Raw genomic sequence first — 56790 nt, 5'->3', positions numbered from 1 at the left:
GGAGACGACGGCGGGATCGACGGGATCTTTGTGCCGCGCCGCAATGGTTTGACACTGAAGCACCATCGAACACGCGAGCGGTATCGGATCGAGGCCAAGATGCGGTTGCGCCGCATGCGCGCCCTTGCCTGTGACCGTGATTCTGAATCGGGAGCCCGCGGCCATGATGGGGCCGGTGCGCAAACCGAAATGCCCGGCAGGCAAACCGGGCCAGTTGTGCATGCCGAATACCGCTTCCGTCGGATATTGCTCGAACAACCCGTCATCGATCATCTTGCGCGCGCCCGCGCCCCCCTCCTCGCCGGGCTGAAACACGAAATGCACCGTGCCGGGCAGCTGCGGCAATGCCTTTAGCACGCGCGCGGCGCCCAGCAACATCACCGTATGACCGTCGTGCCCGCACGCATGCATGATCCCGTCGGTGCATGATGCGTGCGCGAAGTCGTTGGCCTCGTGAATCGGCAATGCATCCAAATCCGCGCGCAGCACGATGCCACGGTCCGGGTTCGCGCCCGGCAGGCTAGCGACGACGCCCGTTCCGCCCAGGCCACGCGAAACCTCGTAGCCAAGCGTCTCGAGCTCGTGTGCGACGACGTCCGCCGTCCTATGTTCTTCAAACCGTAATTCCGGATGCGCGTGCAGGTCACATCGCAACTTCGCCCAGTGCGCATGATGCGTTCTCAACAACGTTTCGGCGATTCCGGCGGTATCCAATCTGATTCCCTTTACCAAATACAAATAAAATAGCATCGAATTTTGAGCGTTATCACGTCAGGCGTGGCGACCGCTTCAATCGTAGAACCCGAGGATCGATTTGACCTCCATGTACTCTTCCATGCCTTCGATCCCGTACTCGCGGCCGTTGCCCGACTGCTTGTATCCGCCGAACGGAGCCTGCGGATCCCATGCCGGGTAGTTCAGATGCACCTGGCCGGACTGAATTTGCGCGGCGACCGCGCGCACGAGCGCCTTATCCGTGCCTTGAACATGCGCACCCAGCCCGTACACCGTGTCGTTCGCGATAGCGATCGCTTCTTCGACCGACTCGTAGGGCAGGATGGCGAGAACCGGCCCAAAGATCTCTTCCTGGGCGATCGCCATTTCGGTGCGAACGTCGGAAAAGATGGTGGGACGCGCATAGAAACCCCTGCTGAGTCCCTCGGGCCGTCCGGGCCCACCCACGATCAATTTGGCCCGCTCGTCGATGCCGGCCTCGATCATCGTCTGCACTCTGCCGAACTGCGCGCGATTGGCCAGGGGGCCATGCGTCGTGGCATCGGCAAACGGATCGCCGACGATCATCTGCTCCGTCGCCGAGACGGCCAACGCTTCCACCTGCCCCAGCGCGGCGCGCGGCACGATCAATCGCGTCGGCGCGCTGCACGACTGGCCCATATTTCGGAATGCGGCAGCCACGCCTAGCGAGATGGCGCGCGGCAGATCGGCGTCGGGCAATACGACGTTCGGCGATTTGCCGCCAAGCTCCTGCGCGACCCGCTTGACCGTCGGCGCGGCCGCTTGTGCAACCAGCACGCCGGCCCGCGTCGACCCGGTGATCGACACCATATCGACCTGCGGGTGTGACGCCAGCAAGGTTCCGACTTGCGCGCCGGTGCCCATCACCAAGTTGAATACGCCCGGCGGGACGCCGGCGTCCTCGATGACTTCGGCAAACAGCAATGCGCTGAGCGGCGACAGTTCACTGGGTTTGAGGACGACCGTGCAGCCTGCCGCAAGCGCGGGGCCGACCTTCGCGGTGATCTGATAGATGGGCCAATTCCACGGCGTGATCAGCGCGCACACGCCGATCGGCTCGCGAACGACCGCAGTCGTACCGCGCTGAACGCGGAACGGGTAGCTGGCAAGATTGTCGCGCGCAACGCGGATATGTTCGGCCGCGAGCGGCACGTGCGCAGCGCGCGCATAGCTGATCGGCGCGCCCATTTCCGTCGTCAACGCCATGGCGAACAACTCGGCGCGCTCGAGCATCAAGGCATGCACGCGGTCGAGCAGCGCGGCCCGCTCTTGCGGCGGAGTCGCCGACCACCCTGCAAACGCTTTGCGCGCCGCGCGCACCGCCTGGTCGGCATCGTGCTCGTTTCCCAGCACAATGTCACAAACCGCGTCTTCCGTGGACGGAGAGACGACGGCGATTCGATCAGTGCCTTCGGGGGCCACCCATTGACCGCCGATAAAAAACCGATGCAGCCGTCCAGCTTGCATTAGATGACGAACAGGTGAACTCATTGCAGTATGTCCTTAAGTCGGTACCATGCGCCGACGAACGGCAAAAACCACGGCTTGCCGAAATGCCCCGGAATAGCGGGCCAATTGAAGTCCTTCCATGGATTGAGATCGGCGCGTCCGTCCATGATCTCCGCCATTAGCGTGCCCATCAGTGTGGCCATGTGCGTGCCGTGCCCGCTATAGCCCATCGAGTAGTACACACCGTCTCGCTCGCCCGCGCGCGGCAGGCGATTGGCGGTCATGTCGACCATGCCGCCCCAGCAATAGTCGATGCGCACGTCGGCCAATTCGGGAAACACGGAGATCATCTGCTGCCGCAAGATCATCCCGCTTTTTTCGTCCGAGCGGGGGTTCGACGTCGCGAAACGCGCGCGACCACCGAACAGTATCCGGTTATCGGGCGTGACACGGAAGAAGTTGACAAAGTTTTTCGTATCGGTGGCGTTCCGGCGCGTGGGCAGCAGCCTATCGAGCCGTTCCGTCGGCAACGGTTCGGTGACGATGATGAAAGCGCCCACCGGCACGATTCTGCGCCGAATCCAGCCGAACGGTCCCACCTGCGAGATGCCGCTGGCCAACAGCACTTGCGAAGCGCGGATCTCTCCACGCGGAGTTCGGGCCACATAGGCGCCGCCGGATTCTCGCTGCAAACCCACAACCGGCGCATGCTCAAAAATGTGCGCGCCGCGCGCCTGCGCGGCCGTCGCGAGTCCTCGGACATAGCGACCGACATGCAGCGCGGCGCTCTTCTCGTAGATCAACCCGCCGTGATAACGGTCCGAGCCGATCTCGTCGCGAAGCTCGGCCTTCGTCACGAGACGCGTATCGGGATCCACGCTTTTTGCAAGCAACGCCTGACTTCGCGCGAGCTTGTCGAAATGCTCTGGCTTCGCCGCGAGCTTGAGCTTGCCTCTGCGGGCGAAATCGCAATCGATCGACTCTTCCTTGACCAGCCGCTCGACCGTGTCGACCCCCGCGTCGAACGCGAGATACAACCGGTTGGCCAATTCCACGCCGATCCGCTGGGAGAGCGACGCATAATCCTGAGCGAAGCCGTTATTGCAGTGGCCCCCATTGCGGCCCGACGCCGCCTGGCCCACGGCGCCCGCTTCGCAGAGCACGACGCGAGCGCCTTTCTTGGCGAGCGCCAATGCCGCCGCCGAGCCGGTGATCCCGCCGCCCACCACGAGCACATCGCAGCGTGCGCCATCGAGATCGGGCGCGTTGCCGACAAATGGCTCGGACGTATCGAGCCAGTAAGAACTGAAACGCATGACACACTCCAAAGCGGGCACACCGGTCGCAACAATCGCCACAGTTGCTCCGCATCGATTCGATCGGCCCGACTACACCAATGCCACCGCTTCGACTTCAATCTTCAGACCAAAATGCAGCGCCGGCACCGGGACTATGGCGCGAGCGGGTCTCGCCTCGCCCGCCCACCGCGCGTAAATCTCGTTGAACGCTGCCCAATACCCGATATCGACGATATAGACACGAACCTGCGCCAGTTTCGCGATGTGGGTGCCCGCACCGGCCAGCGCCGAAGCGAGATTGGCCAACACCTGCTCGGCCTGGGCTTCGAACGGTTTGTCCGTGAGTTTGCGTCCCGTCGAGTCGATCGGCAGTTGCCCCGACACGAAAACCATCCCGTTCGCAATCGAGACGTGACTGTAGTGGCCGCCAGGCGTTGCGAGCCCCGCTGGATTGATCGTCCGCGGGCACGGCTCGCTATGTTCAGTTTTATCCATGTGGACCACTCATAGGGTAAGGAATTTGCCGATCGCTGCCTGGGCAAAGTCGGCAAGCTGCCGCCTTTGCGGCCAACGTACGGCGTCAAGCGCGTGAGCCACTATAGGAAAAAATATTTTTCCCGTGTTTAATATTCGATGAATTCATCGTTAACGGGTGCTTAATGCTTCAACTGGAAGACATGCAACTGCTCCGCGCGCTCGGTGCATCGCAATCGCTTGCCGCGGCCGCGAGGCTGCTGGATCTAACGCCGCCCGCGGTCACGGTGCGGCTTCAGCGCATCGAGGAGCGCATGGGGGTGCGCCTTGCCACGCGTGCGGCGCGGGGGATTTCCCTCACGGACGAGGGCCAGCGCCTCGTTCAGGAAGCCATCGACATTCTAGAGCGGATCGAGTCGATTCCTTCCCGTATTTCCGGAGAGGCGAGCGGCGTGAGCGGGCATCTGCGCGTCGTGGCGCCGTTCGGGTTCGGTCGCGAATATATCGCGCCGCTGGTTCGCGACCTATATCGCTCGCACCCGAACCTCGCGATTTCGCTCATCTTGGTCGAAAGCCCGCTCGCTGCCGCGGCAGGTGCGGACGTCGTCATTTCCATCGGCCACATCAAAGGGTCGTCGTGGGTCGGGCATTATTTGGCCCCGAACGACCGCTTCTTGTGTGCGAGCCCCGCCTTCGCGCGCACCCTGTCGAAGCTCAAGCATCCTTCCGAACTCAGCCTGCACGCCTACCTGACCTTGCGGGAGAACGATGAAGACGTGACCCGTCTGCGTTTCACTCAACACGATGCCGCGGGCAAACGGATCAGCAAAGCCGTCACGGTTCGGTTGAACAGCGCGTTGTCTTCGAACGATGGCACCGTTGTGAGGGACTGGGCGATGGACGGCCTGGGCGTCGTCGCGCGCTCGGAATGGGATTGCGCGCGGCTGATCGCGGAGGGAAAGCTCAAGCGCGTGTTGCAGGCATGGCGGCTCGAACCCGCGCCGGTCATCGCCCTCACGCCCACGCGTCAGGGCCTGACGATTCGTCAGCGCGTATTTTTGGAAGCCGCGAAACAAGCCTTGGACCCCGCGCCCTGGCGAAAATGATTTTTTGATTGATAACTAAAAAACATCAATCGTTCGAAACATTGCACTTATCGTTTTACCGGCTGCGGGCGAACATTCCTGAAACGACGAAGAGCGGCTCCCCGCATTTTCTCGGGATTTCAGGAGACACATCGATGCACCCCGCCCCCTCTACCGCTTCGTCCGCGCGCTCGAAGGCCGCAACGGTCTTTCGCGTCACAGCCGGGAATTTCCTGGAGCAGTTCGATTTCTTTCTGTTCGGATTCTATGCGACCCAAATCGCCCACGTCTTTTTCCCGGCGGGAAGCGATTTCGCGGCGTTGATGATGACGTTCGCCGTCTTTGGCGCCGGTTTCCTGATGCGCCCGCTCGGCGCGATCGTGCTCGGCGCGTACATCGACGACGTCGGCCGCCGCAAAGGTCTCATCGTCACGCTCTCCATCATGGCGAGCGGCACCGTCCTGATCGCGTTCGTGCCGGGTTACGCCACGATCGGCCTTCTGGCGCCCGCGCTCGTGCTGATCGGCCGGCTTCTGCAGGGCTTCTCAGCGGGAGCGGAGCTCGGCGGCGTGTCGGTGTATCTTGCCGAAATGGCCACGCCCGGCCGCAAAGGTTTCTTCACGAGCTGGCAATCGGCAAGCCAGCAGATTTCGATCGTCGTGGCCGCAGCCCTCGGCTTTGCGCTGAATCGATCGCTGGACGCAGCGGCCATCGCGGCGTGGGGATGGCGGGTGCCCTTCTTCGTCGGCTGCATGATCGTGCCGATCATCTTCGTGCTGCGACGCAATCTGCAGGAAACGCAGGAGTTCAACGCGCGCACGCACCGGCCGAGCATGAATGAAGTGTTCCGGACGCTGGTGGAGAACTGGGCAGTCGTGATCGCCGGAATGATGCTAGTGGCGATGACCACCGCGAGCTTCTATCTCATCACGGTCTATGCGCCGACGTTCGGCAAGACGGTTCTGCACTTGAGCACCGCCGATAGCTTGCTCGTCACGCTCTGTGTCGCGGTGTCGAACTTCGTATGGCTCCCGATCGGCGGCGCCCTCTCCGACAAGATCGGCCGCCGGCCGCTGCTCGTCGCCATGACGCTGCTCAACATTGCCACGGCATACCCGGCGCTGTCGCTGCTCGCTCATGCGCCGAGCTTCGTCAACATGCTGCTGGTCCTGCTTTGGCTATCGTTCATGTACGGCGTCTATAACGGCGCGATGATCGTTGCGCTGGCGGAAGTGATGCCGGCACAGGTGCGCGTGGCGGGCTTCTCGCTCGCCTACAGCCTCGCGACGGCCGTATTCGGCGGCTTCACGCCGGCGATCTCGACGGCGCTCATTCACATGACGGGCGACAAAGCCGCACCCGGCTACTGGATGAGCTTCGCCGCGGCTTGCGCGCTTGCCTCCACGTTCGCACTCTATCGCCGCCGCGCGGCAACGCTGACACCGGCGCATTGAGCGGCATCTTGTTCGGCCTAAATCCGAACGCCCCAAATTCCACACGACCTCGATCATGAGAAACCTGCTGCTCAAACTCTGCGCGGCGGCGCTTGTCGCCGGCTCGGCCGCTGCGACGAACGTGCATGCCGCCGACCTCCATGTCATCACCTCCGGTGGCTTCACGGCCGCGTATAAGGTGCTCGGCCCAAAGTTCGCATCGGCGACAGGTGACACGCTCGAAACTGCGCTCGGCCCGTCGATGGGGAAATCGCCCGAAGCCATCCCCAACCGGCTCGAACGCGGTGAGCCTGCGGACGCCGTCATCATGGTTGGGTACGCGCTGGACGCGTTGATCCGCAAGGGCGAGGTGATCCCCTCATCGCGCGTGGAGCTGGCCGATTCGCGTATCGGCATGGTCGTGCGCGAAGGCGCCGCGAAGCCCGACATCAGCACGGTGGAAGGCCTGCGGCAGACGCTGCTGCATGCCAAGTCGATCGCCTACTCGGATAGTGCGAGCGGCGTCTATATCGAGCGGGAGTTGTTCAAGAAACTCGGCATCGAAGATCAAGTCAAGTCGAAGGCGAAGATGATTCCGCGAATACCCGTGGCATCGGTGGTGGCCAACGGCGACTACGAAATCGGCTTCCAGCAGGTGAGTGAGTTGTTGCCCGTCAAGGGAGCGGCCTTCGTCGGCAAGATTCCGGAGTCGCTGCAATCGGTCACGCGGTTCGCCGCCGGCATTCCGGTCCACGCGCAGCATCCGAAGGAAGCGAAAGCGTTGCTCGACTACCTCGCTTCACCCGGCGTGCAAAGCGAAGTGAAGTCGACCGGACTCGATTCGGTTTCGACTCGATGATGCAAACTGGAACGGCGGCTTGCCGCGCTACTCCGGCGCATCGCCGCTCGTCATGCCGCCGCGCTTGGCGCCCACCATCATTCGATGAAACTCCTGAGCGGCCGGCGTGAGCTGGCGGCCACGGCGTCTGACGATTCCGACGCGCCGCTTCACCACCGGTTCGACGAGCGGCACGCTCGTCAGAATGGGATGGTTCGCACCGGGCATGGCCATCGACGGCACGGCGGCCACGCCGAGCCCCGCTTCGACCAAGCCGAGCATGGTCGTGACGTGCCGCGTCTCGCAGACGCTCGGCGCACTGGGCGCCACGGCCGACAGCGCTTGGTCGAGCAACAGGCGGTTGCCGGAAGTTTTACCCACCGATACGTACTCGTGCTCGTATAGCTCGCTCCAAGTCACGCGCTTCTTGCGGGCCAGAGGATGGTCGCGGCGGCAAGCGGCAACGAACCGGTCCTGCAGCAGCAGCTTGAACTCGATCTCCGGCTCCTGGCTACCTATGAAGCTCACACCGAAATCGGCCTCGCCGCTGATCACCGCGCCAAGCACCTCGTTCGCGCTCGCATCGAGCAGCCTGACCCTGATGCGCGGAAAACGCCGCCGATAATTCGCAATGACGTTCGGCAAAAAGTAATAGGCCACCGACGGCACGCAAGAAATCGTCACATGCCCAAGACGGCTCGATGAAACGTCGCGGATGCCGAGCAGCGCGACATCGAGATCGTCGAGCAACTGCTCGGCACTCGGCGCAAACACGCGGCCGATCGTGGTGAGCGTGACGCTACGCGTGGTCCGCTCGAACAGACGCACGCCGAGCGCCTCCTCGAGCTTGTCGATGCGGCGGCTCAGCGCCGGCTGGGAAATGTTGACCGCCTCGGCCGCCTTGCGGAAGCTGCCCAACTCCGCCACCGCGCGAAACGCCTGCAAGTCGTTCAAATCGAAGTTAATCGCCATGTGTCTCCCCCCGCGCCTTGAGGGCAGCGCCATCGATGGCGGGCGCGCGCAACATCGCGCGGATACGCTCCGCGGTGTGCGGCTGCAACGGCGTGTACACGAGCATGCTCAGGTCGGGCCGGCCATCGACGGCGAACAGCGAATACTCCATCTCGACGGTGCCCAACTCCGGATGCAGCAAACGCTTCACGTTCTCTCCTTCACCGTGGCTCAGCACATGATTCTCGCGCCACATGCGCTCGAAATCCGCGCTGGTGCGGCACAGATCTTCGACGAGATCACCCACCTCGGTGGCGAGCCCCGCGCGCGCCACGTCGGCGCGAAACGTCCCGACGACGAAGCGCGCGACGCTCTCCCAATCGTGCTGTCTCGCGCGCACGGCCGGGTTGCCGAACAGGAACCGCAGGATGTTGCGTTCACCGGGCGGCAAAGCGGCGTAGTCCGTGAGCACGAGCGCCGCGGCGCGATTCCACGCCACGACGTTCCAGGTCGCGGTCTTGATGATCGCTGGGCTCGCGTCAAGCGAATCCAACACCCGTTGCAACCGCGGGTTCACACCCGCTACCGCGCGATAGCGAACTTCAGGGGGCCTGCCGAGGCCCAGCATGAAGAGGTGCTCACGCTCCGTATCCGTCAACATCAGCGCCGCGCCGATGCGCTCCAACACCTCCGCGGAAGGCGCGCCGCCCCGGCCTTGTTCGAGCCACGTGTACCAGGCGGCGCTGATGTTCGCACGTTGGGCCACTTCTTCTCTGCGCAATCCGGGCGTGCGCCTGCGGCCGGAAAAACCGAAGCTGGCCGGATCGAGCCGCGTGCGGCGGCTGCGCAAAAATTCTCCAAGGGTGGGGGCGACGTTCGCTGACATGACAAGCCTGTTAGCCGGTTTACCAGGATAAGGTCACTACTTCAACAGGATATCGAATGATCGCATAGTGGCCGGGTGATTACCCAGGAGACTTTACGATGCGAATCTTTCTGACAGGCGCAACCGGCTTCATCGGCTCGGCTCTCGTTCCCGAATTGATCGGGGCGGGTCACGAGGTCATCGGCATGACGCGCTCCGATTCAGGCGCGCAGGCGTTGGCCGCGGCGGGCGCCGAGATTCATCGCGGCACGCTCGAAGACCCCGACAGCTTGCGTCGCGGCGCGGAAAAGGCGGACGCCGTCATTCATCTCGCGTTCGACCACGATTTCTCGCGCTTCGTCGACAACTGCGAAAAAGACAGGCGCGCGATTGCAGCCTTGGGCTCGGCGTTGGTTGGATCCGATCGCCCTCTTCTTTTGACGTCCGGCACGGGCGCCGGCAGCCGCGACGATGGGCAACCGGCCAGCGAGGACGTGTTCAACACCGCGCACCGGAATCCGCGCATCGTATCGGAGCTGGCCGGCAATGCGCTGCTCGAGGCGGGCGTCAATGTATCCGTGATGCGCCTGCCGCAAGTGCATAACCCCTTCAGGCAGGGCCTCATTACGCCGCTCATCGAGATCGTGCGCGAGAAAGGCGTGTCCGCCTATGTGGAAGACGGCCTCAATCGCTGGCCCGCCGGGCATTTGTCCGATGTCGTTCGGCTGTACCGGCTCGCCATCGAGAAAGCCGAGCGCGGCGTGCGCTATCACGCCGTTGGTGAAGAAGGCATCAGCGCGCGAGAAATCGCCGAGGCATTGGGGCGCGGATTGAACGTGCCGGTCGTCTCGATTGCGCGAGAGGAGGCGCAAGCGTATTTCGGATGGATGGCGATGTTCGCCGCACTCGACATGCCTGCATCGAGTGCGCTGACGCAGGCGCGTTTGGGTTGGAAGCCGACGGGCCCAACGCTCATCTCCGATTTGAACGAAGCGCGTTATGCGAGGGAGGCGGCGTAAGCGTCGGGGGTGGGTTACGCCTGCCCCAGGTCTTGGGGCTTCAACAAATCCCCCCTCGCGACGGCACAGAAAGTCAGCAAGACGGGCATCGAGTGATGATATCGATCGGCATACCGCGGTCGATCTGATTACGCCACGCGAGAATGGTGTTCGGCACCTTCTTGTTCCAAGCGGCCACGTTCGTGTAGTACCGCATCCGCACCTTGTCGTTGCCGTCGAAGACCAGCAGACCGATCCAAAACTCGCCGTCGCGACTCATCACGATCGATGCATTGGTGTTTGCAAGACCGCGCACGAAGAACTGCTGCACCTTCGTGCCCAGATGATCCAAGTCGGCTGCATCGCTGCGAAGATTGATCGTCGATACCAATGCATCGTAGTCGCCGCCGAGCAGCGCATGCGCCGCGTCATCCGCCTTACGATCGCCAAGTACATGAAGGCTGACGAGATCTGCCGACGGCTTCGCGTTCATCGCGGCAAAGGTGACGTATCTGCCGCCAAAGGACACGCCCATCCCCTCACCGCAGGTTTCTGGACCGCTCGCCTCCTTCACGTCGATGCTTTCGTTGCGGCGAGCGAAGGTCAGCTTGCATCCCTGGGCGTCGCGATAGTCCGCCGTTTCACCATGCACGGTGATGTCACCTTCGTTCTCGCCGGTATGCGCCCCATCGTATGCGGAGATCGAAAAATGCAAATGGGGCGCCGCGCCGGAGAAAGTCAGCGTGCCGCCTTGCGTCGGGTTGCCGCTGTTTAACGTCCACGTCTGCTCCCACCTGTCCTGGGCAAGCGGGGTCCCCGCCAGCGCCGCCAACCTTTCCTTATATCGGTCGGCGATGCATGACTTGTCGTCGCCGCAGGCGTTGCGCAAACGTAGCCATTGCTGCTGCGCGCGTTTGAGCCCAGAGCCATTCTGGCTCTGCACCAACGAGGCCTTCCAAGCACTCGCGAGTTCACTATCGAACTGCGAAAGCACAGGGGTGGCGCAGATCGCTTTCTCCGTCGGCGAAGCGGCCTTCGCGCAATCAAACCCAGCCGCACGGCATACCAGCGGCAGCGCCGTTAGCACCGTCAAACCGATTACATGCAGGAACGGTGGGGCTCGGCGCAATAGAGCGAGTCGGGGCATTGTCGAATCCTCGTAGGTTCGTCGTATGGGGAAGCAATTCGATCGCGCCGTTGAGCGGCACGTGCTCGGGCGATCAGGTACGACGCATGGTAAGGCATGACGCAGAGTCTACCGACTGGCACACGCGGCTGCAGCGCCGTGCTCGGGATTTGGCCACGACACGCGATCCCCTCGCCCGTTTCGATGACGGACGATTACGATGCTGCTGGCTTCAGGACAGTTTGCCCAACAGCTTGATGAAATTTCGCTTCGCGCGATACGCCGCCCGAATCTCCTCGAGCTCGCGGGAGAACTCGGCATGTTCGGTCAGCCTCGCCCTCAGCGTGCCGATGGCCCGCACGATTTCAAACGCCTCGTCATATCGCGCGTTGCGCGTACCGTTCTCGGCGGCGAGCGGCAGCAGCCGATGATAGAGGGCAATAGCGTCGCGAGGATGGGTCTTGCCACGGGCAGCCGCCATTTCCGGCCATAGCTGTGTTGCGACAGAGCCGCCGGTAAACGTTTCCCATGCGCTGTCGTTCTCTTTTCCAGCAAGAAAGATTCTGACCAGTTCGGTCCGTGTCGATCGCTGCCAGGCATCGCGCTTCGATTTTGCGACTGCCTCCTCTTCCGTGACGAGGGCCCAGAGGTGCGTGAGAGCGCGCTCCCGTGTCTGGTCATACCTGCCAGTGGCCGCAGCAACCTTCATCAAGGCGGGAAACGCCTCGGCTGTGGGACGGATTTCGAAGCGGTGCCACGCGAACGCATCGGCCTTGTCGAACTCACCGCGACGCAGATACGCGTCGATGCAGAAATCGAGCAGGCGCTGGTCAAAGCTCTTCTCGGATTCTTTGATGCCGCGCTCGGCCCACGCGAGCCCCTCGTCCGCACGTTCGTGCTTCACACAGAGCTCCGCTATCAGCAGAAAGCGGTACGGACTCGATAGGTCCTTGGCGCGAATGCGAATCAACGCATCAACGTCTCCGTCGAGTTCGGCCAGCGCCCCCATCGCATGTTCGAGCTGCATGCGCGGCGAGTCGTACGACCGTCGGACTTCTTGGCCAGGCGCAAGCGCGGGCAGCCCTTCCCACGCCCCGTTGGCGAGTTCGCGATAGCGGCGCAATCCATCCGTTCCCAGCGGCCCCGCATACGCCGGCAGGACGTTATAGAAGGTGTCCCACTTGCCTTCCGTCTGGAAGCGGAAGAGCCGCTCCGCAAGCTTCACCGGATCCGGTCCGGTCAACTTGCAGGCGTCGAGGTGGACAGATGCCAGCTCGAGAATCGCCGGCATCACCTCTCCACCGGAGTCGTCAATCTGTTCGAGGCTCGTTTCGGCGCCCGCAATTGCCAGCTCCGACAGTTCGACCACCTGTGCAGCTTGAGGCCCGGACAGCCTCTGGCGCAGCATGCCCGCCAGCGACATTAGGCCATCGCCGTATGCGCCCGCCTCGCGCCATCCCAGTGGTCGGGAAATGCGAGACGCCTGCCTGACGGCGGCCTTCATGCTGGGCAAATCGGATGCTCCTGCGGCTCGCGCGGCGAACAACAGCTTATCGCGTAGCGTCAGATCGCGTTCGATGGCTTCGAGCAACCATGCCTGAAGTGCATCCTTGTCCAGCGTCGCAACATATTCGCGAATCGTTTCCTCGTAGGTTGTCCTCTTTTTGCGGGGCTTCTCGGGGGCCGCCTCCTGGGCATGGAACACCTCTTCGCCAGAGTTCTCCAGCCACGAGAGCGCGACAGCGACAGCATGTTTGCAGAACAATCCGTCGTTGCCCACTGGACACGTGCAGTCGTACGCTAGCTCGCCATCGCCATCGACGGCGAACTCGACCCGATAACGATGCGTGCCGGTTACGTTGGCGTGAACCGCGCCGTCGCACTCTCCGAGGCAAGAGACTGCGCCATCGTGGAAATAGGCCTTGCCACGCGCAAAGGTCTTCGCATCGGCCAACGTCAGGACTTCGGCAAGAGAGAGAACCTCGGAGAGATTTTTAGATTGCAACATCCGGTGGCTGGCAAAAAACTGAGAATGCCGCGACGGGCGGCGCACAGACGCGATGATACCGGGGTTGGCGATGCAGTCGCCCACGGCACGGCGATGCGCTCCTTCCAGCCGAGGTATGCAGCCTGCGGTCTGGTTCTTCCTCAACGCCCGCAGCTACCGTCGCTTTTTACTTTGCGCGCAACAGGGAACGCGCGAGGAGCAGAACGGCTCCGGGCGCATATCGCCGAAGCGGGGGTGACGGCTAGGGTTTCGTTACGATCGCTTCACTTCGATCGTGGCACCGATCTCGCGCATCTTCTCGAGCACCCGAGCGAACTCATCGTCCGTCAACACGAGCCGCGCCGCGCCAAAGAACAGCATTTGTGGGCTCATCTCCCGCGGGGTAATGCCACCGGTGTACTTGCGCCACTGCTGCCCTCCGGCGACGCCGAAAAGCTCAGCCATGTGTTCGCCGGTGTAAGCGAGTTTGCTCTTGAGGCGCTGGAAGTCTTCGGCTGTGGGTGCCGTGTATTTCATATGAAAAAGCCGCCTTGCGGCGGCGCTCGAGCTTAGTCGAAAAAAAATCTCGTGATCGTCATAACCGCCAGGATCAAGCCGCTGGCCCGTACGATCGGTGACGAGGGTCACATCTTGTCGTATCGCGATGCCGCCGCGGCCCAGCGGTACCACGCGCAGCGGATTATGAATTCGACGCGGTCATGCCGGCAACGCCAATACCTTGTGAACGGCCGCAACGCTGACCGCTCACTCACTCATGGACGGATGTATGTTGCACATCGTAGATGTACATTAGACATCCTGACGGGTGCTCGAGTCGATTGCTCGGCGTAAGCGTCTTGCGATTCCCGTCGTTTCGCATCCATCAGCGAACCACCTGCGGCCTGGCGTTGTTTAAATCGACGCGCAGCACGTTACTTTTGGGCGTTGGCCGGAACCGTAGCTCCCCCGAATGCGACCCGGCATTGATGCGTAAAGCGCGGCGGGTATGCCCGTGCTTGGCCGGCGTGGGAGCGCATGCAGTCACGCGAGACGGCTTCCTCTTCGTCGACCGCTTTGCAGACAGTTGGCGTGCGGCCGGCTTATGGCGAAGTTTGTGGGGCGATTGCAGTGCGTGCCTAGCCTCCGGCGGATTCCACACCTCGCGATAGCGTTCGCCGGCATGGGCGACGGAAGCTCCTGCCAGCAACGTCAAGAACAGAACACGCAACATCTCATCTCCCTGCCTTCAAACCGAATCGGATCACCCCTGTACAGGCGATATCCTCGCCGATATATGGGCCACCACAGCCCGCACAGTCCTGTGCGGTCGAACATGCCCGATTCCTCAATGCGCTATCGACTGAGGCGCATTGAACGAATGATACTGTATATAAATACAGTATGTGTCACCCATGTTCGCGGTCTACGACATTTCCGCAGCGATGCGTGGGTCGCATGGCGGCGTCCCGCCACGCGCAGGGCTATGATGCCCATGAGGTTCGACGAGCGTTCGTCTTCGTTCGACGATCTGTTTGCGAAGATTGCGGCTCTCCAGGAAGGGAGGCCATCAATAGAGAGAATGCGGTGCGTCGGAGAAGGCCGATTAGTCGCTCGTGACGGGCCGCCTCCGCAAAGGCAGCCCTCCACGACGCGGTGTTAGTCGTGATGATGATGGTGCTTGCGATGGCGCCCGCTCGGGTGCGCGCGGTAGTCGTTGGCGTAGGAATTCGCGCGGGAGATGTGGCCTCCGAGCGCCGAGCCTGCTCCACCGCCAGCAGCCGCGCCGATGATGCCACCGGCGCGTCCGCCCATCGCATTGCCTGCCGCCGCGCCGGCGACGCCGCCCAGCACGCCGCCTACGATCGCACCCGTGCGCTCACGGCGATTCGAGGTAATGGCGCCGCCTGCGCCGCCGCCCACGGCGCCCCCGATGACCGACCCGGTGCTGCCCCCAACCGCGCCGCCAACGGCAGCGCCGGCCGCACCACCCAGTGCCCCGCCCAGCGCATTGTTCAAATCGCCGGCGAAAGCCGGCAGCGAGCTCAATGCAGCCAACGCCGCGAAGGCGGCAATCCGAACGCTTTTCTTCAACATATGAGGCCTTTCGTCTTCGTTTGAATAATGGCGCGCAGTATAACGAGCCACCGAAAGGCAAATGTTGCTTGACGGTCCGAAGACCGTAAGAGATGTAACGAAATCTCGGAGGCTGGTTGGCTTAACTTGATGCCACGGACCCCGAGGCGCGCCGACGCGGCTCCCCCGCACGACTGCTGTGTGCCTCGTGTTCGGGATGCACATCGAGCAGCTTGCGCACGACGCCGTTGGTCCACCCGAAGCCGTCCTGCAAGGGATATTCGCCGCCACCGCCGCCGTGGGTCGCATCGACGTCCCGATGCAGCGCGTACTTTTCGACGAGCTTGAACTCGCGCTCATAAACGGCCGCCACCGTAGCGAGCCAGCGATGAGCGATCTCTCGCCCGAGCGCCCGCTCGCCGTAGCGAATCAGCCCGCGTGCCGCCATCCATTGCAGCGGCGCCCATCCGTTGGATCGGTCCCATTGCTGCTGGCTCGCTTGCTCGGTCGTTCTCACGCCACCCGCCGCCAACAATCGTGACTCGAGCGCGCGCCCGGCGCGATGCGCCTGCTCGCTCGACGCGAGGCCGACGTATAGCGGCACGGCGAGCGCCGCGCTGAGCCCTTCGCGTTGCACGCCGAGCTGCCAGTCGTAGTCGACGAACGCCCCGTCCTTCTCGCTCCACAGGTAACGATCGATGGCGCCACGCCGCGCCTGCGCTCGACTGCCGAACGCATCGGCCGTCGACGCATCGCCGTGCGCGCGGGCGAGCTTTTCGATCTGCGTCTCGAGTTTGTAGAGAAAGCTGTTCAGATCGATCGGCAATATCGACGTGGTTCGAATCGTCGATAGGTCGTTCGGATCGGCAAGCCAACGAGAGCTGAAATCCCAACCGGACTCTGCGCCCGCTCGCAACTCGCGATACACCTCTCCTTTCGGGCGCGCACTGCGCCCCGCCGTTTCGACGTCTTCGATGTATCCCTCGTCGCGCGGCGTATCGCGCTCGTCCCAATAGCGGTTCAAGAGCGCGCCGTCGGGCAGCCGCACGACGTGTCGCGCCGCCTCGCCTGGCGCCAGACCTTCGGCGCCTTCCATCCAGTAGGCGTGTTCGCGCTTGAGTTGCGGCAGATACCGGAGCGCCGGCTGAACGCCGTGCGTTTGAAACAAGTCGACCATCAGCGCAAATACGGGCGGCTGGGAGCGGCTCAGATAATACGTTCGGTTGCCGTTCGGAATATGTCCGTAGTGATCGACCAAGAAAGCGAAGTTGTCCGCCATGCTGCGCAGCAGATGGTGTCGTCCGCTTTCGGCTAGACCCAGCATCGTGAAGTAGGAGTCCCAGTAGTACATCTCGCTGAAACGTCCTCCGGGCACAACGTAATCGTGCGGCAGCGGCAATAGCGAGCTGTTCGCCGGGTGGTGGCGAGGCTCGCGCCTCAACACCGGCCACAGTGAATCGATGTGCGCGGCGAGCGTCTGACTCGTGTCCGCCACGTAATGTTCGGCCGGCGCGCACTCGCGCTTGAAATGCCGCGTCACGAAGCCCTTCAAGTCGAAACCGGGCAGCCCATGATCGGCGCGATAACGCCGCATGATCTCGGCGGGATCCGCGAGCGGCACGCAATCGGTAAACGACTTGCTGTCGTCGAACACACGCGCCATCTGCACGGCGACGAACAGTTCTTGGTAACGGTCGGCCGGCGTCAAGACATCCGCGCGCGCGACGTGTTCGACGTCGGGCGCCGCGCCGCCGGTCGCCAACATTTTGTCTGCAGCGATCGTCATGCTCATTGTTCAGCGTAGTTCCAGAGTAAGCCGCCATCGACGTAGAGTGTCGAGCCAGTGACGTAATCGGCCTCGTCCGACGCCAAGAACAGCACCGCGTTCGCGACGTCGAGCGGTTTGCCCAACCGCTTGAGGGGAATGTTGCCGAGCAGCGCATTAAGCTGCGTCGGGTTATGCAACAAGCGGTCGTTGATCGATGTGCCGATCGCACCGGGCGCCACGTTGTTGACCGTAATGCCAAGCGGCGCAAGCTCGATCGCGAGATTGCGCATCATCATCTTCATTCCGCCTTTGCTGGCGCAATAACTAGCGAAATGCGGAAACGGCAATTCCTCATGCACGGAGCTAATGTTGACGATGCGCCCGCCGCGCTGCGCATCGCGCAAATGACTCACGAATGCTTGCGTAATGAAAAATGCCCCTTTCAAATTGATGTCGAGCACTCGATCGTAATCCTCTTCGCTCACATCCAGAAACGGTGCATTGTGCTCCACGCCGGCATTGTTGACGAGCACATCGATGCTGCCCATTTTCTTTATCGCTTCATCGACGAGTCCGCGGCCTGCTTGCGTGGCGCTGATATCGCCTGCCACGATGCAGCCGTCGCTGCCCGCGGCGCGCACGTCGGCCAGCGTCTGCTGGGCGCGGTTGTCGTCATGAAGGTCGTTGACGATGACCTTTGCACCCTCTTGTGCCAAGCGTACGGCCACGGCGCGCCCGATACCCTGGCCCGCGCCGGTCACGAATACGATCTTTCCTTGCAATCTCATTGCTTTTTCCATACTGACTCCTTTGCTGTGCAATGGATGAATATGTCCCTCTTATAAAACCGAGAGCAATTCGCAGGCCCACGATAAAACTTCGAGAAGGGCTGCCAGGCTGCGACAGGGTGCTCGGCACGCCGCGAGGCGAGGCCATCGAGAAAACCGTCGGCACTCTCAAACCGGGGAGCAAGCAACAGCGCATGCGCCACGGGCGCGCGATCTCCCGTCAGCAACGCATGACGCAGCCATGATGACCCTTCCCGCTGCCACGGGACAGCCGGACGCGCTGAGGCAACGCTGCTGTTGCCAGCGACTGTCCCACCGTATCGTGGGCAGCGTCCGCGACCTCTTGGTGGGCGCACGTACGACCGCCTACGCGTTTACATGAATTGAACTTCATCATACCGCCCATATCATGCATTAAGTTGCATGAATGATCCATGCGACTCTTCCGGTCGACCACCCGCAAGAGGAATCCCCATGAGTACCGATTCGATCGCGCTGACCGACGCGCCTCCTTCGAGTGCCGTCGCGTTCCCGCGGTGGCGCGACATGCTCGAAAGCGTCTACGGCTTGCGCTGCGAGCACGCACCCGGGGATCGTTGGGGCTCGGCGATCGAGGTCTGCGAAGTGGGTGACGTGAAGGTCGCCCGCGTTTGCATGAGCCGGCAGACATTGGCGCCGCAGCGCCGCAAGGAAGTCAGCGAAGACAGCCTATTTCTGAAGCTCGTGATCGGCGGCCACGCGGTGTTCGAGCAAAACGGCGAACAGCGCGCCTTTCGCTCGGGCAATCTCGTGATCGTCGATCCCGCGCGCCCGTTCGTCGAATCGGTCGACGCAGACACGCAGCTCATCGTGCTGACTTGTCCGAAAGCCGCGCTGCGCGAGCGCGGCTACCGCAGCCAGCTCAATCATTGGATCGCGCCCGATACGGAATCGGCCGACGTACGGCTCGTGCAGGACATGGTGCGGCTCATCGCTTCCTATCACAACCGACTCGAGGCAAGCACGAAGGCACTGCTGAGCCGACAGATCCTCGACCTCATGGATGTCGTCATCCATCGCGGCACGTCCTCGGTACAGGGCCGCACCGCCGAAGCCGTCCTCTTTCGCATCAAGCGTTACATTGTCGAGCATCTCGGCGACGAAGGACTCGACGCGGCGAAGATCGCAAACGGCGTTGGCCTTTCCGTCAGTTACCTGAACCGCCTGTTTCGCGACGAGGGAACGTCGCTGATGCGACACCTCTGGAGCCAGCGCCTCGAACGCGCGCACGACATGCTCGGTACCGCGAGGCATGCGCGGCTGCGCGTCGACGAAGTGGCGTGGCGTTGCGGCTTTGCGAGCGCCGCGCATTTCAGCCGGCTCTTTCGCCAGCGCTATGGATTCAGTCCGCGCGAGTTTCGCGAAAGCAGCGTGGGACAAGAAACAGCCGTTCGCTGTGGCCAGTGACTGCAACGCACGTTATAGACAAGAAATAGAAGAAATCCGGACAACTGCGGCACGCCGAACTCCACGATGATCATCGCACCGGCGCCCATCCGCAAAACGGCGCCGCTCGAACAGCAACGTAGACACGACGCACAGTCCGGAGACGCGCATGACGCATGCAGCAAGCCACGAGCACTGGGCCGGGAAGGTATTTCTCGGCGAATGGGTGGAAGGCCGAGGCGGCCCCCACGCCGTCATCGAACCCGCAACCGGAGAGCAGATCGCGACGACCGGCATGGCCGCGCATGACGACGTGGGCGAGGCCGTGCACCGCGCCGTCGACGCCCAGCGAACCTGGTCAGTCCTGCCTTTCGACAAGCGTGCCGCCGTGTTCCATGAAGCAGCGAGGTTGCTCAAGGCGCGCGCGCAGCAATTCCTCGACTGGAACGTCAGGGAGTGCGGCTCGATCGCGCCGAAGGCGCAGTGGGAGCTCGATGCGACATACGAGCAGTTGCTGATGGCCGCCGCGTTGCCGATGCAGCCCGACGGCCTGCTCTTTCCGTCCGCGATGCCCGGACGCAGGAATGCGTGGCGCCGCATACCGGTCGGGGTCGTCGGCATCATCGCGCCATGGAATTTTCCGCTGCTGCTGGCCATGCGCTCCGTGGCGCCGGCGCTAGCGCTAGGTAACGCCGTCGTGCTCAAACCCGACCCGCAGAGCGCGATCACAGGCGGTGCCTTGATTGCCGAACTCTTTGCCGAGGCGGGCTTGCCGGCGGGCGTCCTGCAGATGTTGCCAGGCGGGCCGTCCGTGGGCGACGCCATCGTCCGGCATCCTGAGGTCAGCATGATCTCGTTCACGGGATCGACCGCGGTCGGTCGCCAGATCGGAGAGATATGCGGGAGGATGTTGAAGAAGGTCGAGCTCGAGCTGGGCGGCAACAACCCGCTGATCGTGCTCGCGGACGCGGACCTCGACAAGGCGGCAAGCTGTGCGGCATGGGGGTCGTTCCTGCACCAAGGGCAGATCTGCATGCAAACAGGACGTCATCTCGTCCATCGGAGCGTGGCGAGCCGTTACGCGCAGGCGCTCGCCGCGCGCGCAAATCGACTCGTCGTCGGCAACCCGGCCGAGGGGCCTGTCCATATCGGGCCGCTGATCAACGAGCGCCAGGCCGAACGCGTCGAGCGCATCGTGCGCGAGAGCGTCGAGGCCGGGGCACAGGTATTGGCGGGCGGACGGCGCCAGGGCCGTTTTTTCGAACCGACGGTGCTCGCCGGCGTCACGGCGCGGATGCCCGCTTTCCACGAGGAGATTTTCGGACCTGTCGCGCCCGTCATCGCATTCGATTCGGACGAAGAGGCGATCGAGCTCGTGCATGCGAGCGATTACGGGCTCGCTGCCGCCATCCACTCACGCTCGCGCTCCGCGGCCATGGCCATCGCGACGCGATTGCGTGCGGGCATGGTCCATATCAACGACCAAACCGTCAATAACGAATTCCAGGTCCCGTTCGGCGGCATGGGCGCGTCAGGCAACGGCGGTCGCTTCGGCGGACCAGCCAATGTTGAAGCGTTCACTCAGACGCAATGGATCAGCGAGGTCGATTCGCCGATCGAATATCCGTTCTGAGGCGCCCAAGGCAAGGCCCGGGGAATGGAAGCACCAAAATCAAAAGTGAGACAGGAGACGGAAAGTGGAGCGTGATGAAAGTTCGGAAATGTCCCGAGGTGAAATGCTGGCGCGCGCGGAAGAGGCGCTCTTTCGAGGCAAGATGAAGCGCCGCGATTTCATGCGCATCGCATTGGCAGCTGGCCTGTCGGCCGCGACCGCGCACGTTTATGCCGAAGAGGCAAAGCGCGCCGTGACCAATCAAGCGCACAACGCGCGCGCGCTCAAGGCGAGTTACGACTACGTCATCGTTGGAGCGGGGTCCGCCGGCTGTGTCGTCGCATCTCGATTGTCCGAGGACCCGTCGGTGACCGTGCTGCTGCTCGAAGAGGGAGGCTGGAACGAGCAAAAAAGCGTCGAAGATCCCGCGCTCTGGCCATCCAACATCGGCTCGCCGACCAGCTACGTCTATGACTATACCGACGCCGCACATTGCAATGGGCGCACGATTCCGTTGCCGATGGGCCGCGGCATCGGCGGCGGCAGCGCAATCAATGTGATGGTCTGGGCGCGCGGTCACAAAGCAAACTACGACGAGTGGGCCGAGATAACCGGCGATGCGCGGTGGAATTACGATTCGGTTCTCTCGATCTATCGCAAGATCGAGGATTGGCAGGGGCCAACATCGCGCTGGCGCGGCAAGGGCGGCAACGTGTATGTCGAAAAGCTGCCGAGCCCGAATCCGATCGCGCCTGCCATGATGGCGGCCGCGGCCAAGGCCGGCGTTCCCTCGACAAACGACATCAACGCCGAAGCGATGGAAGGCTCCGGGGCCTGTGGGATCGCTCAAGCCTTAATCAAGGATGGGCGCCGCCACACGGTCTTTGCCGCCTATTTGCGTCATGCGCTCGCGCGGCCAAACCTGACCGTGCTGACCGATGCGACAGTCGTGCGCGTCGATCTCGACGGCGACCGGGCAAGCGCCGTCCGCTTCATCCATGGAAATCGCGAGAAACACGAGAAGCGGATCGCCGCGCGCCAGGAGATCGTACTTTCGGCGGGCACGGTTGCCACGCCGAAGATATTGATGCTATCGGGCATCGGCGATGCCGAGGAACTACGCGGGTTAGGCATCAAGCCGATCGTCCATTCGCCGAACGTCGGCCGCAACTTGCGCGACCATATTCTGCTCGGTGGCTGCGTGTGGGAATACAAGGACGCGCTGCCGCCGCGAAACAATCTGGCCGAATGCACGTTGTTTTGGAAGAGCGACGCGAGGCTCAAAGTGCCGGACCTTCAGCCGTTCCAGATTGAAGTCCCGTTCGTGACGGACACGATCGCGAAGCAGCGCCAGATTCCCAAAGCCGCGTGGACGCTCGCGCCGGGCCTAGTACAGCCGAGGAGCACGGGGCGCGTGAAATTGATGTCGAGCGATTTCCGCGCCGCACCGAACGTTGATCCGAATTACCTCGCCGAGCCGGAAGACATGAAGGCGTTGATCCGTTGCGTCGAATTGTGTCGCGAGATCGGCAATTCGCAGGATATGTCCGAATTCGTCAAACGCGAAGTGGTGCCGGGCCCTCTCGACGCCGGCGCGATGGAAAATTTCGTGCGTAATGCGACAGGCACGTATTTCCATCTCGTCGGCAGTTGCGCGATGGGCAGCGATCCCGGCAGCGTCGTCGATGCGAAGTTGCGCGTGCGCGGCGTTCGCGGCTTGCGCGTAGCCGATGCATCGGTCATGCCGAATATCACGACCGGCAACACGATGGCGCCGAGCGTGATCATCGGCGAGCGGCTCGCGCAAATCGTCCGCGCATAGACGCTGCGGCGAAGCCTTCCTGACGCGCCCCGCTTCGCCGCACGGTCACTCCCCCGTAACGATCTCAGGTGCGCAGCCGACGCACCGGACATGCCACGGCTCATAGCCGGTCGGCAGGGGGGACTTCGGCATCAATCGACAAGAGGAGAAAAAGCAGATGGAGACGATCGAAAAAGGCGGTGGGCGTGTGCGCCACGCATTGATGGCAGCAGTATTGGCACTTGCGGCGTTTTGCGGCAAGCCGGCGATGGCGATCGACGTGGACGCCGGCGATTACACGGCACTGCCGGCCGGAACGAATCTCGGGCTGCTCTATTACCAGCACGTGGAACGGGACCGCATTTATGCCGGCGGCAACCGCGTTAGCGGCGGAAACCTCGATTCGGATGTCGGCATTGCCCGTTATGTCCATTACATGAAGCTGGGCAATTTCACGGTCGATCCGCAATTCCTGCTGCCGTTCGGCACGCTTCGCGGAACGAATAGCCTGAGCGCACTCGGCAACACGACCGGGGTGGGCGACCTGATTATCGCGGCGACCGTGTGGATGATGAACGATCCGGGCAGCAAGCGCTACCTTGGCGTCACGCCGTTCATCTATGTGCCAACGGGCAGCTACAACGACAGCCGTGCGTTGAATCTCGGGGAAAACCGCTGGAAATTCGCGCTGCAGGCCGGCTACATCACGCCGCTTGTGGACCGGTTTACGCTGGATCTGGTCGGCGACGTAACCGTTTTTGGCCACAACTCCGATTACACGGCCGCGCATGCGACGATGACGCAGGATCCGCTCGTGCAGATGCAAGCCTGGTTGCGCTACAACGTGACCGACAGCTTCGACGTGCGCGCTGGCTTGTCGTACTCGATGGGCGGGCTCATGCATGTCAACGGCGTATCGCAAGACAACCGGATCAATACCTCGAAATTCTCGGTCGGGTTCGCGTGGTTTCCGGCCAAAACTTGGCAGGTGCTGGGAACTTACGGCAACGACATCTCGGTGCATAACGGGCCGCTCGAGTCGACGCGTGTGAACCTTCGTGTCATGAAGATCTTCTGACTGGCTCGGTGCACGACCGAGCCCCGGCTGGATGCTCTATCTTCCGACGGCAATCGCAAGCGAGGCGTTACCCGAGGCGGCGGAACTGTTGCCGGTCACGGAAAACGGCAGGCAAACGGGCACCATCATTGTCAGCATCTCCGATGAGGTCTTCTCCGCCGACAATCCCTATCACGTGAAAATTGCAAATGCGATCGAAATTCGTTTGGCCGGTCAAGACCTTCTACCTCGGTAGCAAGGGGCATCAAGAGTGTGTGCATCGGGTTACCAGTGCTTGCTTGCACATGCCTCCTAGAAATTGCGCGCCAGCCCCACCATGAACATATCCTGGTCCTTATCATTGCCCGTCGCGACGCGATTGAACCGCAGACTCGCAGCCCAATTGTTCGTAACTTGGTAGCTCACCTGCGCGCTCAACAGTGCATTGAGCCTCGTTGTGCCCGAGGGGTCGTTCCGGTCGCGTGAAACATAGGGTCCCACGCCTGCCGATAAAACCCATTTGTTCAGGACGGGCGCGACATACCAGAATTGCGCCGCCAAGCCTCTCCTACCGGCGACGCCGTTATTGCCTTCATAGACAAAGCTTGCCGAATACGCCCACGCGTTACCCAGGGGCCGCTTGAACTCCAGCATGTAGCCTTTTTCCATCGGCACTTGAGGACGGTTCGTCTGCGAAGTTCCCGCCCATACGCTCACTTGCGTCTTGCCGTCGGAGAGCGCCGGGGCAGGATTGCCGCGAAGATCCGAGCCGATGCCGAAAAGCACCGCGTCCGAATTGAACCCGTTGATCATCTGAACATGGTTGTATTGGAGCTTGAAGAACAAGCCGTTGGGGACGACGTAAAAGCGCATTGCCGCCGACGCACGCAGGCCCCACCGCTTCTCGTTGCGCGTCTCGTTGTCCACGTGTGTCGTATCCATGCTGAAATACGGCCCCGCCGATAGTTCGAACGCCACACGGTCATTGATCGGCAAGCGAAAGGAGCCTAGCGCAGCAAAGCCGTCACGATGGTGATCGTTCGGATGTCCCTCGTTCAGATAAGCGACGTAGACCGAAAGGTAGTCGTTTATGACATCGCCGAAGCCGACTTCATAAGCGCGCCATCGCATGTCGCCGCCCTCGGTCGCTCGACCGTTGCCGAACACGGCATAAGCATCGATCGTCCGCTGTGACGATTGGAGCGCGGCCGACGGGTTCGGCGTGTCGCTCTGCGCGTGGGCAAGGTCTACGGTGGCAAACGTTGCACAACCGGCGATCGTGCTCGCCACCATAGTGCGCGAATAAATGCGTTGCCACTTTCTCATTCGAATTCCTCCCGGCATGGGTAGCATCGATTCTCTCGAAGAAAATGTGCTGCACGCCAGTCACTCTATGCAGCGCTCGCCCCCGCGTCAACGGCGCATCGGCACTCGCGGCGAAACGCGCCCGGGCTCGTGCCCGTCCATTTGCGGAACGCGCGATGAAACGCACTGGGCTCGCTAAACCCGAGCTCGACAGCGATTTCCGCAACGCTCAGCGTATGGGCGCGCAGCAGCGACTGGGCCAGCGCGCCACGCAGTTCGTCCTTGATCGACGCGAAGCTCTGCCCTTCGCTGCGCAGGCGCCGCCGTAGCGTCGCAGGCGTCGTGCGCAGGCGCACGGCGAGCGTATCGAAGTCCGGCCATTCCGCGGCCGGCAACGCCTTCAAGTGTGCACGCGTCTTCGCCACCCAGCCGGTGTCGTGCCGGTAGCGCACGAGCAGGTTGCCAGGCGCGCCGCGCAGGAAGGTCTTCAGCGCCTGCTCGGAGCGGATCGTCGGCAGCGCGAGGTAGGCGGCGTTGAATGCGAGCCGGCTGTCGGGCCGATCGAAATGCACGGGCACGCCGAAGAACTGCTGATAATCGCTGCGCTGCTCGGGGCTCGAGCACGCGAAGTCGATGCGCTGCAGCGGAATGCGCCGACCGATCAGCCAGCAGGCGACGCCGAGCACGATCAGCCAGAACGTCCGGTAAGCAAACGCGGAATATGGCGCACCCGACTGCGTCAGGACGATCTGCGCCTGGCCATCGGCGACTACCAGTTCGCCGTGCGGTTCGTCGAGCACCACGCGCAGAAACTTCAGCGCGCGCCGCAGCGCCTTATCCAGCGTGCCCGCGTGCAACACCGCATGGCACAGCAGCGTGAAGCTGCCGCGCCGCATCGGGCGCGCCGCAAGTCCGAAGAATTCGTCGTCGATCGCGCTGGCGATCGCGAGCCACAGCCGCCCATACTGTTGCGGCGTGACGGGCTCGCGCACGACGGCCGGCAGGCCGGCGCCGCGCAGCACGGGCCCAGTCGGGATCCGCTGCCGGCGCAGGCACTCGAGCGCATCCTCGACAAAATCCGGCGAGATCATCTGCGGCCCAATTTTCATTCTTCCCCCGGACATGGCAAAACCGATCACGATTCTAGTTTCTGTTTGTCATTGATTGCAATGTACCGGATGTCTACCATCGTCTACATGCCCCCGGTTCGCCGGCGGTCATAACGAACAGGAGACACGCATGCGTGATGGAGCAACCGCCCGGGTGGCGCCGGCCTACGCCGACGCCGTGGCCGGCTTCCGTATCGAGACGGCCGCAGCCTATCTGCACGGCGACCTGGAGCATGCCCTGAACGCCTGCGTCGAATGCTGCGACCGGCATGCGGCAGCGGACGCGAATGCCGTCGCGCTCGACTGCATCAACGCCGACGGCCAGCACCGCAGCTTCACGTTCGCGCAAATGCAGGCCATGTCGGCGCGTGTCGCGAACCTGCTCGTCGTTCACGGCGTGAAGCCAGGCGAGGTGGTAGCCGGCCTGTTGCCGCGCACGCCCGAACTGGTCGCGACGATCCTCGGCACATGGCGCGCGGGGGCCGTGTACCAGCCGCTCTTCACCGCGTTCGGACCAAAAGCGATCGAGCACCGGCTGCACATGAGCAATGCGCGACTGGTCGTCACGAACATCGCGAATCGCGCGAAGCTCGACGAGGTCGCCGATTGTCCGCGGGTCGCGACGGTGAGGGAATCCGGCGACGTGCCGCCGGCCGACGACATCGACTTCCGCGCGGCGCTCGACGTGCAGTCCGACGTGTTCGAACCGGTGGCGCGCAAGGGCACCGACCTGTTCATGATGATGTCGACGTCAGGCACGACGGGTTTGCCGAAGGGCGTACCGGTGCCGCTGCGGGCGTTGCTTGCGTTCGGCGCGTACATGCGCGACGCGGTCGACCTGCGCGACAGCGACCGGTTCTGGAACATCGCCGATCCGGGCTGGGCATATGGTCTCTATTACGCGATCACGGGCCCGCTGCTGCTCGGCCACGCGACGACGCTGTACGAGGGCGGCTTCACGGTCGACAGCACCTACGACGTCATCGAGCGGCTCGGCATCACGAGCCTCGCCGGTTCGCCTACCGCGTACCGCATGCTGATGGCGGCCGGCGCAGAAGCCGCGGCGCGCATCAAGGGCAAACTGCGTGTCGTCAGCAGCGCGGGCGAGCCGTTGAATCCCGAGGTCGTGCGCTGGTTCGACGCGACGCTCGGCGTGCCGATCTACGACCACTACGGCCAGACCGAACTCGGGATGGTCGTGAACAATCATCACGGGCTCACGCACGTCGTGCACCCCGGCTCGGCGGGTTTGGCGATGCCCGGCTATCGCGTCGCTGTGCTCGACGATGCCGGCCGCGAGCTCGGCCCCGGCGAGCCAGGCGCTCTCGCGATCGACATCGCGCACTCGCCGCTACTCTGGTTCCACGGCTACTGGCAGCAGCACACGCCGGCGATCGCGGGCGGTTACTACCGGACCGGCGACAACGTCGAACTCGAACCGGACGGCACTGTGAGCTTCATCGGCCGCGCTGACGACGTAATCACGTCGTCCGGCTACAGGATCGGCCCGTTCGACGTGGAAAGCGCGCTGATCGAGCACGCGGCCGTCAGCGAGGCCGCCGTGATCGGTGTGCCCGACCCGGAGCGCACGGAGATCGTCAAGGCGTTCGTCGTGCTGTCGACAGGCTTCGAAGGCACGCCGGCGCTCGCCGACGAACTGAGCCAGCACGTCAAGCGGCGGCTGTCGGCACATGCGTATCCGCGCGCAATCGACTTCGTCGACGCGCTACCGAAAACCCCGAGCGGCAAGATCCAGCGTTTCGTGCTGCGCAAGATGGAAGCTGAGAAGGCCGCTCAATCCTGACGATCGAATACTGAATACGGACTGCGAATGAATATCAAGGATCGCGTTTTTCTGATTACGGGCGCCGGTTCCGGCCTCGGCGCCGCAGTGGCCCGCATGGTGGCCGGCGAAGGTGGCAAGGCGGTACTGCTGGACGTTAATGAAGACGCTGGTGCGGGCCATGCGCATGAACTCGGCGCGGCCGCACGCTTCGTGAAGACCGATGTGACGAGCGAAGCCGATGGACAAGCTGCGGTCGCCGCCGCACGCGACGCGTTCGGCCGCATCGACGCGCTTGTCAACTGCGCGGGCGTTGCGCCCGGCGAGAAGGTCGTCGGCCGCGAAGGGCCGCATTCGCTCGACCGTTTCGCGCGCGCGGTATCGATCAATCTGATCGGTACGTTCAACATGATTCGGCTGGCCGCCGACGCGATGTCGAAGCAAGACGCCAATGCAGAAGGCGAGCGTGGCGTGATCGTCAACACCGCGTCGGTCGCTGCATTCGACGGTCAGATCGGGCAGGCGGCATATGCGGCATCGAAGAGCGGCGTAGTCGGGATGACGCTGCCGATCGCGCGCGAGCTTGCGCGCTTCGGCATTCGCGTGGTGACGATCGCACCGGGCATCTTCGCGACGCCGATGATGGCAGGCATGCCGAAGGACGTGCAGGACGCGCTCGGCAAGAGCGTGCCGTTTCCGCCTCGGCTCGGCCGCCCGGACGAATTCGCGGCGCTGGTGCGCCACATCGTCGGCAATACGATGCTGAACGGTGAAGTCATCCGCCTTGATGGCGCGCTGCGCATGGCACCACGCTGACACTCGAACTGGAGAAATGAATCATGACGACACAGGATCCGATCGTAATCGTCGGTGCGGCGCGCACGCCGATGGGCGGGTTTCAGGGCGACCTAGCGGCGGCCAGCGCCAGCGAACTCGGCGCGGTGGCGATTCGCGCGGCGCTGGAACGCGCATGCGTACCGGCCGAGCGCATCGATGAAATCGTGTTCGGCTGCGTGCTGCCAGCCGGCCAGGGCCAGGCGCCGGCACGGCAGGCCGCGCTGAAGGCCGGGTTGCCGCTCGCGGCGGGTGCGACCACGGTCAACAAGATGTGCGGCTCCGGGATGAAGGCTGCCATGTTCGCGCACGACCTGCTGCTAGCGGGATCGGCGGGCGTGGCCGTCGCGGGCGGGATGGAAAGCATGACGAATGCGCCGTATCTGCTGCCGAAAGCGCGCGCGGGAATGAGGATGGGCCACGGGCAGGTGCTCGACCACATGTTCCTCGACGGGCTCGAAGACGCGTATGAAAGGGGCCGCCTGATGGGCACCTTCGCCGAGGATTGCGCGCAGGCGTACCAGTTCACGCGTGAAGCGCAGGATGCGTTTGCGATCGCGTCGCTGACGCGCGCGCAACGCGCGATCGCCGAAGCGCATTTCGTGTCCGAGATCGCACCGGTGACCGTGAAGGCCGGCAAGTCCGAAGCAGTCGTTTCGATAGACGAGCAGCCTGGCAAGGCGAAGCTCGACAAGATTCCGACGCTCAGGCCGGCGTTCCGCGAAGGCGGCACGGTGACGGCCGCGAACGCGTCGTCGATCTCCGACGGTGCGGCCGCGCTGGTGATGATGCGCCGCTCGGAAGCAGAACGGCTGGGCCTTGCGCCGAAGGCTGTGATCGTCGGGCATTCGACTTACGCGGACAAGCCAGGCCTGTTCGCCACCGCACCGATCGGCGCACTGCGCAAGCTGTCGGAAAAAACCGGCTGGAACCTGCGCGACGTCGACCTGTTCGAGATCAACGAAGCGTTCGCGGTGGTCGCGATGGCCGCGATGCGCGATCTCGATCTGCCGCACGACAAGGTGAACGTGCATGGCGGCGCGTGCGCGCTCGGGCATCCCATCGGCGCATCGGGCGCGCGCGTAATGGTGACGCTGCTGGCCGCCCTCGAAACGTACGGCCTGAAGCGCGGCGTCGCATCGCTGTGCATCGGCGGCGGCGAGGCGACGGCGATCGCGCTCGAGCGCATCGCGTAACAGGTGCATCGGGCGAGCGCGTCACGCGACCGGTGATCGTCATCTGCCGGCCCGGTGGCAGATCGTTCTTGCGACATTGCGCGCGCTTCATTCAATCGGACAGATTGATCGCTCCGTATCGACTTCACCGAGAACGACGTGGGTGCCGCACGCAGCGATCGAACAGCACCTATTCCAACTCGAGCGCCCGTACAACGAGCGCGTCGACCGTCCCGTCATGGACGAATCCGGCTTCCATCGCGTGACGGTCGTCAAACGGCGGCTGCCGTCCGAAGAGCCGCTCGATCCGATCGACGGGAGCATAGTCGATCTCGAACGCACCAAAGCGCCGCACCAGCGCATCGACAATCGCTTGGACGGAAAGATGCAACACCGGCGGCATCCAAACCCGGCCCGCAGGCGAGCCTTCCGAAGCCAAGCGTGCGGCTCGCAGCAGGTTATCGACGCAACATACACGCGACATCCACCACACCATTGCCGATGGCGAGACCGGGCACGTATAGGCTTCGCCTCGCTGTGCCGCGCGAAAGATCTGGCTCATGAAGGCGGAGCCATGGCCCGCGGAGCGTTCGGGACGCGCCACGATTCCCGGCAGGCGCAACGCGCGGCCATCCAGCTTCCCGCGCCGCGTCCAGTCAGCTAGCACGAGTTCACCGATCAGCTTGTGCGTGCCATAGCTGGTTGTCGGCCGCGCCGCGGTGTGCTCGTCCATCGCCGCTGGCAGCGCGTCGCCGTACACTGCAACGCTGCTGGCATAAACCACGCGTGCCACCCGCCCATGCTCCGTCGCCTGTTTGGCAAGGCGCTCGAACAGCGCGAGCATGCCCCACAAGTTCACGCGATCGCCTTCGGCGGGTTCGGCTTCCGCCTGCGCGCCGGGCATGCTGGCCAAATGGAAGACGACGTCGACCGGTTTCGACAGTAACGGATCGAGGGTCTCCGGGCGACTGAAATCGCCGGCCAGCTCAGTGATTCGTGCGTCGCTGTACGGCCCACCGGATTGCCGGTCGATCAGCACTAGCTCCGAGACGTCGCCGGCAGTGGCGAGACCATCGCGTAGCAATCGCTCGACGAGCGCGGTCCCGACGAATCCACCCGCCCCGGTCACGAGCACTCTCACGACTTCGACTCCTCGTTGCCCGCACTCGACGCGCATACGACCCGCTGATCGATCGTCCCGAACGGCGCGCGCCCCGACTCGTCGCGGGCCGTCATTCTCACCCGTTCGCCGAAGCGCATGAAACGCGTGTGCACGTTGCCTTCGTCGATCATCTCGATCACGCGACGCTCCGCAATGCACGCCGAGCCCGCGTCGCGGCTGACGTTCGATACTGTGCCGGACCCCATGATCGTCCCCGCCGACAGCCTGCGCGTGCGCGCCGCATGTGCGATGAGTTCGTCGAAGCCGAAATTCATTTCGCGGCCATGCGGATGCCCGAACCACCGATCGTTCCATTGCACATGCAGTGTCAGATGGACACGACCGTCACGCCAGTGCGCACCGAGTTCGTCGGGCGTGACGGCAACGGCGGCGAAACTCGTGGACGGTTTGGCCTGCAGGAATCCAAAGCCGGTCTTCATCTCGCGCGGCCCGTAAGCCCGCAGGCTCCAGTCGTTGAGCTGGACGATCAGGCGCACGTGCTCGAGCGCATCGGTAGCCGATACGCCCATCGGCACGCGCCCCACCACGACCCCGAATTCACCTTCGAAATCGATGCCGTCGGCCTCGTCGGGCAGCGGTACATCGCTCATCGGGCCGAGGAAATCGTCGCTCGCGCCTTGATACATGACCGGCACGGTGTCGAATTCGGGAATCGGCGGTGTATTGAACGCCTGTTCCATCAGGCGGCCGTGATTGAGAAACGCCGAGGCGTCGCACCACTGCGGGCTGCGCGGCAAGGGGGCGGCGCATGCCGAAGGGTCGAACGGATGCGCCTGCGGGACGCAACCGGCGTTCAGCGCTTCATAGCGGGCTTGCAGGTCGGGAACGACTTCCTCCCAGCGCTCGAGCGCATCGAGCAAGCTGCGTGCGATCGGCGAAGCCTCGACGGCATGGCGAAGGTCGCGCGACACAAGCAGTAAGCGGCCATCGGTGCCGCCATCGGGCACAGTGGCGAATTTCATCGTGCGCTCCCTTCCGCAGACGCGGCGAGCGCGGCGGCAATCGCCGGATCGTATGTCCCGTCGATCAGCACGAACAGCATCCGGCATGGACGTCCGGAGCGATTCGCCCAGGCATGGTTGGTCCCCCGCTGAACGACAACGCTGCCAGGTGCCAATGCAATCTCGGCATCGTCGAGAATCAACGTCATCTCGCCTTCAATCACCACGCCGTAGTCGATCGACTCCGTGCGATGCATCAGAGGATGCGGCGAATTGGCCTTCACCGTCGACGCATCGGCGTCACCCACTTCGCTGAACGCCGCGTGCATTTTCGTCGCACCATGTGCGAGGAATTCCGCGGTATCGGGCGGAATGTCGACGAAGCGCATCCGCGTGCCTTGCTTAGGCGGCGACAACGTCAGCGGGCCCGTCGTGGGATCGGGCGCGTTGTTCACGGCAGCCGGCGTCTCCGACGTACTCCACACTTCGTGGAACACCGTGCCTGGAATGGCGGCGATCTCCACCACGGTGGGAAGCGGGCCATCGGATGCGACGATTGCGCGCCCGTTCGCGTCATGGCCGGTCACGACACGACGTATCGAAGCAAACCTCATGCTGCTACCTCTCCGTTGGTATGGGCACCATCGAGGATCGCAACGGCGCGCGTCCATCCGGCCGATGCGCCTCGAATCTTGTGCGGAAAACAACTGATCATGAAGCCCGTCGGCGGCAACGCTTCGAGGTTGTGCAGTTTCTCCAGATGGCAATAGCCGATGTCTCGCCCCGCCTTGTGCCCCTCCCAGATCAGCGACGTATCGCCCGTTTCCGCAATTTTCTTCGCCGTGTACGAGAACGGCGCATCCCAACTCCATGCGTCGGTGCCGGTTAGCCGCACGCCGCGCTCCAGCAGATACATGGTTGCCTCGTAGCCCATGCCGCAACCCGCATTGACGTAATCGCTATGCCCGTAGCGGGAACCCGCCCGCGTGTTCACTATGACGATGTCGAGCGGCTGAAGCGCACAGCCGATGCGCGCGAGTTCCGCCTCCACGTCGGCAGCCGTGACGACGTAGCCATCGGGCAGGTGACGAAAATCGAGCTTGACGCCGGGCTGGAAGCACCACTCCAGCGGCACCTGATCGATCGTGATCGAAGGCTTCGCCTCGCCCAGGCTTGCATCCATCGTCGAATGGAAATGCCAGGGCGCGTCGAGATGCGTGCCGCTGTGAGTGGTCAGCGTGACCCATTCCGCGGCGGCCGCCTCGCCATCGGGATAGTCCTCCGGCTTCGTGCCCGGCAACATCGCCATGAATTCCGGCAATGTGTCGCCATGCTTCTGGTAGGTGATCTTCGGCGCGAGCGGCGGCGGATCCGATAGCACATCGTTCTCGAGATAGATCGAAAGATCGACGAATCGGCGAATGGATTTCAAGCTTGGACTCCTGACAAAGAGGGCGCGCGTTCGAGGCGCGAGAAGCAAAGCACGGCTGCGGCGGTGATCAGCGCCGCCGCGATCCCCAAGCTGCCGTAGCCTGCCTGCTTGACGAGCGTGCCGCCGAGCACGGGGCCGATCGCGGCGCCCGTCATCAGCATCGCCGGCGTCGCTGCAACGGCGCGGCCGGTTCGGTCGACGCGGGCCAAGATGCCGAACGCGAAGGTATGGGTGAAGATCATGACCGCGGCGAAAACAGAGGTGGCCGCCGCATACGGGCCGAACGCCACGCTTTGCGTGATAACCAGCGCGAGCACGGCTTGAACGACGGGCCCCGCCTGCACGACCCGGCGGCCCGGAACCCGCGTTTCGAGCAGTCCTGCAACAGGTGCTGGAAAGAGGTTGACCAAGCCGAGCGCAATCAGCGTCGCGGTCACCGCGTTCAAGCCGAAGCCGCGGTCGAGGCCGATGCGCTGGATGAAGCTGAACAGCATCGCCTGGGTCAAGCCCATGCAACCGACGCCGGCCATGCCGAACCAGATGGCGCGCTCGAAACGCGGTTCGTCGGCCGTCGCCTTGCCGCGCCGCGTTCGAAGCGACGGAAACGCGAGCGCGCATGCAATCGTCGCAACGCCCATCAGGCCTGCAAAAACGCGAAACAGCGTGGAGCCGCCATGCGCCGCAATCAGCCCAGGCGTTGCCCCGAGAAATGCGATAGCGAAAATGCCCAACGCGAGGCCCGCGATGGCGAACAGACGATGCGGATTGCGGCTGCGTCCGATCGTGCCATGCGTGAAGCTCAAAGCGCATCCGGCGGCGAGGCCCGCGACGGCGTGCAGCGCGGCCATCGCGGCATATCCGCCGAACGATACGGTGCCGAGGAACGCGAGCGTCGCGACGCCGAAGCCGATGGTAACCATCGCGCGCGCCGGCAGGCGATTGACGCGCGGGAAGAAGAACAGACTGCTCAGCACGGCGCCAGCCAGGAACAGCGTCACGAGCAAGCCTGCTTGTTGCGGATCGAGCCGATACGAGCCTATCAGCGTGCCGACCCAGACCGGCAAGGCGACGAGGTCGACCATACCGGCACAATGCGCGATCATCACCGCGGCGGTGCCAAGCGCGCCGAGTTGCGCGGCGGCATCCGATCCGGCTGCCACGTTGCCATGCGCCGGGGTCGCCGGCGAGAGATTCGTTTCCATCGTGCCTCCGTTCGATCAAATCGGCTGCGCGAGACGCATATGGGTCTCGCGCATGATGCGCGTGTGCTCCGCTTTGTCGCCGCCGGCGATCTCGATCTCGCCGAGACGCCCGGAGTTTTCCACCACCATGCGGCAGCGCTCCCAGCGACGCGTCTGAAATGCCTGCAAGGCGGCCTCGACCGTCGCCCCACGTCCCAACTCTTCGGCAAGGACGATCGCATCCTCGATCCCGATGCCCGCACCTGCCGCCATATGCGGCGTCGTGGCATGCACCGCATCGCCGACGAGCACCACGCGCGAGTTGAACCAGGGCTGCGGCAGCAGCAGGCTTTCGAGCGGACGATAGTTGCAGTGCGATTGCGGCCCGAGCTGCGCGCGGATCGACTGGAGCACCGGCACGGTGAACGGTGCCAGCAAATCCGCCAGCATGCGCGGCCATGCGGCCGGATCGATGTGTTCGTTGGTCGGCCTGTCCTCGGTGACGAAGAGGTACATCTCATTCTGCGAGACGGGATTGACGCCCGCCTTCACCTTCTGTCCCAGCCACATCGTCGCGCACACGATGTCGGCCGGCCGCGGCACCACGGCGCGCCACACGCCTTGGCCGGTGTAACGCGGCCTCGGCGCGTCGGGGAATATGGCTTCGCGCACCTTCGAATAGAGGCCGTCGGCGCCGACCACCAGGTCGTAGCTGCCCTGCGTGCCGTCCGTGAATGACACGTGAGCCTGGTCGTTTCGCTGCTCGATCCCCGTGAACGTGCAGCCGAGCCGCACGCGCACACCGGCTGCCTGCGTGGCCTTGGCGAGAATGTCCGCCAGCGCCGGACGCATGATCGCGCCGCCGCCGGGCACGTCTTCTCCGGCCACGCGCGGCGTCGGCAGCGTGCCGATCGGGTGGCCGCCTGCGGTGAACAGGTTCACGCCGTCGCCGCCATGACCGCGCTCGAAGAAGGCGTCGAGCACGCCGATCGTGCGCAGCGCGCGCAGCGTCGGGCCGCCGATGCTGATGCCCGCACCATAGGAGCGCCAGCCTTGGTCGATCTCGACGAGATCGACCGTGAAACCAAGCTTGGCGCACTGAATCGCCGTCGCCATGCCGGAGAAACCTCCGCCTATGACGAGGACGTGTTGAACAGGGGCGGTCATTGCGGGTGTCTCCTTCTTACATCTGGTTTTGGTGTAGGTGTGTCATGCCGAAATGAGCATGATGTCGCCGCTGCTCGTCACTTCGATTTCGACGGGTGTCAGCCGCTGACCGAGGCACGGCCCGAGCAGGCATTCGCCGGTCGCGATGTCGAACTGCGCGCCGTGCGCGTGGCAGACGATGCGGGTGCCGTCGCCATTCAAATAGGCGTCCTTGCGCCAGGCCATCGGCGTATCGCCGAAATGCGGGCACGCGTCGCGGTACGCGCGAAGCGACGCGCCGCGGCGCACGACGAACAGCGTGTCGTGCCCCGCGCGGCCCGGATCGAAGCCCCGCGTGCCGGGATCCGCCAGATCATCGACGTGCGCGAGGCGAATCGAACGGAATGACTTGGACATGGCGGTATGTTGCGCGGCTAATCGGCCTTCGCCCCCGCCGCCGGCGGACCGCCCGGCGCCCAGTTCTCGCGGTGCTGAAACAGGAACAGTTGCGACGTGTCGGCGCCCATCGGCGCTTCGCGCGCGCTCCACGCTGCGTCGTGCAGGTCCATGTCGGCGTCGTACTCGACATGGCAGCCGAGCGGGCTGTTGAAGTACCAGAACCAGTTCGAGCCGAACCGGTGGCGCCCGGGTCCCCAGAACGACTGGTAACCCTTCGCGACGAAACGCGTGCCGGCTTGCAAGACTTCCGTCGGCCCGCCCATGTGGAACGTGAAGTGCTCGCAGCCTTTCATGAACGGCGGTGTCTGGATCATGAACAACGTGTGATGGTCGAGCGTGCCGGCCGGCTGCAGGAACGGACCGACGTCCGTGAAGCGATCCGTGCAGCGAAACCCGAGACGCTCCACGTAGAACGCTTCCGCTTTGGCGGCATCGGGCACGAAATAGACGACGTGCGAAAGCGTACGCGGCGTGAGCGCCATATCGTCTCGCACGGCCACGACATTGGGCGCGCGCTGCGCGGACGCACCGGGCGCGTTCACCGGCTCGGCGGGCAGGGACAACGCGCGGCGTTGCGTCACCTGAAAGCCGATGACGAAACCCATGTCGTCGACCGATTCGACAGAGCCGTCGGCGAGCCGGCGCACCTCGCGGTCGCGGTGCAGTTCCTCGGCGATCGCATCGAGCGTCGCGGCGTCGGCGACGCCGTAGATCGTCTTGCGCAGCATGCTCGCCGTGCCGAGTGCGGGCGGTAAGGTCGGATCGTCACGGTGCATGATGTCGATGCCTGTACCGTCGAGCGCCTCGAAGCGGCCGCCGCGATCGTCGCTGCGCATCGGCAGCAAGCCGTAGTCGATCAAATAGCGGTTGCAGGCGGTGACGTCGTCCACGCCGAAGACGAGCGTATCGAGTCCGATGATGTTCATGAGATTTGCGCGCTTGAAAAAGAGGAAAGAGTCAACGTGCGGTGCGTCCGCCGAGCGTCTCGGCCACCCAGTCGGCGATGAACTGCCCCGCATTGATAGAGTTATCGAAGCTCGAGTGCTGCACCCCACCCTCGCGTTCCGTGAAAATCTTCAGTTCGCGCTTCGGGCTGTTCACGAGCTGCTCGTACGTGCGATGCGCCCACGCGACCGGGATCTGCGAATCCTTCGAGCCATGGGTGACGAGGAACGGCACTTTGATGCGATCGAGCACCCCGTCCAGATGCACGTCCTCGGCGATGCGCATGAAGTCGTCGATGTCTTTCGCGCCCCAGACCCAGCAGACGTGTTTCCAGTAATGGGGCACGGGGAAATCGCCTTCGCGCTGCAGGCGCTTTTTCTGCACGTCGCGCCAGTCGTGATTGGCGCCCCACACCACGCCGCAGGCGAAGCGCGGCTCGAAGGCCACTGCGCGCGGACAGTAGTAGCCGCCCAGCGAGACGCCTTCCATGCCGATGCGCTCGGGATCGACGTCCTCACGCCGCTCCAGCCAATCGACGATCCGGCTTGCCCAAACTTCCGAGTTGTAGAGCGCATGCAGGCCGTGCAGACGCAGCGCTTCGCCGGTTCCGGGTTGATCGACGATCAGCGAAGACACGCCGCGCTCCGCGAGCCACGCCGGCAATCCCACGAAGTACTTCATCTCCTTCGTCGAATCGAGCCCGTTCACTTGCACGAGCAGCGGGCTGCGCGCGCCGGCCGGGTGCGCTTTGACGAGAAGTCCCGACAGATGCTTGTCGCCGTATGGAATCGAGACGCGCTCGCAGTTCTCGCCCTTGAGCGCGATTGCCCTGTCGAACATATCGAGCGAGCGGCGGTACAGATCGATGCGCCCTGCCGAATCGTGGGCCAGCATGCGCTCGGCCGTGATCAGATAAATTGCGGCCCGCTTGTACTTCTCGCCGGCCGACAGCAGGCGCCCTCGGGCTTCGTCTTCGGCCGCCAGATCGCAGAGTCGATCGGCCGTCTTGACCCACGCCTCGCGAAACGCACGCGTGCCGTCCGCGTCCGGCTGCTTGGCCGCTTCCTGCAGCGGCCCGCACATATCCTCGATTTCGCCCATGCGTGCGCCCATTTCGATGGCGAGATTGACGGACAGGTCCCAGACGTAATTGGTAGGAAAGTAGCGAAACATGGCGGGTTGCCTTAGTTGAAATTGCGGACGGCCCGGCAACGGCCCGTTCATAGGCGCGCGCCGGCCCACGGCGAGGCTCAGCCTTTGCGTCCGAAGCCCGGCCACAACGGGATGGCGATGTTCAGCCAGACGCTGCTGCTCTTGGCCGTGTTCGCGGCATAGATGCCTTGCTGATAGTTGAGGTTGACGTTCCAGCTTCGCGCGTCGTAGACGATCGACGGGCCGATGCCGAAGGTGCGCATGCGGTTGCCTACGTTCACGCCATTCGCCTTGTCGTCGCTGAACTGATTCAGATACGCGCCAACCACGCCGAGCTTCCACGGGCCGAAGTTCCAACCGGCTTCGAACTCCCCCACGTAGCCGTCGCCCGAGCGGTAGTTCGTCGTGCCGTTCTTCGTGTTGAGCAACAGGCGGTTCGCGATGGCGACGTCGATCCCATTGGGCACGTTGTAGCGAACCGAGAACACCGGTTGCACGGAGGTGTAGCCCACCGCCACGCTCGGCTTGACCGGGCTGTAGGAACCCGTCTCGAACGCGAAGTCCAGGCCGGACGCGATCGTCAGGTTAGGCGAGAGATGCCATTGCAGCAGCACCGGCGTCAGCGTGATATTGGACAAGCCGCCCTGCGTGCTCGACTGGCCGAACACGCTCGTATGCAGCGACACGACCGGAATGACCAACTGCGTATAGACGTTCGCTCCGAGGAGGTGAAACGGATACGAAGCGAGCAGACGGGTGGTTTCGGAAAACACCGAAGTCTTGAACGGGATCGGCAACTTCTTGCCATCGTTGCCGTAAAGGCCGTTCGCAAAACTGTAGTTGAATTGCTCGAGCGCGAACAAACCCGGGATCGGCGGCAAATTGGCGATGTTCGTGCCGACCGCGCCCGCGGGATAGGGGGAAACACCGCCTTCGAATGCTCGAGCTTGCTTCATCGAAGCGGCGGCCAACATCGTGCAGCCGATAGCGGCCGCGATCAGTTTCCTCGACATGCTGTCTCCTCGTCCTAGGGGCGCTGGCGCCGCCTGGCGTCTCTTTAATAGTGGAAAGCGCGGGCGTTCGGACACCGTACGGCGGTACCTTCGATCCGAAAATGCCCTGACGCTGGTCTCCCGATGCGATGTGCGATGCCTGATCGCTTCAAGATGACGCCTAGGTTAAGATAGGCCGAGGTATCCTAAAAATGGATTCGATCCATTGCCGATATCGACAGCGTCAATACTTTCAGGCTAAACCCTGATAAACGCGTGATCGGAGACAGCACGCATGCGGTTCAACAAGCTCGACCTCAACTTGCTCGTGGCGCTCGACGCTCTTTTGAGCGAACAGAACATCAGCCGGGCCGCCGAAAAGATTCACTTGAGCCAGTCGGCGATGAGCAACGCGCTCGCGCGGTTGCGCGAGTACTTCAACGACGAGTTGCTCGTGCAGGTCGGCCGCAAAATGGAACCGACGCCGCGCGCGGAGGCGCTCAGGAACAACGTGCGCGACATTCTCGTGCGCGTCGAAGCGACGGTGACGGCCCAGCCCGAATTCCTGCCGGCGCAGGCCAACCGCCTGTTCCGCCTCTTCGTATCGGACTACACGATGACAACGCTGATGCCGCACCTGTTTGCGCTGGCCTACGCGCAGGCGCCGGGCATCCGTTTCGAGTTGCGCCCGCAGGTCGCCTATCCGCACCGGCTGCTCGAGCGCGGCGAAGCGGATATCCTGATCATCCCCAAGGAGTATTGCTCCACCGAGCATCCGGCCGAAGTGCTGCTCGAGGAATCGTTCTGCTGCGTCGTGTGGGATCGGAGCCCGCTCGCGCACGGCGAAATGACGAACGAGCGCTACATGGCGGCAGGGCATGTCGTCGTACAGGTCGGCGAGGGACAAACCGCGCTCGAAGATTGGTTCATGCAGCGACTCGGTATCGTCAGACGTGTGGAGGCAAGCACCTACAGCTTCCTCTCACCGGCCTATCTGCTGGCTGGCACCGATCGGATTGCGACCATGCACCGGCGGCTCGCCGAAGCGGCCTCGCGCAGCCTGCCGATCGTGCTGCGCGACGTGCCCGTCGCCGTCCCCACGATGGAGCAATCGGTCCAATGGCACAAGCATCGCACTTCGGACCCTGGGCTCACGTGGTTGCGCGGGCTGCTGAAAGAGGCCGTCGTGGAAATGGACAAGGCCCGTCGTGACGCTCGCTAAGCCAGGGCAGTCGCACGATCACGGGGGGCGCGCGGTGGCCGGCGCGCCGACCATCGTCGATCCGCGCTGGCTCGTCTTTCTGCAGGTATCGGCATCGGGCAGTTTGAGCCGCGCGGCGGCGGCGCTCGATATGCCGCAGTCGATGGTCAGCCGCCATATCGCTCAGCTCGAGCAGCAATGCGGTGAGCGTTTGTTTCGCCGCACCGGACGCGGTGTCGTCCTCACCGAATTTGGCGAGCAGATGCTGCCGCGCGTCACGCGTCTCGCGGCCGAAGCGGATGCGCTCGCGGACGACATTCGCAGCGCGCGCGGCCAGCCCGCTGGCGAGGTGCTGCTGGGCCTGCTGCCGTCGGCGGTAAACCACTATGCCGGGCCCCTCTTCGCTGCCGCGCGAGCGCAGTTGCCGGCCGTTCGTCTTCATTTGACGGAAGCCGCCAGCGCGCAGCTCGAAGAGCATCTGCGCGAAGGCCGGCTCGATATGGCCGTCGTCTTGAAAGAGGACGAAGCGAGCATCGGCGACTGCCACGTGCTCGCACGGGTGCCGCTGCATCTGGTCGCCCCTCGCGGCGACGCCGTCGTCGCCAACGGCGACGTGCCGCTCGCGGCGCTGACCGGCTTGCCGCTCGTCGTGCCGGGCCGGCCTCACCTGTTGCGGGCACGGCTCGACCGCCTCGCTTCGGAACATGGCGTGGCATTGCAAGCCGCCGTCGAAGTCGATTCCGTGCGACTCCAATATGAAGTCGTGGCGGCCGGCGGCGGCTATGCCATTGCTTCCGTCCTGCCCGGGAAGCTCGATGCGCGGCTCGCCTCGTCGCGCATCGTCGATCCCGTCCTCGAGCGATTCGTCGTGCTGGCCGAATCGCCGCGCCGCCCGCAGACGCGGGCTACCCGCGCCGTGCGGCGCTTGGTCAGCGCCGTGGCCGACGCGCTGGAGGCCAGTCATCGAATTTCGACATAGCTGCTTTCGACGTTAGGCAGTGCCCTAAACGCGCAGCGCGCTCTATCGTGTGTTGGCCCCTTACTTCCAGGCCCGCACCATGTCAGACGCAGTCACCGCCGAATCCTCCCGCCCGACGCTTTTCTTGAGCGACGCCGATGTCGCATCGCTCGCCGACTGGCCTTCCGCCGTCGCGGCGCTGGCCGACGCCTATGCGAGACCCGTCTCGCCCGCGATGGTACCGCCGCGAACGATGGCTCGCGGCGAGGGCACGTGGCTGCGCAGCCTAACCGCCGTCTCGCCGAGCGGCGGACATATGGGCTGCAAGCTGATTGCCGCCAATACCCGCGCGCGCCGGGCCAGCTATCTGATTTCCCTGTTCGACGAGCAGACCATGGCGCTGCGCGCGCTGATCGACGGCAATCGCGTGACGGGCTTGCGTACCGCGGCCACCGCCGCGCTCGCTCTGACGTTGCTGGCACCCAGGCGGCCATTGCATGTCGCGGTGATCGGCTCGGGCTTCGAGGCTCGCGGTGCGCTCGAGTGCCTCGCCGCCGTGCGAGCAGTGCAAAGCGTGCGCGTCTTCAGCCCCACGCCCGCGAGCCGAGAGCGCTTTGCCGAGCACTTCCGCCCTGCCACGGACATCACCGCGGTGGACCGGCCGGAGGCTGCGGTGAAAGACGCGGACGTCGTCATTTGCGCCGCGCGCAGCCGCGACGAATCTCCGGTGTTGCGCGGCGCCTGGCTACCGCCGGGCGTCACCGTCGTCTCCTTAGGCTCGACCCTGCCCGAGCAGCGCGAAGTCGACGAAGAGACGATGGCGCGTGCGGCGTGCATCGTCGCCGACATGCCCGAAGAGGTCGAGCACGACACCGGCGACGCCATCGCCGCCGCGCGCGCCGGCGTCGTGCTCGCCGACCGCCTCGTCTCTCTTGGCGCGCTGGCGACGGGAGACATCGTGCCACGCCGTGCCGACGGCGACATCGTTTTGTACAAGTCCGTCGGGTCCGCGCTCCAGGACGTCGTGATCGCCGAGATGTTGCTCGCGCGCGCCGTCCGGCAAGGCGTCGGCGTGGCCCTTCCGGTAACCATCACGCCCATTGCGAAATAGCGCTTCGGATCGCCGCGAACTCAATCGAAGATTCACTCAATAACTCACTCGAAGACTTACTCAAGGAGAAGCTCCCTCATGGCTCGCTACAAGAAGGTCGATGCCCGCGCCTGGGCGCGCGAATACCTCACCGGCTGCTCGGCCGTCACGATTCCGAGCCATAGCGCGGACCTGAAGCGCCTGAACGAGCGCGGCATCCGTCACGACATCGAATTGGCAATGGAATTCGGCTTCCGCTACACGCTGCTTTGCAGCGAGGTGGCGATCACGCCGGAAGAAAACGCGCAGTTCACCGCGTGGGCCCGCGAAACGGCTGGCGACCGGCTTGGCCTGTTCTTTCATGCCGCGTTCGGCACGCTGACCGAAAACATCGAAGCCGTGAAGCTCGCTGAAAAAACCGGCGCCGACATCGTGCTGCTCTCATACCCGCCTCAGTTTTGGCCGACCACCGAGCAGGAGATCTACGACTACACCAAGAGCTTCTGCGACGCGACCGATCTCGCGGTGATGCTGTTCCCGATTCCGCTCTGGGGCTTCGAGCGCGTGCACCCTGCGGGCATGTCGTTGGATCTGGTGCGCCGCCTGCTCGATGACTGCCCGAACATCGTCGCGATCAAATCGGAGCAAGGCTTTCCGCTGCCCGCCGGCATCTGCGAGATGTACCACCACTTCCGCGATGAAGTCGTGATCAGTTGCCCGATCGAAGGCGATGCGATTCCGCTGATGAGCCTCATGAAGCTGCAGTTCTCCGGCACCAGCAATACGGCCTGGATGAGCGGCTATTACCCGAAGGCGTTCGAGCTCGCGCGCAACGGGCAATGGGAAGAGGCGATGGCGATGTATTGGAAAGTGAACCCGGCGCGCAACGCGAACGGTGCCGCGGCGCAGACGTATGCGGGCGGCACCGGCGTGCTAAACCGCACGATGTGGAAATACCAGGACTGGCTGGCCGGCTTCAACGGCGGCCCACTGCGCGCCCCGGCGATGCGCGTGCCGGATCGGATTATGAAGACGCTGCGCCAAGGGCTCGCGGCCTCGGGCCTGCCCGTGACTGCCGATCCGGATTCCGCCTTCATGGCGGGACGCTTCCCCTGCTGAGCGAGACCACGATGAAACATCTGCTGAAAGACCCCACCTTGTGGCGGGAGAACGCGTTCATCGCCGGCGAGTGGGTTGGCCAGACACCGCACGGCCGCTATCAACTACGCAATCCGGTCGATCAATCGCTGCTCGTCGAGCTGCCGCGGTGCCGCGAGCCGGAAGTGCAGCGCGCGATCGACGCCGCACACGATGCCTTCGGTCCATGGCGACGGAAGAGCGCGAAGCACCGCGGCGAGGTACTGCGGCGCTGGTACGAACTGACGATGGAACACCGCGAAGATCTCGCGGTTCTCATTACGCTCGAGGGAGGCAAGCCGCTGGCCGAAGCGCGAGGCGAGATCGACTACGCGGCTTCTTTCCTGCGCTGGTTTGCGGAAGAAGCGACGCGCGTGCGCGGCGACGTGATTCCCGGGGCGAAGGAGACGCAGCGGATCATCGCACTGCGCGAGCCGATCGGCGTATGTGCCGCCATCACGCCGTGGAATTTCCCGGCGGCGATGATTACGCGCAAAGCCGGACCGGCGCTTGCCGCGGGCTGCACGATGGTCGTGAAGCCCGCAAGCCAGACTCCACTCACGGCGCTCGCGCTGGCCGTGCTGGCGGAGCGCGCCGGGGTGCCATCCGGTGTCCTCAGCGTGATCACCGGCAACGATACACGCGCCATCGGCGGCGAGCTCACCGCGAATCCCCTCGTTCGCAAGATCACGTTCACCGGCTCGACCGAAGTCGGCCGGGTGCTGCTCGCGCAGGCCGCGCAGACGGTCAAGAAGTGCTCTATGGAGCTGGGCGGCAATGCTCCGTTCATCGTGCTCGACGATGCCGATCTCGACGCGGCTTCCGACGGCATCGTCGCCGCGAAATTCCGCAATACGGGCCAAGCTTGCATCAGTGCCAATCGGGTACTCGTGCAAGCGAGCGTCTACGACGCGTTGGCCGCGCGTGTTGTCGAACGTGTCGCGAGACTGCGCGTCGGCAACGGCCTACAGCCGAACGTCGACCTCGGACCGATGATCGACGAAGCCGCAGTAGAAAAGGTCGAGGAGCACGTGAGCGATGCACTCGCCCGAGGCGCGCGGCTGCTGCATGGTGGCAGGCGACACGCGCTCGGCGGATTCTTCTACGAACCGACGGTACTTGCCGGGGCGACGCCCGCGATGAAGATTGCCCGTGAAGAAACGTTCGGGCCGGTGGCCGCGCTCTTTCGCTTCGATACCGACGACGAAGCGATCGCGATGGCCAACGACACCGAGTATGGGCTTGCCGCCTACCTCTATAGTCGCGATGCGGCGCGCATCTGGCGCAACGCAGCGCGCATCGAATCGGGGATGGTGGGGATCAACTGCGGACTGATCTCGAACGAACTCGCGCCGTTTGGCGGCGTGAAGCAGAGCGGCCTGGGGCGCGAAGGCTCGCATCTGGGCATCGACGAATTCGTGGAGATCAAATACTTGTGCTGGGATGGGCTGGTTTCCGGGTGACGCAACCACTGAGCTTCCCCCCGTTTCACGAGTCCGATAGCTGGAACAATCGGACCGCGAGCTCCCGCCGACTTGCGGTCCAACGCATCTCGAAGGCATCGTGTGCGCACGGCACGCACCGTCAACGCCACTCGTCCATCAACCGCGCTTTCACCTTCTTGCCCTTCACCTTCCCTGCGTTCAGCTTGCGCAGCGCGTCGCGCGCGATGCTTCGCTCGACCGCGACGTAGGTCGAGTATTCGGTCATGTTGATCTTTCCGATCTGTGCGCCGCTGAAGCCCGCTTCGCCCGTCAGCGCGCCCAGCTCGTCGCCAGGGCGAATCTTTTCTTTTCGCCCACCGAGGATCTGCAACGTCTCCATCGGCGGCAACAACGGCGTGTCGCTTTTCGCCTGGAGCTCGCTGAGAGGATGCCATTCGACATCGCGCTTTTGCGCCTGCTCGATGCCGCCCACACGCCCCATTTCATCCATGCTTGCGAGGCTCAGCGCCCAGCCGACTTCGTCCGCCCGGCCCGTGCGGCCAATTCGATGCACGTGCACTTGGGGATCGGGCGTCACGTCGACGTTGATCACCGCCTCGAGCTACGTAAAATCCAGCCCGCGCACAGCGACATCAGTGGCAACGAGCACTGAGCAGCTACGGTTCGCGAATTGAATCAGCACCTGATCGCGTTCGCGTTGATCGAGTTCACCGTGCAACGCCAGCGCATGAAAACCCTGCACACGCAGTACATCGAGCAAGTCGCGGCATTGTTGCTTCGTGTTGCAGAACGCAAGCGTACTCACCGGGCGATAGTGATTCAGCAACATGCCCACCGCGTGCAACCGCTGCTCTTCCGTCCCGTCATAAAAGCGCTGGCGAATCTTGCTGTCGTCGTGACGCTCTTCGGGCCTCACCTCTTTGGGATTACGCGGGAAGCGCTGGCTGAGTTTGGCGATGCCGTCGGGGTAAGTCGCGAAAAACAGCAACGCTTGCCGCTCTTTCGGACACTGATCGGCCACCTTCGCTGTATCGTCGTAGAAGCCCATATCGAGCATCCGATCCGCTTCGTCGAGCACGAGCGTATTCAATGCATCGAGGGCGAGGCTGCCACGCTCCAGATGGTCCATGATGCGCCCGGCGTCCCGACGACGATATGTGCGCCGTGTTCGAGACTCGCCGCCTGCGGCGCAATCGGCGTGCCGCCGCAGAACGCGTGGGCAACGCCAGCGCACCCGTCGTTGCCCCCCCGGACCCGACGCTCCTAACCTGGGTGCGCCTACGAATGTCAGAACGTCACGCCCGCCACGAGAATGAGATTCGCGTAAGGTGTGCACTCGCCAGTGCGCACCACGGCGCGCGCGCGATGTGACATCTGCTTGAGTGCCTCATGCGTCACCACTTGGCGTGACCCGATCCGGTCCATCCACTCACTCCCAAGCCAACCATCGTTGCGCGCGAGCGTCTCGTTCGCCACGACATGCGACTCGACCTGCATCTCGCTCAGCAAGACGCGGACAGTAGTGGCGAAATCCGGTACGCCGGGTGTGAGCGCGAGATCGATGATTTCCACCCGCGATCCGTGTGGCGCCGGCATCCCGGCATCGGCGATCAATACCATATCGCCATGGCCCAAGGTTGCAACGAGGCGCGAGAGCGCGCTATTGAGCAAACCTGTTTTCTTCATTTCGATGCGGCAACTTGGAGCGTAATTTCGTGCAGGTAGGGGATCGACGTTTGGGCGCCTGCACGCGTTACCGACAACGCAGCCGCAGCCTGACCGAAACGTACCGCCTCGTCCAGCGGGCGCTTCGCCGCGAGCGCCGCGCAAAAGCCGCCGACGAACGTATCGCCGGCCGCCGTCGTATCGATCGCCTCGACTTCGGCAGGCAGATAGTGTTTGCCGCCATCCCCGGCACGATCACCCTCGGTCAGCACCACCACGCCCCGCTTACCGAGTGTGATGATCACGTTGCGCGCGCCGTCCTGCTGCAACTTCTTGGCCGCTCGCCGCGCGCTTTCCGGCGATTCGACAGGCACACCCGAAAGCGCCGACGCCTCCAATTCGTTCGGAATCAGGAAGTCGGCGGATTCGAGCCAGCCACGCTCGAGCGGCCCGGTTACGGGCGCGGGATTGAGCACCACGATCCGCCCATGCTTGCGAGCCAGGTTCATGGCGGCGAGTACGGTCTGGTCGGGCACTTCCCGTTGGCAGACGAGCACATCGGCTTGTTCGATCCGCGACGCATGCACGGCCATTGCGGCGGACGTCAGCGCCCCGTTGCTGCCCGCGACGATGACGATTGCATTTTGCCCAGCATCGTCGACGACGATCATCGCCACGCCGGTCGGCAGCGTCGGATCCGTCGCCACACCGTGACAGTCGATGCCGTCGCGGCGCAAACCGGCAACGAGTTGCCTGCCGTTGTCGTCGTCGCCGACGCGCCCGATCATCGCGACCTGCGCGCCCAATCTTGCCGCCGCCACCGCTTGATTGCCGCCTTTGCCGCCCGGTACGTTGACGAACGATCGGCCGGCCAGCGTCTCGCCCTCTTTCGGCAAACGCGGCGCGCGGATCACGAGATCCATGTTCAAGCTGCCGACCACCGTGACGCGGCCGGTTTGCTGCCCCGCTGCTGTTGTTTTCATCGATGTCATGCGTCGATAGGATTGGATTGATGTTCCGCTTATGCGGCCCAGGGCGCGCTGGATTCACGCACGAGCAAGCGCGGTTCGATCAGATGGGTGCGTGCGGGACCGGTCACCGTGCCGTTGATGCGTTCAAGCAGCGTATTGGCGGCCGCATCGCCCAGACGCAATATCGCCTGCCCCACGGTCGATAATGCCGGGTACACGTATCGGCTCATTTCGACATCGTCGAATCCGATGATCGAACAATCGGCCGGAATGCGCAGCCCGCGTTCCGCGGCCGCGCGCAGCGCCCCGATCGCCATCATGTCGTTGCTCGCGAAAATGGCCGTCGGCGCGACGGTCTCGAACAGCTCGCGCGCCGCGGCGTAACCCCCCGGGCACGTGAAATTTCCTTCCACGATCGCGCCCGGCAACACCTCCACACCGCGCTCCGCCATCGCGCGCTTGAAGCCGGCGACGCGAATGGCGCTCACGACGGTTTCGCGCTCCCCGGCAATACAACCGATGCGCGTATGCCCGAGGTCGAGCAGATGCTGCGTCGCCAACATTGCGCCAGCCTCGTGATCGATCTGAACCAGATCCGCATCGAGCCCCGCGACGGGGCGATCGACGATCACAACCGGCACGCGCACCGCCGCCAGATCGTCCGCAATGGACTCATCGTCGTCGACCGATGCGACGATCAACCCATCGATACGATTCTGATGCAGCGCGCGCAGGCACTCACGCTGCGTCACGAGGTTGTTGTCGGAATTGCAGAGGAATACGCAATAGCCGCGACGCTTGAGCGAGCCTTCGATGCCGCGCGCGAACTCCGCGAAGTACGGGTTCGTGTTGTTCGGTACGACCAGCCCGATCGTCGACGTGGTTTTGGCCTTCAACGAGCGCGCCGGCGCGGACGGCACGTAGTTCATCTCGGCAATCGCAGCCTGCACGCGCACGCGCTTTTCTTCGCTGACGGGGCGCGTGTTGTTCAGGACGTGAGACACCGTCGTGTACGACACGCCTGCCCGCTTCGCTACGTCTCGGATCGTCCACATGATCTCGTTGCTTTTCGATTGACCTCAGGCCCGGCTCGCACCGCGGCGGCTTCGATAAGTATCGAGCACGACGGCGATGACGATGACCATGCCGGTGATTATCCGCTTGGTCGGCTCGTTCGCACCGATCTGCGCGAGCCCGGCGGCCAGCACCGAGATGATCAGCACGCCGAAGAACGTGCTGATGACCGATCCGCGCCCGCCCATGAGGCTCGTGCCGCCGATCACGACCGCAGCGATCACTTGCAGCTCGATACCCACGCCCGCGTTCGGATCTGCCGCTTCGAGGCGCGAAACCTGGAATAGCGACGCCAGCCCGGCCAGCGCGCCCATCAATGCGAAGACGATCACCTTGTACGGACGCGGATCGATACCAGCCAATCGTACCGCGGTTTCGTTCGTCCCGATGCCGATGAGGCAGCGGCCGAACACGGTTCGCCGCAGCACCAGTTGCGCCACGATCATGACGGCCATCGCAATGATAAACGCGGGCGAAATGCCGGCCGCGAACGGATTGGCCAGCCAATCGAACGTGCTGCCGATGTACGACGTGCGCGAATTCGTCAGTTGATAGGCCAGCCCACGCGCCATTTCGAGCACGCCGAGCGAGACGATGAACGACGGGATGCGCCATGCGACTGTCACGAGGCCCGTCAAGCTGCCGGCCAGCGCGGCCACTAGGAGGCCCGCAAACGCCGCGGGAATCGCGCTCCACTGCCATTGCAACGCGACTACGCTGACGGCCGACGCCGAAAGCGCGAGGACGGAGCCGACCGACAGATCGATCCCCGCGATGATGAGCACGAACGTCATCCCGACCGACATGACGACGAGATCGGGAATCTGATTGGCGATCGTCACGAACGTCTCGTACGTGAAGAAATGCGAGCTGAGCGCCGAAAACAGCGCGATCATCGCCACCAGGGCGCCGACGAGGCCCAGATAGCTCGTGAGCTCCACGCGCGCGCGGCCCTTGACTTCGGGCGCCACGACGCCTGCGGGTGTGTTGGAGGAAATCGTCATGATGCTTCTCTCGTCAAAAGTGCGTCACGCTTCGCATAGCCGGAAAATGCGGCGGCCAGCAAATCGTCCTGGGTCCATTCGTCGCGATCGAAAATTCGAACGAGCCGGCCTGCCGACATGACGCCGATGCGATCGCAAATGAGCATTAGCTCGCGCAGTTCGCTCGAGACGACGACCAGCGCTTTGCCTTTCCTCGCCTCTTCGCCGAGCAGGCCGTAAATCTCGAACTTCGCGCCGACATCGATCCCGCGCGTCGGCTCGTCGAACAGCAGGACGCCTGCATCGCGTTCGAGCCAGCGACCGATGACGACCTTCTGCTGATTTCCGCCCGAGAGCTCGCTCACCGGCTGCTGTTCACCGGCGCAGCGTATACGCATGGCGTCGATATGCCGCTTGGCCAGCGCACGCTCCCGGCCGCCGTCGATCCAGCCGAAGCGCGAGAGCGCGCCGAAGTTGTTCAGTGCGAGGTTCGACGCGATGGACTGTGTGAGCATCAACCCTTCGCTCTTGCGGTCCTCGGTGATCAACGCAATGCCTTGCTTGACGGCATCGGCGGGCGAACCGATTCGCGCGGGCTCGGATGCCGTGCCGAGCGTGACTGCGCCGCTATCCTTCGCGTCCGCACCGAAAATCGCGCGTAGCAGTTCCGTGCGTCCCGAGCCGATCAAGCCGCTGATGCCGAAGATCTCGCCGCTCTTCACCTCGAACGAGACATCCTGCACGGCGGCCCCGCGCGACAGTTTGTCGACGCGCAGCATCGGTGCGCCGATCTTGCGCTCGCCGAGGTTGATCGTCTCGCCGATGCCACGGCCGACCATCTGCGTCACGAGCCGATCCGTCGTGTATTCGGCAACGGGACCGACGCTGACCAGCTTGCCGTCGCGCAGTACGGCGATGCGATCCGAGATGCGCGCCAATTCTTCCAGCCGATGCGAAATGTAGACGATCGATACGCCTTCGCGCTTAAGCCGTTCCACCTGACCGAACAGCAAGTCGACTTCGCGTCCCGTCAACATGGCGGTGGGCTCGTCGAGGATCAGCACCCGGCAATCGCCGATCAGGTTGCGGGCGATCTCGACGAGCTGCTGATGGCCGATCCCGAGCTCCGCGACGAGCGAATCCGGATCGAGCGCTTCGAGTCCGACGCGCGCCATGGCGGCACGCGCGTCTTCACGCAGGCGCTTGCGCGAGATCCAGCCGATTCCTTTCATGGCCGGCAGGCAGTTCAGGAACAGGTTCTCGGCGATCGAAAGCGTCGGCAGCAGGTTCAACTCCTGCATCACCATCCGCACGCCGAGCGCTTCGGCATCCCGGCGGCTCGCGGGCGCATAGGGCTGCCCGAGGTAATGCATCGTGCCGCACGTCGGCGTAACGAGCCCGCTGATGATCTTCGACAACGTACTCTTGCCCGCGCCGTTTTCGCCCGTGAGCGCGAGGACTTCGCCCGCGTTCAGCGTCAGATCGATGCCCGCGAGGATCGGCACCGCATAGGTCTTGCCCACGCCGCTTACCGTGAGCACCGGATCGCGCGGCGGCGCGTGGCGTGTGCCGTCCGTTGAAACTGCTGTCATGCCCCCTCCTTCGCAAGCGCGAGTCGGGCGAAGCTCGTCCGCGCTTCGCCCGACCCTGCGTCGAACGTATTGACGTCCTTACTTCTTCACGATCAGTTCGACCGGCGTTTCGACGAGGCTCGACAGCTCGCTTTGCTTCTTGTGTTCGCGAATAGCCTTCAATGCCGTATTGATACCGAACACGGCCTGCTTGGCGGCGAACTGATCGACGGTGGCCAACACGCGACCGTCGGCCAACATCGGCTTCACTGCGGCGATATTGTCGTAACCGACCACCATCACCTTGCCTTGCTTGCCTGCCGCGCGAATTGCGGCGACGGCGCCGAGGGCCATGTTGTCATTGCCGCACAGGAGCGCCTTCAGGTTCGGATAGGCGTTGAGCATGGCCGACGCCACCGCGTTGCCCTTGTCGATTTCCCAATCGCCCGATTGCACCGAGACGACCTTCGCACCGGCCTTGGCCATCGCGTCCTTGAAGCCGGCCGTGCGCTGCTGAGCGTTCGTCGTCGTGGAGACGCCCTCGACGATGCCGACTTCGTCGCCTTTGCTCAGCTTCGCCGCAAGATAATCGCCCGCCAGCCGCGCGCCTTTTCGGTTGTCCGGGCCGACGAACGGCACCGTCATTCCCTTGGATTTCAATACATCGGGATCGAGGCGATTGTCGATGTTCACTACGACGATGCCCGCGTCGATCGCTTTCTTGATCACCGGCACCATCGCTTTCGAATCGGCCGGCGCAATGACGATCGCATCGACCTTCGAGACGATCATCTGATCGACGATACGGATTTGCGCGGCCGTATCGGTTTCGTCCTTGATGCCGTTCGACACGAGATCGAAATCGGCAGCGTGTTGCTTCTGATAGGCCTTGGCGCCGTCTTCCATCGTGAGGAAGAACTCGTTCGCCAGGGACTTCATCACCAAGGCAACCTTGGGTTTATGGGCGGCGTCTTGCGCGTGCGCGCCCATCGGGAACATGACGGCGGCGGCCAACCCGATGCATGCAGTCAGCACGCGGCGACGGACGGGGGTCTTCATGGGATGTCTCCTGAGAATCGTTCGATATGGTTGTTGTCGCGGCGACCAGCTCCGCTGTGTGACGACTTTCGCAACCGGTTGCGCAACCGGTTGCGCAACAAATCTCATGCATCTCACACGTACATACGGCGCGCAACCGGTTGCGGATCGAATATTCGAGGAGCCGTTCTCTAAAGTCAACCTCGCGATGTTGTGCAGTGCGCCATAGCGCGGCGGGGTTATCTGCCGTCAGTACTGTCCGATCGCAGGGCGTTGCCGAAAAACGAATGGTGGGTCGGGTGCGACGCACATTCGGGCGGCATCACCATCACCTGAATCGTCAGTCGCATTTGGCCGAATTAAGCAATTCGATCCGCTGCTCTTCCATTAGTCTTGTTTTTTCGGCAGCGGAAAGCTCGAGCCCGCTTCGCGATCAAAATCCCCGCTCTGCATCAACAACGATCGAGGTTGTGACAACACGCTACCGCTGCTCCGCATCGGTACGGGCCACAACCAGCGACGTGTCATATCGGGACCGACAATCAAAGACATGCACGAGCATCAAACAGCCCTTTTGACCGAGGACGAGCGCCAGTTCGTGGTGGCAGTTCAAAACAGCATCGGCAACGCTAATGGAACGCTCGCTGACGATCCAGCATTACTCGACAAACTCACTCGAGCATACAGCGAAACCAGGCGCATGGGCCTCACACGAGATGAGTTACTCGCGGATTTCCTATATCTCGAAATTCAAGCACCGGGCTTTCATCGCCACCCGGCGATTCGAAGATGGCTCCATAAGCCGGGCGCTACCGCCGACGAGCGCTTCGCCGATTTGATCGATGTGCTTCGCAACAAGTCCCGGCAGCGAAAGGACGACCGATAATGGCGCCGGCACGTCGCTCCCACCTCGAACAAGCGGGCCTGGCACTTTTGGCATTGCTCAACGCGATAGAAGGTGTCGTTCGCGGTCTCGCCGACAAAACGCATTCCGGACGAGACAGTCTCGAGGCGGACAAGGCAAAGTCCAACTCGGCCGCACGTGCAGTGCCGGTGCCTGATGAGTCGCACGCACAGTGCCCACCGCGCAGAGGTTGGCTCGTCACGCGGAAATGGCACATGTCCGAGGTCTCGCGTGACTACCAGGCCCGTATTACTGGCCTCCCCCCCTTCACGGAGTGGATTTTCGAGAATATCGAATTCGACGGTTTTCGCGCGCCGGAATGCAGACTGCAAGAAGCGAAGGCCCAGTACGATCAGTTTTTTGACGCACGAACCCGTCAACCAAAAGAGTTCTTCAGACTCTTCGGCGCACCTCGCATTGTCAGCCAGGCGCGCATCCAAAGCGCGATCGCCGAGAACCACCCACCGGCACGACTGACCTGGTATTTCATGCAACCCATCTCTCACGAGTACTTCTCGGAAATCTTTTCTCGTGAAGGGTTTTCTATTGAATCATTACTCCATCCGTAACATGTACATTTCTCTGGCCTTCAAGCTTGAAAAACCTATTCTCCCGTCGCGAGAGGAACACTTCGGCACTCTACAGAGAATCGCCCAACTGTTCGAACCGTTCGGGCTCCCCATGGACGTTTGGCATCCACCGGCTCCAACGCGGAAGAAGTCGCTCGCGCACGCGGCTTTCGACCGTAATGGCCCAACGCCAGCAGCACTCGAGCTGCAGCGTTTGCAGGACGAAAAGGACGGGATGACCGACTATCGAAGAACGGGTATATGGAGCGGAAGCGAGAAAGGAAAACGCGGCGTGCTCTCTGTCTCATTTTCATCCAGTACCCGTTTCCCGATATGTCTGTTCGACCTGCAATTTGACGAGATAGAACCGCTCGATGATGCTCGCAACATGCAGCAATTGATATTCGGCTTGCTAGACATATGTCCTCGCGCCTCCGATATTGAAGTCGGCCCGTTCAAGTACTACACCCTCCATCGGGTCTTTCCGAAACGACCGGGCGCCGGCTGGATGCTCTATCTCCCGACGGCAATTACAAGCGAGGCGGTACCCGAGGCGGCAGAACTGGTGCCGGTCACGGAAAGCGGTAGGCAAACCGGCACCATCATCGTCAGCGTCGCTGATGATGTCTTTTCCGCCGACAATCCCGATCACGTGAAAATCGCAAATGCGATCGAAATTCGTTTGGCCGATCAGGACCTTCTACCTCGGTAGCGAGGGCGTTGGGTGGTTGTGTCGCGGCCCCGGTGTCCAACGCGTGGAGGCTGATGATGAGTCCGCCGCCGTCAAACCCACATACGCCTGCTTGACGAGTCAAAGCACGCGCAGCGAGCTATTTACGGATCAAGGGCGCCGTGGCCATGTGAAAGACAATCAAGGAGAAGCGTGAGCAAAGTCAAGACCTCCCGCTTCGACACATCGGAGCGCCTGGGCAGCGAGGAACTCATCGCCGCTTACCTCAATGCAACCCTTGAAGAAGGCGACTCAGATCTGCTGATGGCGGCAATCGCAGACATCGCCAAGGCGCGCGGCATCGCCAAAGTCGCAGCCGATGCAGGTGTTGGACCGGAAAGCCCCCGGTTGATGCCTTGACGTAACCCTCTCGCACCGTTAAGCGTTGGCCTGTTCGCTCCTACCCCACCCGGTTCCTCAATCCTAGCCGCCAGCAGTTCATACCGTCTCTGGCATCGACGGAAAAATATTTTTATCTCCCGGCAACAAGCTTTGGTCACCTATACGAACCGCCGGACCGGAACGCGCCAGGTTTCGTGCGGCCGGGCCATCCTGGGCGCCCGCGCCCACGCCCATCGGATTCTTGAGCGTCAGAAAAATATGTGTTATTTTCTGACACATGAAGGCAACCATCCCATCTGTTCCTGATCGAATCATGAGGCGTGCCCGCGGCACCGGGCGCGGCGGCGTCTTCACGCCCAGTGATTTCTTGGACGTGGCAGCCCGTGCGGCTGTCGACCAGGCGCTTTCCAGGCTTGTCAAGAACGGCAAGCTGCGCCGTCTAGCCCGCGGCCTTTACGATTTCCCTAAGGTTCATCCGAAGCTCGGCCAGCTTTCGCCAACGCCAGACGACGTCGCGCAGGCGTTGGCGCGTGAGACCGGGTCGCAGGTTCAGATCTCTGGCGCTCGCGCCGCCAACGCCCTTGGGCTCACGACTCAGGTGCCGGCAAGAAGTACCTATCTGACCAATGGTCCATCGCGACGCGTTGTGTTGGGAAAGCGCATTGTCGATCTCCGCCACGCCTCGCCCAAGCACTTGATCGCGCCCGGCAGTGCCGCTGGTACGGTCGTGCAGGCTCTCCGCCATGTCGGCCCCGTGCGGGCGGCCGACGTCGTAAAGGTTGCAGCGCGTCAGCTTTCGGCCAACGACAAGAAGACCCTGGCCTCGACCGCCGTTCAGGCCCCTGCCTGGATGCGGCCGACACTCGCCTCGATCGCCAATGCAACGGTAGTAGATATCGATGGATAGGGTTGCCCGTCTCCCCGCCGGTGATCGTGCCGCCCTGTTCGGAGAAACGGGCGCCGGCCGGGGTGTCGCAGACACGATCATTGAAAAGGACTTCTGGGTCTGCTGGTGCCTGAAGCGCATTTTCGGTCTGCCGAAGGGGACTACGGCAACCCTTGTCTTCAAAGGCGGCACGTCACTATCCAAGGCGTTCGGTGCCATCCGCCGGTTTTCCGAGGACATCGACCTTTCGTTCAACCGCGCAGAACTCGGCTATACCGGCGATCGCGATCCCGAGAAGGAAGCGATCAGCAAGAAGCAAGCGGCTCGCCTGATCGACGCACTGGTCGGCGACGTCACGCGCCACATCGCTGAGAAGCTTGTCCCGGCGCTGCGCGCCGCAATCGTCGAACAGCTCGGCGAACCGGTCAACGACGAGTGGTCGCTGGAGATCGACGCCAGCGACGCCCAGACAGTCAACTTCCACTATCCCACGGCGCTGCCCGCAGCCGAATATGAGGGCATGGCTTACATTACGCCGCGCGTGAAGCTGGAACTGGGCGCACGGGGAGATCCCTGGCAAACCGAGGTGAAGATCATCCGCCCTTACGCGGCCGACGACTATTCCGACTTCTTCGAGGATCCCGACACCAGTGTGATCGTCTTGTCAGCGCAGCGCACCTTTCCTGAGAAACTCCCTCGCCTTAGCTCGCTTTCGGTTGTAGGACGTAGCCCATCGAGTCGGCCCGGCGTGTCAGATTGTTAAGCACCCGCTGCCGATAACGCTCCTCATAGTAGGCTGCACCTG

53 protein-coding genes and 2 pseudogenes (1 of these 55 only partly in view) are annotated in these 56790 nt (G+C 63.4%); 23 read left to right on the top strand and 32 right to left on the bottom strand.

The window, feature by feature from the left end; all coding sequences use genetic code 11:
- From MMB74_RS11095 to MMB74_RS11080, 4 genes are all read right to left on the bottom strand, one after another.
- On the bottom strand, nt 1–714 hold the 5' portion of the coding sequence (locus MMB74_RS11095; protein ID WP_277428686.1) for a M20 aminoacylase family protein. 471 nt of this gene lie to the left of the window's left edge; only the first 714 of its 1185 coding nucleotides appear in the window; its start codon is at nt 712–714; the stop codon falls past the left edge of the window.
- A 75-nt stretch (nt 715–789) separates the two neighbouring features.
- Nucleotides 790–2247, bottom strand: a complete 1458-nt coding sequence (locus MMB74_RS11090; RefSeq protein ID WP_277428685.1) for an aldehyde dehydrogenase family protein — start codon at nt 2245–2247, stop codon at nt 790–792.
- On the bottom strand, nt 2244–3521 hold the full coding sequence (locus MMB74_RS11085) for an FAD-binding oxidoreductase (RefSeq protein ID WP_277428684.1): 1278 nt from the start codon (nt 3519–3521) through the stop codon (nt 2244–2246). The genes MMB74_RS11090 and MMB74_RS11085 overlap by 4 nt, the downstream gene beginning before the upstream one ends.
- Nucleotides 3522–3593: 72 nt before the next feature.
- Nucleotides 3594–3998 (bottom strand): RidA family protein, encoded by a 405-nt coding sequence (locus tag MMB74_RS11080; protein ID WP_277428683.1) that lies wholly within the window; start codon nt 3996–3998, stop codon nt 3594–3596.
- 164 nt (nt 3999–4162) lie between these two features.
- Between MMB74_RS11080 and MMB74_RS11075 the strand changes: the two genes are divergently transcribed.
- From MMB74_RS11075 to MMB74_RS11065, 3 genes are all read left to right on the top strand, one after another.
- Complete coding sequence (locus tag MMB74_RS11075) at nt 4163–5083, top strand: LysR substrate-binding domain-containing protein (protein ID WP_277428682.1); 921 nt, start codon at nt 4163–4165, stop codon at nt 5081–5083.
- A 134-nt stretch (nt 5084–5217) separates the two neighbouring features.
- Entirely contained in the window at nt 5218–6516 is a 1299-nt protein-coding gene (locus MMB74_RS11070) for an MFS transporter (RefSeq protein ID WP_277428681.1), read from the top strand.
- Nucleotides 6517–6571: 55 nt separating this feature from the next.
- Nucleotides 6572–7354 carry a substrate-binding domain-containing protein gene (locus MMB74_RS11065; protein WP_277428680.1) on the top strand — a complete coding sequence of 261 codons (783 nt, stop codon included), beginning with the start codon at nt 6572–6574 and terminating at the stop codon, nt 7352–7354.
- 27 nt (nt 7355–7381) lie between these two features.
- Here the strand turns inward: MMB74_RS11065 and MMB74_RS11060 are convergent, their stop codons facing one another.
- Together MMB74_RS11060 and MMB74_RS11055 are read right to left on the bottom strand one after the other, a co-directional pair.
- Nucleotides 7382–8305, bottom strand: coding sequence for a LysR family transcriptional regulator (locus MMB74_RS11060; RefSeq protein ID WP_277428679.1), 924 nt, complete (start codon nt 8303–8305; stop codon nt 7382–7384).
- Nucleotides 8295–9170, bottom strand: coding sequence for a helix-turn-helix transcriptional regulator (locus tag MMB74_RS11055; RefSeq protein WP_277428678.1), 876 nt, complete (start codon nt 9168–9170; stop codon nt 8295–8297). Before MMB74_RS11055 ends, MMB74_RS11060 begins: the two co-directional genes overlap by 11 nt.
- Before the next feature lie 98 nt (nt 9171–9268).
- Between MMB74_RS11055 and MMB74_RS11050 the strand changes: the two genes are divergently transcribed.
- Complete coding sequence (locus tag MMB74_RS11050) at nt 9269–10168, top strand: SDR family oxidoreductase (RefSeq protein WP_277428677.1); 900 nt, start codon at nt 9269–9271, stop codon at nt 10166–10168.
- Between the two features lie 73 nt (nt 10169–10241).
- Here MMB74_RS11050 and MMB74_RS11045 read toward each other — a convergent pair whose 3' ends face one another.
- From MMB74_RS11045 to MMB74_RS11020, 6 genes are all read right to left on the bottom strand, one after another.
- Nucleotides 10242–11234, bottom strand: coding sequence for a lysozyme inhibitor LprI family protein (locus tag MMB74_RS11045; RefSeq protein WP_277428976.1), 993 nt, complete (start codon nt 11232–11234; stop codon nt 10242–10244).
- A 271-nt stretch (nt 11235–11505) separates the two neighbouring features.
- Nucleotides 11506–13281 carry a DUF6880 family protein gene (locus MMB74_RS11040; RefSeq protein WP_277428975.1) on the bottom strand — a complete coding sequence of 592 codons (1776 nt, stop codon included), beginning with the start codon at nt 13279–13281 and terminating at the stop codon, nt 11506–11508.
- Nucleotides 13282–13533: 252 nt separating this feature from the next.
- The gene (locus tag MMB74_RS11035; RefSeq protein ID WP_346780678.1) at nt 13534–13908 is read right to left on the bottom strand and encodes a hypothetical protein; all 375 of its coding nucleotides are present in this window, start codon (nt 13906–13908) and stop codon (nt 13534–13536) included.
- A gap of 1008 nt (nt 13909–14916) precedes the next feature.
- Nucleotides 14917–15354 carry a hypothetical protein gene (locus MMB74_RS11030; protein ID WP_277428676.1) on the bottom strand — a complete coding sequence of 146 codons (438 nt, stop codon included), beginning with the start codon at nt 15352–15354 and terminating at the stop codon, nt 14917–14919.
- A gap of 121 nt (nt 15355–15475) precedes the next feature.
- Nucleotides 15476–17119 (bottom strand): alpha,alpha-trehalase TreF, encoded by a 1644-nt coding sequence (gene treF, locus MMB74_RS11025; protein WP_346780677.1) that lies wholly within the window; start codon nt 17117–17119, stop codon nt 15476–15478.
- A 2-nt stretch (nt 17120–17121) separates the two neighbouring features.
- Nucleotides 17122–17889 carry a glucose 1-dehydrogenase gene (locus MMB74_RS11020; RefSeq protein WP_277428674.1) on the bottom strand — a complete coding sequence of 256 codons (768 nt, stop codon included), beginning with the start codon at nt 17887–17889 and terminating at the stop codon, nt 17122–17124.
- Nucleotides 17890–18363: 474 nt separating this feature from the next.
- On the opposite strand from MMB74_RS11020, the gene MMB74_RS11015 reads away from it, so the two are divergent.
- The 5 genes and pseudogenes from MMB74_RS11015 to MMB74_RS10995 all read left to right on the top strand — a co-directional run.
- Nucleotides 18364–19335 carry a helix-turn-helix domain-containing protein gene (locus tag MMB74_RS11015; protein WP_277428673.1) on the top strand — a complete coding sequence of 324 codons (972 nt, stop codon included), beginning with the start codon at nt 18364–18366 and terminating at the stop codon, nt 19333–19335.
- Nucleotides 19336–19483: 148 nt separating this feature from the next.
- Nucleotides 19484–20947 (top strand): benzaldehyde dehydrogenase, encoded by a 1464-nt coding sequence (locus tag MMB74_RS11010; RefSeq protein ID WP_277428672.1) that lies wholly within the window; start codon nt 19484–19486, stop codon nt 20945–20947.
- A gap of 88 nt (nt 20948–21035) precedes the next feature.
- On the top strand, nt 21036–22748 hold the full coding sequence (locus tag MMB74_RS11005; RefSeq protein WP_277428671.1) for an FAD-dependent oxidoreductase: 1713 nt from the start codon (nt 21036–21038) through the stop codon (nt 22746–22748).
- A gap of 157 nt (nt 22749–22905) precedes the next feature.
- On the top strand, nt 22906–23805 hold the full coding sequence (locus MMB74_RS11000) for a transporter (protein WP_277428670.1): 900 nt from the start codon (nt 22906–22908) through the stop codon (nt 23803–23805).
- 13 nt (nt 23806–23818) lie between these two features.
- A pseudogene (locus tag MMB74_RS10995) lies at nt 23819–24040 on the top strand (hypothetical protein); the annotation flags it as partial.
- Between the two features lie 56 nt (nt 24041–24096).
- On the opposite strand, the gene MMB74_RS10990 reads toward MMB74_RS10995, so the two are convergent.
- Nucleotides 24097–25110, bottom strand: a complete 1014-nt coding sequence (locus tag MMB74_RS10990) for a hypothetical protein (protein WP_277428669.1) — start codon at nt 25108–25110, stop codon at nt 24097–24099.
- Between the two features lie 65 nt (nt 25111–25175).
- Nucleotides 25176–26192 carry an AraC family transcriptional regulator gene (locus MMB74_RS10985; protein WP_277428973.1) on the bottom strand — a complete coding sequence of 339 codons (1017 nt, stop codon included), beginning with the start codon at nt 26190–26192 and terminating at the stop codon, nt 25176–25178.
- 136 nt (nt 26193–26328) lie between these two features.
- On the opposite strand from MMB74_RS10985, the gene MMB74_RS10980 reads away from it, so the two are divergent.
- Genes MMB74_RS10980 through MMB74_RS10970 form a run of 3 tightly spaced genes read left to right on the top strand, consistent with a single transcriptional unit; the run spans nt 26329 to nt 30011 of the window.
- The gene (locus MMB74_RS10980; RefSeq protein ID WP_277428668.1) at nt 26329–28002 is read left to right on the top strand and encodes an acyl-CoA synthetase; all 1674 of its coding nucleotides are present in this window, start codon (nt 26329–26331) and stop codon (nt 28000–28002) included.
- Nucleotides 28003–28029: 27 nt separating this feature from the next.
- The gene (locus tag MMB74_RS10975; protein WP_277428667.1) at nt 28030–28797 is read left to right on the top strand and encodes a 3-hydroxyacyl-CoA dehydrogenase; all 768 of its coding nucleotides are present in this window, start codon (nt 28030–28032) and stop codon (nt 28795–28797) included.
- 23 nt (nt 28798–28820) lie between these two features.
- Nucleotides 28821–30011, top strand: a complete 1191-nt coding sequence (locus MMB74_RS10970) for an acetyl-CoA C-acyltransferase (protein ID WP_277428666.1) — start codon at nt 28821–28823, stop codon at nt 30009–30011.
- A 169-nt stretch (nt 30012–30180) separates the two neighbouring features.
- Here MMB74_RS10970 and MMB74_RS10965 read toward each other — a convergent pair whose 3' ends face one another.
- The 10 genes from MMB74_RS10965 to MMB74_RS10920 form a co-directional block, all read right to left on the bottom strand.
- Nucleotides 30181–31131 carry an NAD-dependent epimerase/dehydratase family protein gene (locus MMB74_RS10965; protein WP_277428665.1) on the bottom strand — a complete coding sequence of 317 codons (951 nt, stop codon included), beginning with the start codon at nt 31129–31131 and terminating at the stop codon, nt 30181–30183.
- On the bottom strand, nt 31128–32135 hold the full coding sequence (locus MMB74_RS10960) for a fumarylacetoacetate hydrolase family protein (protein WP_277428664.1): 1008 nt from the start codon (nt 32133–32135) through the stop codon (nt 31128–31130). The genes MMB74_RS10965 and MMB74_RS10960 overlap by 4 nt, the downstream gene beginning before the upstream one ends.
- On the bottom strand, nt 32132–32728 hold the full coding sequence (locus tag MMB74_RS10955; RefSeq protein WP_277428663.1) for a cupin domain-containing protein: 597 nt from the start codon (nt 32726–32728) through the stop codon (nt 32132–32134). Before MMB74_RS10955 ends, MMB74_RS10960 begins: the two co-directional genes overlap by 4 nt.
- Nucleotides 32725–33546: a cyclase family protein gene (locus tag MMB74_RS10950; RefSeq protein ID WP_277428662.1), complete on the bottom strand. Its 822-nt coding sequence runs from the start codon at nt 33544–33546 to the stop codon at nt 32725–32727. The genes MMB74_RS10955 and MMB74_RS10950 overlap by 4 nt, the downstream gene beginning before the upstream one ends.
- Nucleotides 33543–34748 (bottom strand): MFS transporter, encoded by a 1206-nt coding sequence (locus MMB74_RS10945; protein WP_277428661.1) that lies wholly within the window; start codon nt 34746–34748, stop codon nt 33543–33545. Before MMB74_RS10945 ends, MMB74_RS10950 begins: the two co-directional genes overlap by 4 nt.
- Before the next feature lie 15 nt (nt 34749–34763).
- On the bottom strand, nt 34764–35894 hold the full coding sequence (locus MMB74_RS10940; RefSeq protein WP_277428660.1) for an FAD-dependent oxidoreductase: 1131 nt from the start codon (nt 35892–35894) through the stop codon (nt 34764–34766).
- A 42-nt stretch (nt 35895–35936) separates the two neighbouring features.
- The gene (locus MMB74_RS10935; protein ID WP_277428659.1) at nt 35937–36290 is read right to left on the bottom strand and encodes a Rieske (2Fe-2S) protein; all 354 of its coding nucleotides are present in this window, start codon (nt 36288–36290) and stop codon (nt 35937–35939) included.
- A gap of 17 nt (nt 36291–36307) precedes the next feature.
- Nucleotides 36308–37258: a VOC family protein gene (locus tag MMB74_RS10930; RefSeq protein ID WP_277428658.1), complete on the bottom strand. Its 951-nt coding sequence runs from the start codon at nt 37256–37258 to the stop codon at nt 36308–36310.
- Nucleotides 37259–37289: 31 nt separating this feature from the next.
- The gene (locus tag MMB74_RS10925) at nt 37290–38450 is read right to left on the bottom strand and encodes a prolyl oligopeptidase family serine peptidase (protein ID WP_277428657.1); all 1161 of its coding nucleotides are present in this window, start codon (nt 38448–38450) and stop codon (nt 37290–37292) included.
- A gap of 77 nt (nt 38451–38527) precedes the next feature.
- A complete protein-coding gene (locus MMB74_RS10920; protein ID WP_277428656.1) occupies nt 38528–39442 on the bottom strand; it encodes a transporter in 915 nt (304 codons plus the stop codon).
- A gap of 274 nt (nt 39443–39716) precedes the next feature.
- On the opposite strand from MMB74_RS10920, the gene MMB74_RS10915 reads away from it, so the two are divergent.
- The 5 genes from MMB74_RS10915 to MMB74_RS10895 all read left to right on the top strand — a co-directional run bounded on the left by MMB74_RS10915 (nt 39717) and on the right by MMB74_RS10895 (nt 45270).
- Nucleotides 39717–40643: a LysR family transcriptional regulator gene (locus MMB74_RS10915; RefSeq protein ID WP_277428655.1), complete on the top strand. Its 927-nt coding sequence runs from the start codon at nt 39717–39719 to the stop codon at nt 40641–40643.
- Nucleotides 40630–41601 (top strand): LysR family transcriptional regulator, encoded by a 972-nt coding sequence (locus MMB74_RS10910; RefSeq protein ID WP_277428654.1) that lies wholly within the window; start codon nt 40630–40632, stop codon nt 41599–41601. The genes MMB74_RS10915 and MMB74_RS10910 overlap by 14 nt, the downstream gene beginning before the upstream one ends.
- 79 nt (nt 41602–41680) lie before the next feature.
- Nucleotides 41681–42691, top strand: coding sequence for an NAD(P)-binding domain-containing protein (locus tag MMB74_RS10905; RefSeq protein ID WP_277428653.1), 1011 nt, complete (start codon nt 41681–41683; stop codon nt 42689–42691).
- 78 nt (nt 42692–42769) lie between these two features.
- Nucleotides 42770–43789 carry a dihydrodipicolinate synthase family protein gene (locus tag MMB74_RS10900; RefSeq protein WP_277428652.1) on the top strand — a complete coding sequence of 340 codons (1020 nt, stop codon included), beginning with the start codon at nt 42770–42772 and terminating at the stop codon, nt 43787–43789.
- 11 nt (nt 43790–43800) lie between these two features.
- Nucleotides 43801–45270 carry an NAD-dependent succinate-semialdehyde dehydrogenase gene (locus tag MMB74_RS10895; protein ID WP_277428651.1) on the top strand — a complete coding sequence of 490 codons (1470 nt, stop codon included), beginning with the start codon at nt 43801–43803 and terminating at the stop codon, nt 45268–45270.
- Nucleotides 45271–45391: 121 nt separating this feature from the next.
- Here the strand turns inward: MMB74_RS10895 and dbpA are convergent.
- From dbpA to MMB74_RS10860, 7 genes and pseudogenes are all read right to left on the bottom strand, one after another.
- A pseudogene (gene dbpA, locus MMB74_RS10890) lies at nt 45392–46461 on the bottom strand (ATP-dependent RNA helicase DbpA); the annotation flags it as partial.
- Between the two features lie 78 nt (nt 46462–46539).
- Nucleotides 46540–46938 carry a D-ribose pyranase gene (gene rbsD / locus MMB74_RS10885; protein ID WP_277428650.1) on the bottom strand — a complete coding sequence of 133 codons (399 nt, stop codon included), beginning with the start codon at nt 46936–46938 and terminating at the stop codon, nt 46540–46542.
- Nucleotides 46935–47909 carry a ribokinase gene (gene rbsK / locus MMB74_RS10880; protein WP_277428649.1) on the bottom strand — a complete coding sequence of 325 codons (975 nt, stop codon included), beginning with the start codon at nt 47907–47909 and terminating at the stop codon, nt 46935–46937. The genes rbsD and rbsK overlap by 4 nt, the downstream gene beginning before the upstream one ends.
- Before the next feature lie 29 nt (nt 47910–47938).
- Nucleotides 47939–48943, bottom strand: coding sequence for a LacI family DNA-binding transcriptional regulator (locus MMB74_RS10875; RefSeq protein ID WP_277428648.1), 1005 nt, complete (start codon nt 48941–48943; stop codon nt 47939–47941).
- Between the two features lie 24 nt (nt 48944–48967).
- Nucleotides 48968–49966, bottom strand: coding sequence for an ABC transporter permease (locus MMB74_RS10870; protein WP_277428647.1), 999 nt, complete (start codon nt 49964–49966; stop codon nt 48968–48970).
- Nucleotides 49963–51537, bottom strand: coding sequence for a sugar ABC transporter ATP-binding protein (locus tag MMB74_RS10865; protein WP_277428646.1), 1575 nt, complete (start codon nt 51535–51537; stop codon nt 49963–49965). Before MMB74_RS10865 ends, MMB74_RS10870 begins: the two co-directional genes overlap by 4 nt.
- A 78-nt stretch (nt 51538–51615) precedes the next feature.
- Nucleotides 51616–52575, bottom strand: coding sequence for a sugar ABC transporter substrate-binding protein (locus MMB74_RS10860; protein ID WP_277428645.1), 960 nt, complete (start codon nt 52573–52575; stop codon nt 51616–51618).
- Nucleotides 52576–53104: 529 nt separating this feature from the next.
- On the opposite strand from MMB74_RS10860, the gene MMB74_RS10855 reads away from it, so the two are divergent.
- The 4 genes from MMB74_RS10855 (at nt 53105) to MMB74_RS10840 (ending at nt 55117) form a co-directional block, all read left to right on the top strand.
- A complete protein-coding gene (locus tag MMB74_RS10855; protein WP_277428644.1) occupies nt 53105–53440 on the top strand; it encodes a hypothetical protein in 336 nt (111 codons plus the stop codon).
- Nucleotides 53440–54027 (top strand): restriction endonuclease fold toxin 5 domain-containing protein, encoded by a 588-nt coding sequence (locus MMB74_RS10850; RefSeq protein ID WP_277428643.1) that lies wholly within the window; start codon nt 53440–53442, stop codon nt 54025–54027. The genes MMB74_RS10855 and MMB74_RS10850 overlap by 1 nt, the downstream gene beginning before the upstream one ends.
- Nucleotides 53990–54739, top strand: a complete 750-nt coding sequence (locus MMB74_RS10845) for an Imm52 family immunity protein (protein ID WP_277428642.1) — start codon at nt 53990–53992, stop codon at nt 54737–54739. The genes MMB74_RS10850 and MMB74_RS10845 overlap by 38 nt, the downstream gene beginning before the upstream one ends.
- A gap of 171 nt (nt 54740–54910) precedes the next feature.
- Nucleotides 54911–55117, top strand: coding sequence for an addiction module antidote protein (locus MMB74_RS10840; RefSeq protein WP_277428641.1), 207 nt, complete (start codon nt 54911–54913; stop codon nt 55115–55117).
- 78 nt (nt 55118–55195) lie between these two features.
- On the opposite strand, the gene MMB74_RS10835 is transcribed toward MMB74_RS10840, so the two are convergent.
- Nucleotides 55196–55390: a hypothetical protein gene (locus tag MMB74_RS10835; protein ID WP_277428640.1), complete on the bottom strand. Its 195-nt coding sequence runs from the start codon at nt 55388–55390 to the stop codon at nt 55196–55198.
- On the opposite strand from MMB74_RS10835, the gene MMB74_RS10830 reads away from it, so the two are divergent.
- Together MMB74_RS10830 and MMB74_RS10825 are read left to right on the top strand one after the other, a co-directional pair.
- Nucleotides 55377–56006, top strand: coding sequence for a DUF6088 family protein (locus tag MMB74_RS10830; RefSeq protein WP_277428639.1), 630 nt, complete (start codon nt 55377–55379; stop codon nt 56004–56006). The genes MMB74_RS10835 and MMB74_RS10830 overlap by 14 nt on opposite strands.
- Nucleotides 55999–56748: a nucleotidyl transferase AbiEii/AbiGii toxin family protein gene (locus MMB74_RS10825; RefSeq protein WP_277428638.1), complete on the top strand. Its 750-nt coding sequence runs from the start codon at nt 55999–56001 to the stop codon at nt 56746–56748. Before MMB74_RS10830 ends, MMB74_RS10825 begins: the two co-directional genes overlap by 8 nt.
- Nucleotides 56749–56790: the final 42 nt, after the last annotated feature.

Source organism: Trinickia sp. Y13, from assembly GCF_029522115.1.
In the GTDB taxonomy this organism is placed as follows: domain Bacteria; phylum Pseudomonadota; class Gammaproteobacteria; order Burkholderiales; family Burkholderiaceae; genus Trinickia.
This window is presented reverse-complemented; position numbering and strand designations above follow the sequence as displayed.

Bases quoted from the DNA above. Each gene is read 5' to 3' on its own strand.
- MMB74_RS11015 (WP_277428673.1), top strand. From the start codon at position 18,364: ATGAGTACCGATTCGATCGCGCTGACCGACGCGCCTCCTTCGAGTGCC.
- MMB74_RS10960 (WP_277428664.1), bottom strand. From the start codon at position 32,135: ATGAAATTCGCCACTGTGCCCGATGGCGGCACCGATGGCCGCTTACTG.
- MMB74_RS10915 (WP_277428655.1), top strand. From the start codon at position 39,717: ATGCGGTTCAACAAGCTCGACCTCAACTTGCTCGTGGCGCTCGACGCT.
- MMB74_RS10850 (WP_277428643.1), top strand. From the start codon at position 53,440: ATGGCGCCGGCACGTCGCTCCCACCTCGAACAAGCGGGCCTGGCACTT.
- MMB74_RS11030 (WP_277428676.1), bottom strand. From the start codon at position 15,354: ATGTTGAAGAAAAGCGTTCGGATTGCCGCCTTCGCGGCGTTGGCTGCA.
- MMB74_RS10975 (WP_277428667.1), top strand. From the start codon at position 28,030: ATGAATATCAAGGATCGCGTTTTTCTGATTACGGGCGCCGGTTCCGGC.
- MMB74_RS10925 (WP_277428657.1), bottom strand. From the start codon at position 38,450: ATGTTTCGCTACTTTCCTACCAATTACGTCTGGGACCTGTCCGTCAAT.
- MMB74_RS10905 (WP_277428653.1), top strand. From the start codon at position 41,681: ATGTCAGACGCAGTCACCGCCGAATCCTCCCGCCCGACGCTTTTCTTG.
- MMB74_RS11080 (WP_277428683.1), bottom strand. From the start codon at position 3,998: ATGGATAAAACTGAACATAGCGAGCCGTGCCCGCGGACGATCAATCCA.
- MMB74_RS11070 (WP_277428681.1), top strand. From the start codon at position 5,218: ATGCACCCCGCCCCCTCTACCGCTTCGTCCGCGCGCTCGAAGGCCGCA.
- MMB74_RS10930 (WP_277428658.1), bottom strand. From the start codon at position 37,258: ATGAACATCATCGGACTCGATACGCTCGTCTTCGGCGTGGACGACGTC.
- MMB74_RS10955 (WP_277428663.1), bottom strand. From the start codon at position 32,728: ATGAGGTTTGCTTCGATACGTCGTGTCGTGACCGGCCATGACGCGAAC.
- MMB74_RS10895 (WP_277428651.1), top strand. From the start codon at position 43,801: ATGAAACATCTGCTGAAAGACCCCACCTTGTGGCGGGAGAACGCGTTC.
- MMB74_RS10920 (WP_277428656.1), bottom strand. From the start codon at position 39,442: ATGTCGAGGAAACTGATCGCGGCCGCTATCGGCTGCACGATGTTGGCC.
- MMB74_RS10860 (WP_277428645.1), bottom strand. From the start codon at position 52,575: ATGAAGACCCCCGTCCGTCGCCGCGTGCTGACTGCATGCATCGGGTTG.
- MMB74_RS11050 (WP_277428677.1), top strand. From the start codon at position 9,269: ATGCGAATCTTTCTGACAGGCGCAACCGGCTTCATCGGCTCGGCTCTC.
- MMB74_RS11010 (WP_277428672.1), top strand. From the start codon at position 19,484: ATGACGCATGCAGCAAGCCACGAGCACTGGGCCGGGAAGGTATTTCTC.
- MMB74_RS10935 (WP_277428659.1), bottom strand. From the start codon at position 36,290: ATGTCCAAGTCATTCCGTTCGATTCGCCTCGCGCACGTCGATGATCTG.
- MMB74_RS11090 (WP_277428685.1), bottom strand. From the start codon at position 2,247: ATGAGTTCACCTGTTCGTCATCTAATGCAAGCTGGACGGCTGCATCGG.
- MMB74_RS10825 (WP_277428638.1), top strand. From the start codon at position 55,999: ATGGATAGGGTTGCCCGTCTCCCCGCCGGTGATCGTGCCGCCCTGTTC.
- MMB74_RS11000 (WP_277428670.1), top strand. From the start codon at position 22,906: ATGGAGACGATCGAAAAAGGCGGTGGGCGTGTGCGCCACGCATTGATG.
- MMB74_RS11055 (WP_277428678.1), bottom strand. From the start codon at position 9,170: ATGTCAGCGAACGTCGCCCCCACCCTTGGAGAATTTTTGCGCAGCCGC.
- MMB74_RS11075 (WP_277428682.1), top strand. From the start codon at position 4,163: ATGCTTCAACTGGAAGACATGCAACTGCTCCGCGCGCTCGGTGCATCG.
- MMB74_RS10855 (WP_277428644.1), top strand. From the start codon at position 53,105: ATGCACGAGCATCAAACAGCCCTTTTGACCGAGGACGAGCGCCAGTTC.
- MMB74_RS11040 (WP_277428975.1), bottom strand. From the start codon at position 13,281: ATGTTGCAATCTAAAAATCTCTCCGAGGTTCTCTCTCTTGCCGAAGTC.
- treF (WP_346780677.1), bottom strand. From the start codon at position 17,119: ATGACGATCGCTGCAGACAAAATGTTGGCGACCGGCGGCGCGGCGCCC.
- MMB74_RS10835 (WP_277428640.1), bottom strand. From the start codon at position 55,390: ATGGTTGCCTTCATGTGTCAGAAAATAACACATATTTTTCTGACGCTC.
- MMB74_RS11085 (WP_277428684.1), bottom strand. From the start codon at position 3,521: ATGCGTTTCAGTTCTTACTGGCTCGATACGTCCGAGCCATTTGTCGGC.
- MMB74_RS10980 (WP_277428668.1), top strand. From the start codon at position 26,329: ATGCGTGATGGAGCAACCGCCCGGGTGGCGCCGGCCTACGCCGACGCC.
- MMB74_RS10945 (WP_277428661.1), bottom strand. From the start codon at position 34,748: ATGGAAACGAATCTCTCGCCGGCGACCCCGGCGCATGGCAACGTGGCA.
- MMB74_RS10900 (WP_277428652.1), top strand. From the start codon at position 42,770: ATGGCTCGCTACAAGAAGGTCGATGCCCGCGCCTGGGCGCGCGAATAC.
- MMB74_RS10970 (WP_277428666.1), top strand. From the start codon at position 28,821: ATGACGACACAGGATCCGATCGTAATCGTCGGTGCGGCGCGCACGCCG.
- MMB74_RS10940 (WP_277428660.1), bottom strand. From the start codon at position 35,894: ATGACCGCCCCTGTTCAACACGTCCTCGTCATAGGCGGAGGTTTCTCC.
- MMB74_RS11020 (WP_277428674.1), bottom strand. From the start codon at position 17,889: ATGAGATTGCAAGGAAAGATCGTATTCGTGACCGGCGCGGGCCAGGGT.
- MMB74_RS10875 (WP_277428648.1), bottom strand. From the start codon at position 48,943: ATGTGGACGATCCGAGACGTAGCGAAGCGGGCAGGCGTGTCGTACACG.
- MMB74_RS11060 (WP_277428679.1), bottom strand. From the start codon at position 8,305: ATGGCGATTAACTTCGATTTGAACGACTTGCAGGCGTTTCGCGCGGTG.
- MMB74_RS11065 (WP_277428680.1), top strand. From the start codon at position 6,572: ATGAGAAACCTGCTGCTCAAACTCTGCGCGGCGGCGCTTGTCGCCGGC.
- rbsK (WP_277428649.1), bottom strand. From the start codon at position 47,909: ATGACATCGATGAAAACAACAGCAGCGGGGCAGCAAACCGGCCGCGTC.
- MMB74_RS10870 (WP_277428647.1), bottom strand. From the start codon at position 49,966: ATGACGATTTCCTCCAACACACCCGCAGGCGTCGTGGCGCCCGAAGTC.
- rbsD (WP_277428650.1), bottom strand. From the start codon at position 46,938: ATGAAGAAAACAGGTTTGCTCAATAGCGCGCTCTCGCGCCTCGTTGCA.
- MMB74_RS10865 (WP_277428646.1), bottom strand. From the start codon at position 51,537: ATGACAGCAGTTTCAACGGACGGCACACGCCACGCGCCGCCGCGCGAT.
- MMB74_RS11005 (WP_277428671.1), top strand. From the start codon at position 21,036: ATGTCCCGAGGTGAAATGCTGGCGCGCGCGGAAGAGGCGCTCTTTCGA.
- MMB74_RS10830 (WP_277428639.1), top strand. From the start codon at position 55,377: ATGAAGGCAACCATCCCATCTGTTCCTGATCGAATCATGAGGCGTGCC.
- MMB74_RS10990 (WP_277428669.1), bottom strand. From the start codon at position 25,110: ATGAGAAAGTGGCAACGCATTTATTCGCGCACTATGGTGGCGAGCACG.